General features: G+C 61.0%; 54 protein-coding genes and 2 pseudogenes (2 of these 56 running past the window's edge). 17 read left to right on the top strand and 39 right to left on the bottom strand.

The window, feature by feature from the left end; genetic code table 11:
* From mutS to katG, 4 genes are all read left to right on the top strand, one after another.
* Positions 1 to 64, top strand: the 3' end of a protein-coding gene (mutS, locus tag IFT65_RS12635; protein ID WP_249405161.1) for a DNA mismatch repair protein MutS. Its footprint begins 2507 nt before the window's first position; the window shows 64 of its 2571 coding nt (coding positions 2508–2571); its start codon lies beyond the left edge, outside the window; the stop codon is at positions 62 to 64.
* Between the two features lie 206 nt (positions 65 to 270).
* Positions 271 to 2247: an acyltransferase family protein gene (locus tag IFT65_RS12630; protein ID WP_192081719.1), complete on the top strand. Its 1977-nt coding sequence runs from the start codon at positions 271 to 273 to the stop codon at positions 2245 to 2247.
* A 115-nt stretch (positions 2248 to 2362) separates the two neighbouring features.
* Complete coding sequence (locus tag IFT65_RS12625) at positions 2363 to 2995, top strand: DUF937 domain-containing protein (protein ID WP_192081718.1); 633 nt, start codon at positions 2363 to 2365, stop codon at positions 2993 to 2995.
* A 145-nt stretch (positions 2996 to 3140) separates the two neighbouring features.
* Complete coding sequence (gene katG, locus IFT65_RS12620) at positions 3141 to 5378, top strand: catalase/peroxidase HPI (protein ID WP_192081717.1); 2238 nt, start codon at positions 3141 to 3143, stop codon at positions 5376 to 5378.
* Positions 5379 to 5543: 165 nt separating this feature from the next.
* Here the strand turns inward: katG and IFT65_RS12615 are convergent, their stop codons facing one another.
* Entirely contained in the window at positions 5544 to 5951 is a 408-nt protein-coding gene (locus IFT65_RS12615; RefSeq protein WP_192081716.1) for an RNA-binding S4 domain-containing protein, read from the bottom strand.
* Between the two features lie 178 nt (positions 5952 to 6129).
* Between IFT65_RS12615 and IFT65_RS12610 the strand changes: the two genes are divergently transcribed.
* Entirely contained in the window at positions 6130 to 7617 is a 1488-nt protein-coding gene (locus IFT65_RS12610) for an MATE family efflux transporter (protein WP_192081715.1), read from the top strand.
* 416 nt (positions 7618 to 8033) lie between these two features.
* Here IFT65_RS12610 and IFT65_RS12605 read toward each other — a convergent pair whose 3' ends face one another.
* The 7 genes from IFT65_RS12605 to ffh all read right to left on the bottom strand — a co-directional run bounded on the left by IFT65_RS12605 (position 8034) and on the right by ffh (position 12973).
* Positions 8034 to 8414, bottom strand: coding sequence for a DUF6404 family protein (locus IFT65_RS12605; RefSeq protein ID WP_188326555.1), 381 nt, complete (start codon positions 8412 to 8414; stop codon positions 8034 to 8036).
* An 88-nt stretch (positions 8415 to 8502) separates the two neighbouring features.
* On the bottom strand, positions 8503 to 8907 hold the full coding sequence (gene rplS, locus IFT65_RS12600) for a 50S ribosomal protein L19 (protein ID WP_188326554.1): 405 nt from the start codon (positions 8905 to 8907) through the stop codon (positions 8503 to 8505).
* 158 nt (positions 8908 to 9065) lie between these two features.
* Complete coding sequence (gene trmD, locus IFT65_RS12595; RefSeq protein WP_192081714.1) at positions 9066 to 9839, bottom strand: tRNA (guanosine(37)-N1)-methyltransferase TrmD; 774 nt, start codon at positions 9837 to 9839, stop codon at positions 9066 to 9068.
* Complete coding sequence (rimM, locus tag IFT65_RS12590) at positions 9839 to 10351, bottom strand: ribosome maturation factor RimM (RefSeq protein ID WP_188326552.1); 513 nt, start codon at positions 10349 to 10351, stop codon at positions 9839 to 9841. Before rimM ends, trmD begins: the two co-directional genes overlap by 1 nt.
* 43 nt (positions 10352 to 10394) lie before the next feature.
* Positions 10395 to 10655: a 30S ribosomal protein S16 gene (gene rpsP / locus IFT65_RS12585; RefSeq protein ID WP_188326551.1), complete on the bottom strand. Its 261-nt coding sequence runs from the start codon at positions 10653 to 10655 to the stop codon at positions 10395 to 10397.
* 112 nt (positions 10656 to 10767) lie between these two features.
* On the bottom strand, positions 10768 to 11583 hold the full coding sequence (locus IFT65_RS12580) for an aminotransferase class IV (RefSeq protein WP_192081713.1): 816 nt from the start codon (positions 11581 to 11583) through the stop codon (positions 10768 to 10770).
* A 13-nt stretch (positions 11584 to 11596) separates the two neighbouring features.
* Positions 11597 to 12973, bottom strand: coding sequence for a signal recognition particle protein (gene ffh / locus IFT65_RS12575; protein WP_188326549.1), 1377 nt, complete (start codon positions 12971 to 12973; stop codon positions 11597 to 11599).
* A gap of 245 nt (positions 12974 to 13218) precedes the next feature.
* On the opposite strand from ffh, the gene ccsA reads away from it, so the two are divergent.
* Positions 13219 to 14016, top strand: coding sequence for a cytochrome c biogenesis protein CcsA (ccsA, locus tag IFT65_RS12570; protein ID WP_188326548.1), 798 nt, complete (start codon positions 13219 to 13221; stop codon positions 14014 to 14016).
* 150 nt (positions 14017 to 14166) lie between these two features.
* On the opposite strand, the gene radA is transcribed toward ccsA, so the two are convergent.
* The gene (radA, locus tag IFT65_RS12565; RefSeq protein WP_188326547.1) at positions 14167 to 15549 is read right to left on the bottom strand and encodes a DNA repair protein RadA; all 1383 of its coding nucleotides are present in this window, start codon (positions 15547 to 15549) and stop codon (positions 14167 to 14169) included.
* 178 nt (positions 15550 to 15727) lie between these two features.
* Between radA and IFT65_RS12560 the strand changes: the two genes are divergently transcribed.
* Positions 15728 to 17785, top strand: coding sequence for a bifunctional diguanylate cyclase/phosphodiesterase (locus IFT65_RS12560; RefSeq protein WP_192081712.1), 2058 nt, complete (start codon positions 15728 to 15730; stop codon positions 17783 to 17785).
* Positions 17786 to 17967: 182 nt separating this feature from the next.
* Here IFT65_RS12560 and cyoD read toward each other — a convergent pair whose 3' ends face one another.
* Genes cyoD through cyoA form a run of 4 tightly spaced genes read right to left on the bottom strand, consistent with a single transcriptional unit; the run spans position 17968 to position 21993 of the window.
* Positions 17968 to 18312 (bottom strand): cytochrome o ubiquinol oxidase subunit IV, encoded by a 345-nt coding sequence (gene cyoD, locus IFT65_RS12555; protein WP_188326545.1) that lies wholly within the window; start codon positions 18310 to 18312, stop codon positions 17968 to 17970.
* Positions 18312 to 18950, bottom strand: a complete 639-nt coding sequence (gene cyoC / locus IFT65_RS12550) for a cytochrome o ubiquinol oxidase subunit III (protein ID WP_188326544.1) — start codon at positions 18948 to 18950, stop codon at positions 18312 to 18314. The genes cyoD and cyoC overlap by 1 nt, the downstream gene beginning before the upstream one ends.
* Positions 18947 to 20944, bottom strand: coding sequence for a cytochrome o ubiquinol oxidase subunit I (gene cyoB, locus IFT65_RS12545; protein WP_188326543.1), 1998 nt, complete (start codon positions 20942 to 20944; stop codon positions 18947 to 18949). Before cyoB ends, cyoC begins: the two co-directional genes overlap by 4 nt.
* Before the next feature lie 2 nt (positions 20945 to 20946).
* Positions 20947 to 21993, bottom strand: coding sequence for a ubiquinol oxidase subunit II (cyoA, locus tag IFT65_RS12540; protein WP_192081711.1), 1047 nt, complete (start codon positions 21991 to 21993; stop codon positions 20947 to 20949).
* 668 nt (positions 21994 to 22661) lie between these two features.
* On the opposite strand from cyoA, the gene IFT65_RS12535 reads away from it, so the two are divergent.
* Together IFT65_RS12535 and IFT65_RS12530 are read left to right on the top strand one after the other, a co-directional pair.
* On the top strand, positions 22662 to 22892 hold the full coding sequence (locus tag IFT65_RS12535; protein WP_197974116.1) for a DUF4160 domain-containing protein: 231 nt from the start codon (positions 22662 to 22664) through the stop codon (positions 22890 to 22892).
* Entirely contained in the window at positions 22889 to 23365 is a 477-nt protein-coding gene (locus IFT65_RS12530) for a DUF2442 domain-containing protein (protein WP_192081710.1), read from the top strand. The genes IFT65_RS12535 and IFT65_RS12530 overlap by 4 nt, the downstream gene beginning before the upstream one ends.
* A 91-nt stretch (positions 23366 to 23456) precedes the next feature.
* Here IFT65_RS12530 and IFT65_RS12525 read toward each other — a convergent pair whose 3' ends face one another.
* Both IFT65_RS12525 and IFT65_RS12520 read right to left on the bottom strand, forming a co-directional pair.
* Positions 23457 to 25079 carry a lactate permease LctP family transporter gene (locus IFT65_RS12525; RefSeq protein WP_192081709.1) on the bottom strand — a complete coding sequence of 541 codons (1623 nt, stop codon included), beginning with the start codon at positions 25077 to 25079 and terminating at the stop codon, positions 23457 to 23459.
* A gap of 61 nt (positions 25080 to 25140) precedes the next feature.
* Complete coding sequence (locus IFT65_RS12520; protein ID WP_192081708.1) at positions 25141 to 26145, bottom strand: 2-hydroxyacid dehydrogenase; 1005 nt, start codon at positions 26143 to 26145, stop codon at positions 25141 to 25143.
* Positions 26146 to 26328: 183 nt separating this feature from the next.
* Here IFT65_RS12520 and IFT65_RS12515 point away from each other — a divergent pair, with 183 nt between their 5' ends.
* The 4 genes from IFT65_RS12515 to IFT65_RS12500 all read left to right on the top strand — a co-directional run bounded on the left by IFT65_RS12515 (position 26329) and on the right by IFT65_RS12500 (position 29900).
* Positions 26329 to 27129: an alpha/beta hydrolase gene (locus IFT65_RS12515; protein ID WP_342365884.1), complete on the top strand. Its 801-nt coding sequence runs from the start codon at positions 26329 to 26331 to the stop codon at positions 27127 to 27129.
* The gene (locus IFT65_RS12510) at positions 27126 to 28436 is read left to right on the top strand and encodes a diguanylate cyclase (RefSeq protein WP_192081707.1); all 1311 of its coding nucleotides are present in this window, start codon (positions 27126 to 27128) and stop codon (positions 28434 to 28436) included. Before IFT65_RS12515 ends, IFT65_RS12510 begins: the two co-directional genes overlap by 4 nt.
* 108 nt (positions 28437 to 28544) lie before the next feature.
* Entirely contained in the window at positions 28545 to 29021 is a 477-nt protein-coding gene (locus IFT65_RS12505; protein ID WP_192081706.1) for a hypothetical protein, read from the top strand.
* 507 nt (positions 29022 to 29528) lie between these two features.
* Positions 29529 to 29900: a hypothetical protein gene (locus tag IFT65_RS12500; RefSeq protein WP_192081705.1), complete on the top strand. Its 372-nt coding sequence runs from the start codon at positions 29529 to 29531 to the stop codon at positions 29898 to 29900.
* 16 nt (positions 29901 to 29916) lie between these two features.
* Here the strand turns inward: IFT65_RS12500 and IFT65_RS12495 are convergent, their stop codons facing one another.
* The 16 genes and pseudogenes from IFT65_RS12495 to IFT65_RS12425 form a co-directional block, all read right to left on the bottom strand.
* Positions 29917 to 30234, bottom strand: coding sequence for a hypothetical protein (locus IFT65_RS12495; protein ID WP_192081704.1), 318 nt, complete (start codon positions 30232 to 30234; stop codon positions 29917 to 29919).
* 167 nt (positions 30235 to 30401) lie between these two features.
* Positions 30402 to 31121, bottom strand: coding sequence for a hypothetical protein (locus IFT65_RS12490; protein ID WP_192081703.1), 720 nt, complete (start codon positions 31119 to 31121; stop codon positions 30402 to 30404).
* Between the two features lie 184 nt (positions 31122 to 31305).
* Positions 31306 to 31638, bottom strand: coding sequence for a hypothetical protein (locus tag IFT65_RS12485; RefSeq protein WP_192081702.1), 333 nt, complete (start codon positions 31636 to 31638; stop codon positions 31306 to 31308).
* Positions 31635 to 32351: a hypothetical protein gene (locus IFT65_RS12480; protein ID WP_192081701.1), complete on the bottom strand. Its 717-nt coding sequence runs from the start codon at positions 32349 to 32351 to the stop codon at positions 31635 to 31637. The genes IFT65_RS12485 and IFT65_RS12480 overlap by 4 nt, the downstream gene beginning before the upstream one ends.
* Complete coding sequence (locus IFT65_RS18730) at positions 32351 to 32926, bottom strand: hypothetical protein (protein WP_249405150.1); 576 nt, start codon at positions 32924 to 32926, stop codon at positions 32351 to 32353. The genes IFT65_RS12480 and IFT65_RS18730 overlap by 1 nt, the downstream gene beginning before the upstream one ends.
* 293 nt (positions 32927 to 33219) lie before the next feature.
* Positions 33220 to 33750 carry a hypothetical protein gene (locus IFT65_RS12470; protein WP_192081700.1) on the bottom strand — a complete coding sequence of 177 codons (531 nt, stop codon included), beginning with the start codon at positions 33748 to 33750 and terminating at the stop codon, positions 33220 to 33222.
* Positions 33751 to 34200: 450 nt separating this feature from the next.
* Positions 34201 to 34632 (bottom strand): hypothetical protein, encoded by a 432-nt coding sequence (locus IFT65_RS12465; protein WP_192081699.1) that lies wholly within the window; start codon positions 34630 to 34632, stop codon positions 34201 to 34203.
* 57 nt (positions 34633 to 34689) lie between these two features.
* Positions 34690 to 34861, bottom strand: a pseudogene (locus IFT65_RS12460) (transposase); the annotation flags it as partial.
* 721 nt (positions 34862 to 35582) lie between these two features.
* A complete protein-coding gene (locus IFT65_RS12455; protein ID WP_197974115.1) occupies positions 35583 to 36005 on the bottom strand; it encodes a hypothetical protein in 423 nt (140 codons plus the stop codon).
* Positions 36006 to 36214: 209 nt separating this feature from the next.
* On the bottom strand, positions 36215 to 36481 hold the full coding sequence (locus IFT65_RS12450) for a hypothetical protein (protein WP_192081698.1): 267 nt from the start codon (positions 36479 to 36481) through the stop codon (positions 36215 to 36217).
* Positions 36482 to 37404: 923 nt separating this feature from the next.
* A complete protein-coding gene (locus IFT65_RS12445) occupies positions 37405 to 37557 on the bottom strand; it encodes a hypothetical protein (RefSeq protein WP_188326528.1) in 153 nt (50 codons plus the stop codon).
* 475 nt (positions 37558 to 38032) lie between these two features.
* Positions 38033 to 38371 (bottom strand): hypothetical protein, encoded by a 339-nt coding sequence (locus IFT65_RS18510; RefSeq protein ID WP_206756813.1) that lies wholly within the window; start codon positions 38369 to 38371, stop codon positions 38033 to 38035.
* 8 nt (positions 38372 to 38379) lie between these two features.
* Positions 38380 to 38799, bottom strand: a complete 420-nt coding sequence (locus IFT65_RS12440; protein ID WP_188326526.1) for a hypothetical protein — start codon at positions 38797 to 38799, stop codon at positions 38380 to 38382.
* Positions 38800 to 38926: 127 nt separating this feature from the next.
* A complete protein-coding gene (locus tag IFT65_RS12435; protein ID WP_192081697.1) occupies positions 38927 to 39463 on the bottom strand; it encodes a hypothetical protein in 537 nt (178 codons plus the stop codon).
* Positions 39464 to 39733: 270 nt separating this feature from the next.
* Positions 39734 to 40081 carry an Imm40 family immunity protein gene (gene imm40 / locus IFT65_RS12430; RefSeq protein ID WP_192081696.1) on the bottom strand — a complete coding sequence of 116 codons (348 nt, stop codon included), beginning with the start codon at positions 40079 to 40081 and terminating at the stop codon, positions 39734 to 39736.
* Positions 40078 to 40407: an immunity 53 family protein gene (locus IFT65_RS12425; protein WP_192081695.1), complete on the bottom strand. Its 330-nt coding sequence runs from the start codon at positions 40405 to 40407 to the stop codon at positions 40078 to 40080. The genes imm40 and IFT65_RS12425 overlap by 4 nt, the downstream gene beginning before the upstream one ends.
* Positions 40408 to 40830: 423 nt before the next feature.
* On the opposite strand from IFT65_RS12425, the pseudogene IFT65_RS12420 reads away from it, so the two are divergent.
* Positions 40831 to 41759: pseudogene (locus IFT65_RS12420) on the top strand (IS5 family transposase).
* A gap of 126 nt (positions 41760 to 41885) precedes the next feature.
* Here the strand turns inward: IFT65_RS12420 and IFT65_RS12415 are convergent.
* The 7 genes from IFT65_RS12415 to IFT65_RS12385 form a co-directional block, all read right to left on the bottom strand.
* Positions 41886 to 42467, bottom strand: a complete 582-nt coding sequence (locus IFT65_RS12415) for a hypothetical protein (RefSeq protein WP_192081694.1) — start codon at positions 42465 to 42467, stop codon at positions 41886 to 41888.
* Positions 42464 to 43450, bottom strand: a complete 987-nt coding sequence (locus IFT65_RS12410) for an RHS repeat-associated core domain-containing protein (RefSeq protein ID WP_249405149.1) — start codon at positions 43448 to 43450, stop codon at positions 42464 to 42466. Before IFT65_RS12410 ends, IFT65_RS12415 begins: the two co-directional genes overlap by 4 nt.
* Before the next feature lie 20 nt (positions 43451 to 43470).
* Complete coding sequence (locus IFT65_RS12405; RefSeq protein WP_249405158.1) at positions 43471 to 48735, bottom strand: RHS repeat protein; 5265 nt, start codon at positions 48733 to 48735, stop codon at positions 43471 to 43473.
* Between the two features lie 163 nt (positions 48736 to 48898).
* Positions 48899 to 49546, bottom strand: a complete 648-nt coding sequence (locus IFT65_RS12400) for an IS30 family transposase (protein WP_342365883.1) — start codon at positions 49544 to 49546, stop codon at positions 48899 to 48901.
* Positions 49434 to 50588 (bottom strand): site-specific integrase, encoded by a 1155-nt coding sequence (locus tag IFT65_RS12395; RefSeq protein WP_192081691.1) that lies wholly within the window; start codon positions 50586 to 50588, stop codon positions 49434 to 49436. Before IFT65_RS12395 ends, IFT65_RS12400 begins: the two co-directional genes overlap by 113 nt.
* A 129-nt stretch (positions 50589 to 50717) precedes the next feature.
* Positions 50718 to 51035 (bottom strand): hypothetical protein, encoded by a 318-nt coding sequence (locus tag IFT65_RS12390; protein WP_192081690.1) that lies wholly within the window; start codon positions 51033 to 51035, stop codon positions 50718 to 50720.
* Between the two features lie 562 nt (positions 51036 to 51597).
* Positions 51598 to 51969 (bottom strand): Imm8 family immunity protein, encoded by a 372-nt coding sequence (locus IFT65_RS12385; protein WP_192081689.1) that lies wholly within the window; start codon positions 51967 to 51969, stop codon positions 51598 to 51600.
* Positions 51970 to 53405: 1436 nt separating this feature from the next.
* Here IFT65_RS12385 and IFT65_RS12375 point away from each other — a divergent pair.
* Entirely contained in the window at positions 53406 to 54650 is a 1245-nt protein-coding gene (locus tag IFT65_RS12375; RefSeq protein ID WP_042613148.1) for a site-specific integrase, read from the top strand.
* A gap of 69 nt (positions 54651 to 54719) precedes the next feature.
* Here the strand turns inward: IFT65_RS12375 and IFT65_RS12370 are convergent, their stop codons facing one another.
* Positions 54720 to 55217, bottom strand: coding sequence for a hypothetical protein (locus IFT65_RS12370; RefSeq protein ID WP_042613147.1), 498 nt, complete (start codon positions 55215 to 55217; stop codon positions 54720 to 54722).
* A 317-nt stretch (positions 55218 to 55534) separates the two neighbouring features.
* On the opposite strand from IFT65_RS12370, the gene IFT65_RS12365 reads away from it, so the two are divergent.
* A complete protein-coding gene (locus tag IFT65_RS12365) occupies positions 55535 to 56308 on the top strand; it encodes a M15 family metallopeptidase (protein WP_192081687.1) in 774 nt (257 codons plus the stop codon).
* A gap of 58 nt (positions 56309 to 56366) precedes the next feature.
* On the top strand, positions 56367 to 57345 hold the 5' portion of the coding sequence (locus IFT65_RS12360) for a YadA C-terminal domain-containing protein (RefSeq protein WP_192081686.1). It continues 812 nt past the right edge of the window; 979 of the gene's 1791 nt are visible here — the first part of the coding sequence; its start codon is at positions 56367 to 56369; its stop codon lies off the right edge, out of view.

Below are 57345 nucleotides of genomic sequence, written 5' to 3'. Positions count from 1 at the left end.
TCCGGACGAGCTGACCCCGCGCCAGGCGCTGGAAGCGCTGTACCGGCTGAAAGCGCTGATCTGAGCCCTGCCGGCGCGGTAGTGACGCGCCGGAATCAGCCAGGCAAGCGGCAGCGGTAACGTTGCCGCCGCCGCACCCAGGTAGAGCCGACTTCAGTCGGCTGCCGCTACGCAATGCCAGCCCAACCGCTCTCAGCACTGTCGTGTCTGCCACTTGTCCGGGAGGACCATCGCTCTGATCCTGCGGCATCGTCTGCCACGGAATCATCCATGTCCTACACGACACCACGCCGTGACAACGCTATCGACGGCCTACGCGCGCTCGCCGTCATCGCGGTGATTTTATTCCATGTCGACGCCACGCTGCTGCCCGGCGGCTTCACCGGCGTCGACCTGTTCTTCGTCGTCTCCGGCTTCGTCATCAGCCAATCACTGGCCTCACGGCCGAACGACCACGCCGGCCGCTTCCTGCTGGATTTCTATCGGCGGCGGGTGCTGCGCCTGCTACCGGCGCTGCTGTTGGTGCTGTTGGTTACCTTCCTGCTGTCCGCACTGCTCATCCCGCGTGCGTGGCGGAACGAACAGTTCGACCAGACCGGCCTGGGCGCACTGCTGGGCGTCAGCAACTTCGTTCTGGCGTGGCAGGGTGGCGATTACTTCTCGCCCGGCGCCGATCTCAACCCCTTCCTGCACACCTGGACGCTGGGGGTGGAAGAGCAGTTCTACCTGCTGTTCCCGCTGCTGTTCCTGGTCTGGCTGCGCGGCAGACACACACAGGCGTGGTCGCGGTGGCTGCTGCCGGTGCTCGCACTGGCATCGCTGTGCTTCGGCGCCTGGCAGACGCGTTCTGCGCCGGTGTCGGCGTTCTACCTGCTGCCCGCACGATTCTGGGAACTGGCCTCGGGCGCGTTGCTGTACCAGTTCGTCGCCACGCGTCGGCTGGCCCCCCACTGGCAAGGATGGGCGCTGCCGGGTCTGCTCCTGCTGGTGGTCGGTTTCCTGTTCGTACCGGAGTTGCTGTCCCCGGTCCCAGGGGTGATAGGTACCGTCGTCGGCACGCTGATGTTGCTTGCGGCGGCGACGGCGGCCGCCAGTGCCCAGCGCGCGCAGCCGTTGCTGCGCGCGCTGCAGTGGCGTCCGCTGGCCTACCTTGGCCGCCTTTCCTACGGACTGTATCTGTGGCACTGGCCGCTGCTGGTGCTGCTGCGCTGGACCTACGGAATGCAGGGCATCGCGTTGTGGGCCTATCCGGTGCTGTTGCTGATGCTGGCCAGCGCGTCCTACCACTGGGTGGAATGCCCGGTGCGCGCGGCAGGCTGGGGCAAACGCTGGCATCCCGGCAAGATCCTGCTCGTCGCAATGGCCGGGCTGGGTGTGTCCACGGCAGCCGCCTGGACCACCGTCCAGTACACAGACAGTCTGTCACTGAGCACCACCGGCGACGGCTACACCTGGCGGGCGCAGCGGCAACCGAAGTGGATGCCGGTTGAAACGATTGATGCACCTGCACTGGCGGGCCGCAATCTGTTCGTGGCCGGCGACTCGCACGCGGCGGCGTATCGCAACATGGTGAGCATCGCGGCGCGGCAGTTCGACCTCAACCTGCACATGGATGAGCGAGGCGGTTGCAGCATCGTCAATCTGTTGCGAGCCAGCAGCGACCAGTGTGCGCCGTACCTGGAACGCGTGCTGTCCGGGATCGAACGCGATGCGCGGCCCGGCGACATCGTACTGCTCGCGTCCCTGCGCATGCCGGAACTGCGCGATGTGGACTTCAGCGGTGGAGAGGAGGCAGCCTTTGCCACGCTGCGTAGTGAGCGCAGTGCGGCTGATGAAGCTGCAGCCGAGCGTGAGGCGGATGCTGTGCTGGCGCGACTGGAACCGCTGAAGGTGCAGGTCATCATTGATGCCCCCCTGCCGGTGTTTCGTTCGGCCGCTTACCGGTGCTCTGACGCTTTCAACCGGATGAACCCGGCCTGCGCCGGTGGGCTGAGCGTGTCCCGCGCACAGATGGAAGCACTGCGGGCCCCACAGATGGCGCTGCTGCAACGCTTGGCCGCGCGGTACCCCGCCGTGCACATATGGGACCCCATGCCACTGCTATGCGCAGCTGAGCGCTGCACGGCGATGGATGGCGAGCAGCCGTTGTTCTTCGATCAGGATCACCTCAGCGGGCACGGCAACCGGGTACTCCTGCCTGATTTCGACCGACTGCTGCTGCGGATTGGCCAAGGCACCGAGGAGTGACAGGGGCCGGGCTTGTGGTTGGCGTGTTCGAGCGCGGCGTGAGGCCTTCGCACCGGACGAGTGCACGCAGCGCTATGCTCGGGCGGTTTCCCATCCACCGCCCAGGAGCTCCGCCATGAATGCTTCCTCGCTCACTTCCACTCTCCTCCAGCAACTGCAGCAGGGCCCTGCCCTGCAGCAGGTATCCAAGACGCTGGGCGTGGACAGCAACCAGGCAAGCCAGGCCATCCAGTCCGCCCTGCCGCTGCTGATGGGGGCGCTGGGCAACAACGCCAGCAACCCCCAAGGCGCGCAGTCGCTGCTGAATGCCTTGCAGCGAGACCATTCGACCGTCAGCGCGGCCGCTCCAGCGGCTGCGTCGGGCGGCCTCGATCTGGGGGGCCTGCTCGGTGCGGTGCTGGGCGGCGGCGGTGGCCAGGCCACCAACGGTGCAGGCATTCTCGGCCATGTGTTCGGTGGCCAAACGCCGCAGGCTGCCCAGTTGCTCGGCCAGAAAACCGGCCTGGACAGCGGCAAGTCCAGCCAGTTGCTCGCCCTGCTCGCGCCTATTGTCATGTCGTACCTGGCACAGCGTTTTGCACAGCAGGGCAATGCCGGCCAGCTCAGCCAGGAATTGGGTCAGGAGGCGCAGGCCTCCGGCATGGCCGGCGGTGGCCTCGCTGGCCTGCTGGATCAGGATGGTGACGGCAAGTTCGGCATCGGTGACGTCATGAAGATCGGCAGCGGCTTGTTCGGCAAGCGCCCCTGAGTCGATTGCGAAAACGCATGACGTGCAGGCCCTGTCCTATAGCCCAGACCTATCAGCATGGTTGAATAAATCGACTGTACCGATTGCGCATACGTGCTTAGGTTGGTCAGGTCGATCCTCCTCGCCAGTACACAGGTAGCTACCCATGAAAAGCGAAGCAAAATGTCCCTTCAACCATGCCGTCACTGGGGAAGGCACCACCAATCAGGACTGGTGGCCCAAGCAGCTGCGCGTTGACCTGCTCAACCAGCATTCCGCGCGCTCCAATCCGCTCGATCCGCAGTTCGATTACGCCAAAGCGTTCAATCAGCTCGACTACACCGCCCTCAAGGCCGACCTCACGCAGCTGATGACCGATTCGCAGGACTGGTGGCCGGCCGACTTCGGCCATTACGGCGGCCTGTTCGTGCGTATGGCGTGGCACAGCGCGGGCACGTATCGCGTCGGCGATGGCCGCGGTGGTGGTGGCCGGGGTCAGCAACGCTTCGCTCCCCTCAACAGCTGGCCGGACAACGTCAGCCTGGACAAGGCACGCCGCCTGCTGTGGCCGATCAAGCAGAAGTACGGCCAGGCCATCTCCTGGGCTGACCTGCTCATCCTCACCGGCAACGTCGCACTGGAGTCCATGGGCTTCAAGGTGATCGGCTTTGCCGGCGGTCGTGCGGACAGCTGGGAGCCGGACCAGGACGTCTACTGGGGTCGCGAAACCACGTGGCTGGGCGGTGACGAGCGCTACAAGCACGGGTCGGAAGGCGTGGAGAAAGCCGGCGGCGTACTGGTGTCCGATGACGATGCCGATGGCGATGTGCATTCGCGTAAGCTGGAAAACCCGCTGGCCGCGGTGCAGATGGGTCTGATCTACGTCAACCCGGAAGGTCCGGACGGCAACCCGGATCCGGTTCTCGCCGCGCATGACATCCGCGATACGTTCGGCCGCATGGCGATGGACGACGAAGAAACCGTGGCCTTGATCGCCGGTGGCCATACGGTCGGCAAGACGCACGGTGCCGGCCCGGCCGACAATGTCGGCGTTGAACCGGAAGCGGATGATCTGGAACACCAGGGCCTGGGCTGGCGCAACCGCTACGGCAGTGGCAAGGCCGGCGACACCATCACCAGCGGCCTCGAAGTGACGTGGACGCGCACGCCGGCGCAGTGGAGCAACGACTTCTTCGAGCACCTGTTCAAATACGAGTGGGAGCTGACCAAGAGTCCGGCCGGCGCGCACCAGTGGGTGGCCAAGGACGCCGAGGCGGTCATTCCCGATGCCTTCGATCCGTCGAAGAAGCACCGTCCGAGCATGCTCACCACCGATTTGGCGCTGCGCTTCGACCCCGCGTACGAGAAGATTTCGCGGAAGTTCCTCGCCGACCCGCAGGCCTTCGCCGATGCGTTCGCACGTGCATGGTTCAAGCTGACCCACCGTGACATGGGGCCGCGTGCACGCTACCTGGGGCCGGAGATCCCGGCCGAAGAATTCGTCTGGCAGGATCCGGTGCCGGCCGCAACGCAGCCGCATATCGATGCCAAGGACATCGCCACGCTGAAGCAGAAGATCAGCGCGACCGGCCTGAGCATCGCCGAGCTGGTGTCCACCGCGTGGGCCTCGGCATCGACCTTCCGCGGCGGCGACAAGCGCGGTGGCGCGAACGGTGCGCGTGTTCGCCTCGCCCCGCAGAAAGACTGGGCGGTCAACCAGCCGCAGCAGCTCGCCAAGGTGCTGGCCGCACTGGAAGCGGTGCAGTCCGAGTTCAATGGCCAGGGTGGCCATCAGGTTTCATTGGCCGACCTGATCGTGCTCGCTGGCGGTGTCGGCATCGAGCAGGCCGCCAAGGCGGGGGGCCATGACGTCAGCGTACCGTTCACCCCGGGCCGTACCGATGCCCGCCAGGAACAGACCGATGTCGACTCGTTCGCGGTGATGGAGCCGGCGGCCGATGGCTTCCGTAACTACCTGAAGGGCCGTTACAGCGTCCCAGCCGAATCACTGCTGATCGACAAGGCGCAGCAGCTGACCCTGACCGCGCCCGAACTCACCGCTTTGGTCGGTGGCCTGCGCGTGCTGGGCACGACGGTGGACGGCAGCAAGGACGGCGTACTGACCGACCGGCCGGGCACATTGAGCAACGACTTCTTCGTCAACCTGCTGGACCTGGGCACGCACTGGAAGGCTGCAGGCGATGGCTATGAAGGCATCAGCCGCAGCGGCGGCACCACGCGCTGGACCGCAAGCCGTGCGGATCTGGTGTTCGGCTCGCACTCGGTGCTGCGTGCGCTTGCCGAGGTATATGCCAGCAACGACGGGCAGAAGAAGTTCGTGCAGGATTTCATCGCCGCCTGGACGCGCGTGATGGAACTGGACCGCTACGACCTGCACGCGTAAGCCTGCGCAGTGCGGACGACAGGTACCGGTGTGATGCCGGTACCTGTCGGCAAGGCCGGGCGAGCGCGTTCGCTGAAGCGGCGCGCGCCCATGATGCAGTTCCATTACGGCCACGTCATAGGTAGAAGCGTCGGTTCCTGACCTATGCGATTGACGCCATGACTGCTAGATAGCGTCCAGATCACCCAGGGCACGGATCAACTTGCGCGCCCGCTTGTCCGGCTTGTGTTCCGGCGCTTGGTAGCCATCACGCGCAGCGATGCGCAGTGCGCGCTTCTCGGCACGCCGCGCCTTGGACGCCTCGGTTTCGACGTACAGCTGCTGCGCCACGGTCGCCGGCCCGCGTTGATCACTGAGCGCGGCCACCGCGATCTCGAAGTGCTCCTCGCCCCGCTCGATCGTCAGCTGCTCACCCACGCGCACCGCACGTGAAGACTTCGGTCGCTGTCCGGCCACGGCCACCTTGCCGGTGTCCACCGCCTGCTTGGCCAGGCTGCGGGTCTTGAAGAAGCGTGCCGCCCACAACCAGATGTCGAGACGGACGCTGGGCTGCGGCAGGGAAAGCTCGGTCATCGACAGGGGTTGCTCCGTTCGCGGATTCAAGGTGATTGTGCTCAGGACATGCGGGCTTCCCTCCAGCAATCAAGGTTCGCCCGGCTGCCTGCAGTACCCATCGGTGAATGATTCACCGCCACATCCTGCAGACCCGCCAAGTGCTAGTGTTCGCGCACGTCCGTTCGATCTCCAGTCCATGGCAAAAGCGCCCCTTGACCTGACCTCCGGCCCGATCGGCCGCAACCTGCTGCTGTTCTCGCTGCCGATCCTGGCGGGCAACATCGCCCAGTCGTTGAATGGCTCGGTGAATGCGGTCTGGGTCGGGCGCTTCCTCGGCGAGGCCGCGCTGACGGCGACAGCCAACGCCAACAACATCATGTTCTTCCTGATCGGTTCGGTCTTCGGCATCGGCATGGCATCGACGATCCTGATCGGGCAGGCCATGGGCGCCAAGGACATCAGCCAGGCGCGTCGGGTGATGGGCACCAGCGCCACCTTCTTCATCGGCCTGTCGGTGGTGATCGCGGTGGCCGGTTGGTTCCTTGCGCATCCGCTGCTTTCCGCCATGGGCACGCCGGCCGAGTCGCTGCCCCTGGCCGAGGCCTACCTGAAAGTCATCTTCCTGGCGATGCCCACGCTGTACGCGTTCGCCTTCCTCAGCGCCGCCATGCGCGGTGCGGGCGATTCGCGCACGCCGTTCCGCTTCCTGCTGGTTTCGGTCGCGCTGGATATCGTGTTCAACCCGTTGCTGATCTTCGGCCTGGGCCCGTTGCCCGAGCTCGGCATCGCGGGCGCCGCGTGGGCGACCCTGATCGCGCAGACCCTGTCGCTGATTGCGTTGCTGCTGTACATGCGCCACAAGCGCCACGTGCTGTGGCTGGGTCGCAAGGATATGGCGCTGTTCAAAGTGGACCTGCCGATCCTGAAAGCGCTGGTGGTCAAGGGCGTGCCGATGGGCCTGCAGATGGTACTGATCTCGTTGTCGATGATCATGTTGATGACCATGGTCAACCAGTACGGCACCGATACCGCAGCGGCCTACGGCGCTTCACTGCAGCTGTGGACGTATGTGCAGATGCCGGCGATGGCGATCGGCGCGGCGTGTTCGTCGATGGCCGCGCAGAACGTGGGCGCGCTGCAGTGGGGACGGGTGCGCGCCACCGCGCGGCAGGGCGTGCTGTTCAATTTCCTGATGACCGGCGTGCTGATCGCCCCGCTGATCCTGCTCGACCGCTACACGTTGGCGTTGTTCCTGCCCGACGGCAGCCAAGCGCTGGAGGCCGCGCGCCACCTCAACCACATCGCAGTGTGGTCGTTCCTGTTCTTCGGTGTCAGCTTCGTGATCTCCGGCGTGGTGCGGTCCACCGGCGCGGTGCTGGCGCCGTTGCTGATCCTGGCCGGGTCGTTGTGGGGCGTACGCGTGCCCTTCGCCGAACTGCTGCAGCCCTATCTGGGCGTGGATGCGATCTGGTGGAGTTTCCCGGCCAGTTCGCTGGTGTCGATGCTGCTGTCGCTGGCGTATTACCGCTGGGGTGGCTGGCGCAAGGCACGGATGATGGGTACCCCGGCACACGGCACGCCCGCCGAGGTCCCGGCCAGCCCGCCGTCCCCGGTCGCCGACCCGGATGCCGCGCTGGAGATGGCGGCACCGACGGCCGTGTCCCCGGCCGCCCCACCGCGCTGAGCCGCCGGTGGCACGCCACTACCGCCCGCGCCCCCCGGATCCGGATCCTGGTCCGGGTAGAGCCGACTTCAGTCGGCTGCTCCATGCCCGGATCGGGTAGAGCCGACTTCAGTCGGCTGCTCCATCGAAAAGCAGCCGACTGAAGTCGGCTCTACCGAGGCACGAATCATCCCGTCGCGTCGAGTCATCCCGCCGCGTCGATTTATCCCGCCGCGCCGATTCATCCCGCCGCGTCGATTCATCCCGCCGCGTCGATTTGCCCCGCCGCGCCGATTTATCCCGCCGCGCCGATTTATCCCGTCGCGTCGATTCATCCCCGCCACGCCGATTTATCCCGCCGCGTCGATTTGCCCCGCCGCGCCGATATATCCCGCCGCGCCGATATACCCCGCCGCATCACAGGGCGCGGCGCGATCTCAGTGGTTGATTTCGCTCCACAACGGGAGCCCAAGGCGCTGGCGCTGGTAGCGCAGCAGCAAGGCCATGCAGACGCCGAACAACAGCCCCGCCAGCAATCCCGCGGCCACCATCGTGGCGCCGGTCATGCCGGTGGTGCGCCAGAACAGCAGCCACATCGCCAGTCCCCAGCCGGCACCGAACCACAAGCCGGTGGTGAGCACGTTGGTGGCGAAGCTGGCCAGCACCGGCGGTGCCACGTCCCAGCCCAGTCGCCAGAACAGGCGATAGAGGGGCGGTGCGGACATCGCGCGTTTCGCACCGGCGGCATCCAGTTTCTGCAGGGCGCGCTGCACCTGCGGTGGGTAATGTTCGGGAATCAGGGGAGGTTGTGCATTCATCCCCGGAACATAGCGGCTCCCGCCACCCAAACGCAAACGGCCGCCCGAAGGCGGCCGTTGCGGCGACAACCGAAGTCGTCGACAGGTATTACTGAGCCTTGGCAGCCAGGCGCGCGGCCTTGGCCTGCGCAGCAGCAGCCAGATCTTCCTTGATGCGGGCAGCCTTGCCTTCCAGGCCACGCAGGTAGTACAGCTTACCGGCGCGGACCTTACCACGACGCTTCACTTCGACCGAGTCGATGATGGCGCTGTGGGTCTGGAAAACGCGCTCGACACCGTAGCCGTGCGAGATCTTGCGGACGGTGAATGCGGAGTTCAGGCCGCCGTTCTTGGTCGCGATGACAACGCCTTCATAGGCCTGCACGCGCTCGCGGTTGCCTTCCTTCACCTTCACGTTGACGACAACGGTGTCGCCCTGGCTGAACTTCGGCAGTTCACGGGTGATCTGGGCAGATTCGAAATCTGCGAGGATGGACTTGTTCAGCTTGCTCATTGGGTTACACCGATTCGTATGTTCGGGTGGGCGTGTCGATTGACAACGTAGGGCTCATGCAGTCACTGGACTGTGCTGCACGTTTGTTATGTGTAGTGCACGTCGGCGGTGAACGGCCGAGGTAATCCGCGATTCTAGCCCACTCCGGGGCCAGCGCGCTAGGGGTTTTGATCCGTTGGCGGGACCTGGCGGGCCAGCTCCTGCCTGCCCTGCTCCAGCAGCTTGCGATCCGCCTTGGACAAGGTGGCCTCGTCCAGCAGCTCCGGCCGCCGCTGTGCAGTGCGTACCAGCGACTGCTGGCGCCGCCAGGCAGCGATGGCCGCGTGATTGCCTGACCGCAGCACGTCCGGCACATTTCCCAGTGGATGCTGGGCCGGCTGGCTGAAATGCGGGCAATCGAGCAGGCCCAGTTCCCCTTCGAAGCTGTCCTGGGCGGCGGATTCGGCGTCGTTCAACGCCCCCTCCTGCAGCCGGGCAACCGCGTCGATGATCACGGCGGCACCGAGCTCGCCGCCCGACAGCACGTAGTCGCCGAGGGATATTTCCTCGTCGACCTCGCCCTGCAGGAAACGTTCGTCGATGCCTTCATAGCGGCCGCAGAGCAGGATCATCCGCGGCAACGCCGCCAGTTCCCGCACCTTGGACTGGGTCAGCGGCCGTCCCTGCGGGCTGAGGTAAATCAGCCGCGCCGGCGTCGGATCTGCCGCCCGCACCGCCGCCAGACACGCCTGCAACGGTTCGATCAACATCACCATGCCGGGGCCACCACCGAACGGACGGTCGTCCACCCGGCGGTAATTGCCTTCGGCGTAATCACGCGGATTCCAGCCATGCAGGCTGAAAAGCTGCTTTTCCTGTGCCCGTCCGACCACGCCCAGCCCAGCGGACTGGGCGAGGAATTCAGGGAACAACGTGATGACGTCGAACCGCATCAGAAGTCGGGATCCCAGTCGACCACGACGAGATTGGCGTCGAAGTCCACCGATTTGACGAACTCCGGCAGCACGAACGGAATCATCCGTTCACGGTCGCCGCGGGTGACCAGCACATCGTTGGAGCCGGTGGAAAACAGGTGCGACACCTGACCCAGCGACACGCCCTCGACGGTTTTCACGTCAAGGCCTTCCAGATCGACCCAGTAATACTCATCGGGCTTCGGCGGCGGCAGCGCACTGCGGGCCACGTAGACCTCGGTGCCACGCATCGCTTCGACCACATCGCGGTCGTCGACGTCGGGGAACCGTGCGATCAGATGCTTGCCGGTGTCGCGTCCGCGCACGCCGGTCAGCGTCGATTCCTGCCCCGAGGGGCTGCGCACGATCCACGGTTGGTAATTGAAAATGGCGGAACGTGGCTCGGTAAACGACTCGAGCTTTATTTCGCCGCGCACACCAAAAGCGCCGGCAACCCTGCCCAGCAGGATCCGGCGCTCGATATCTTTCATCTGCGTAGGCCAGACGGGCCGCGCGGGGCGCGGCCCTTCATGATCAGGCCGCAGCGGCCTGGGACTTGGACGCTTCCTTGATCAGGTTGCGCACCTTGTCGGTCGGCTGGGCGCCGTTCTTGACCCAATGGTCAACGCGGGCCAGGTCCAGCTCGATACGCTTCTCGGCGCCCTGGGCAACCGGGTTGTAGAAACCAACGCGCTCGATGTTGCGGCCATCACGGGCGCTACGGACGTCAGTCACGATGATGTGGTAGAAGGGACGCTTCTTGGCGCCGCCGCGGGTCAGTCGAATCTTGACCATGGTGTATTTTCCTATGTAACCCAGTCGCCAGGATGGCGCGGTAAGCCGGCGATTATAGCGGCAGCTTTCGTCCGCGCCAACCCCAGCGGACCTTTCCGGGCTGAATGGGCTGTCAGGCCGGAGGGCGGGACGGCACCGCCCGCTCGGCCAGTGATTGCCAGGCAACGGCGGCCATGACGCTCCGGGCACGCTCGGCCAAGGCGATGGAATCCGGCAACAGACGCCCATCAATGCCACCCAACGGCCAGATGCCGCTCGCGTTGCAGGCAAACGCCGCTGTGGCCGTGGCCAGTTCCGCCGCGTGATAGGCGCGCTGCACCTGAGGCCCCTGCCAATGCGCCTGCAGCAGTGCCTCGGCCGTACCGCGCAAGGCTGGCGCCTGCGGCCACACCAGCTGCTCGCCATCGAGGAATGCCACATTCCAGGTGGTGCCTTCACTGACCAGACCATCCGCGGTCAGGAACAGCGCATCGTCGAAGCCGCCTGCCATGGCATCGCGCCGCTGCTGGAACAGGCCGAACGTCCCCACGTGCTTCAGGGCCGGCAGCTCACGCTGATAGCCGATGCTGCGCACCGCGCGCACGGCGGCCAACTGCACCGGCGCCCCCACGGCCACCAGGACGTCCACCGGCACGGCAGCCAAAGGATCGCGGAAATCAAAGGCGCGGGAAAATACGGTGACCCGCATTGAAGCGTCCGCCATCTCCCCGTGTTCAACCGCATACGCCATCCAGCGCCGCACCTGCTGCGCCTCCAGCGTCGTGCCGAACAGCGTGCCGGTGGCCTGCACCAGTCGGTGCAGGTGCAGGTCCAATCCCTGCACCGCGCGATCGCGCACCTGCAGCGATGTGAAGTGGCCGTAATTGACCAGCGCGGCGGACAACGCGGCGGCGTCTGCCGGCTCACCGTTGCACCAGACCGCGCTCATCACCGGGCGATGATCAGCGGAACGGCAGGCCGCGGCCGCCCATGGCGCCCATCATGCCCTTCATGCTGCGCATCATGCCCTTCATGCCGCCGCCGGCCATCTTGCTCATCATCTTTTCCATCTGCATGTACTGCTTCATCAGCTTGTTCACGTCAGACGGCTGGGTGCCCGAGCCGCGCGCGATGCGGGCGCGGCGCGAACCGTTGAGCAGGCCCGGATTGCGGCGTTCTTTCTTGGTCATCGAGCCGATGATCGCGATCATCCGCGGCACTTCCTTGCCCTGGCTGACCTGCTGCTTCAGGTGCTCCGGGATCTGGCCCAGGCCCGGCAGCTTGTCCATCAGGCCGCCGATGCCGCCCATGTTCTGCATCTGCTCCAACTGGTCACGCATGTCGTTGAGGTCGAACTTCTTGCCCTTGGCGACCTTCTCGGCCAGCTTCTGGGCCTTGTCCTTGTCGACCTGCTGTTCAACCTGCTCCACCAGCGACAGCACGTCGCCCATGTCCAGGATGCGGCTGGCGATACGGTCGGGATGGAAGACATCCAGGCCGTCGGGCTTTTCGCTGACACCAACGAACTTGATCGGCTTGCCCGTGATGTGACGCACGCTCAGCGCGGCACCGCCACGCGCATCACCGTCGGTCTTGGTCAGCACCACGCCGGTCAGCGGCAGCGCATCGCCGAAGGCCTTCGCGGTATTGGCCGCATCCTGGCCGGTCATGGCATCGACCACGAACAGGGTTTCCGCCGGATTGACCGCTGCGTGCAGGGCCTTGATCTCGGCCATCATCGCTTCGTCGATCGCCAGTCGGCCGGCGGTATCGACAATCAGCACATCGACGAACGACTTGCGCGCATCGTCGATGGCCGCGCGGACGATCGCTTCCGGCTTCTGGTCGGCGCTGGACGGGAAGAACAGCACACCCACCTGGTCGGCCAGCGTCTTCAACTGCTCGATAGCGGCCGGACGGTAGACGTCGGCCGACACCACCATCACCTTTTTCTTGCGCTTTTCCTTCAGGTGCTTGGCCAGCTTGCCCACCGTGGTGGTCTTGCCCGCACCCTGCAGGCCGGCCATCAGGATGATCGCCGGCGCCGGCACATTGAGGTTCAGCTCGCTCGCTTCAGCGCCCATCACCGCGGTCAGCTCGTCGCGGACGACCTTGATCAGCGCCTGGCCCGGGGTCAGCGACTTCAACACTTCCTGGCCGACCGCGCGCTCCTTGATGCGCTCGATCAGGGCCTGCACGACCGGCAGGGCAACGTCCGCTTCCAACAGCGCGATGCGTACTTCGCGGGTAGCGTCGCGGATGTTTTCCTCGGTCAGGCGGCCACGGCCACGCAGGCGCTCGATGGTGCCGGAAAGGCGCTGGGTCAGGGACTCGAACATGCGATGCAACCTGTCTGGAACGGGGAACAATGAGGCATACAGTATAGCCGGTCCGGGAAACGGGACCGGTAGCGCCGGGCCGTGCTTGGGGGACTCTGTGCGGGATTGTGATGCCCGACGCGGGCCGCGCTTCGCGCTCGCCGACCATGGGTCGGCGCTACCGGGGTTCAGGGCCTCGGTGCCGCCGGCCCGGGTGCGACCGACGGGTCGTCGCTACTGTGCTGGGGGTGTGCGAAACTTCTACGATGACAATCGTTCTCATCGCTGCCCTGCTCTACCTGACCGCTTCCGTGATGCTGGTGCGCGCGGTCGGCAGCGATGCGCCCCGCCCCGGTCGCGGCTGGGTGTGGGCGGCGGTGCCGGCCACCTTGCTGCATGCGGGCTACCACGTGCAGGTGGCGCTGCAGAATGCCGGCGGTCCGGACATGCACTTCTTTGCCGCACTCTCACTGGTGGGCCTGGGCATGGCCGGCCTGACCTCGCTGGTCGGTGCGCGCGGGCGCATGGCGGCGCTCGGCGTGGTCGTGTTCCCCTTGGCCGCGCTGCTGCTGGCCGCGTATCACGGCTATGGACACGAACCAAGCCGGGAGCTGGGCTGGCGCTTGGCCAGCCATGCCTGGCTGGCCCTGCTGTCCTACGCCACGCTGAGCATCGCCGCCCTGCTGGCCATCATGCTGTGGCTGCAGGAACGCGCCTTGCGCCGCCGCGAGTTCCGCCCGTGGCTGCGCGCCCTGCCGCCGCTGGCCGATCTGGAATCACTGCTGTTCCGGGTGATCACCGTGGGCTTCGCCCTGCTGACCCTGACGCTGGTCACCGGCGTGCTGTTCGTCGATGACCTGCTGGCACAGAAGCTGGTGCACAAGACGGTGCTCAGCGTGCTCTCGTGGCTGGTCTTCGGTGTGCTGCTGATTGGCCGTCGCCGTTACGGCTGGCGTGGGCTGAAGGCCGTGCACTGGACCCTCAGCGCGATGCTGCTGCTGTTGCTGGCGTTCTTCGGCAGCCAGTTCGTGATCGAACTGGTATTCGGGCATACGACCCGGTAAAGCATCGGGCCGTATGCCCACGCATTCCTTACCGAGCGGCCGCGACACGCGATGACCCGGTAGCGCCGAGCCATGCTCGGCGGACACCCTCGCCGCACGCAAACCGCGAAGTGCGCCGCTGCGCTCGCCGAGCATGGCGCGGCGCTACCGCTACTGCGCAGCGGCTTCCAGCGCTTCGGACAGCCGCTCCACGGCGATCACTTCCATGCCCTTCACTGCCCCGCCCTTCGGCGCGTTCGCCTTGGGCACGATGGCGCGCTTGAAGCCGTGGGTCGCCGCTTCACGCAGGCGGTCTTCGCCATTGGGCACCGGACGGATCTCGCCGGACAACCCGACCTCACCGAAGGCGATGGTCTTTTCCGCCAGCGCGCGATCCTGCAGGGACGACAGCACCGCCAGCAGCACCGGCAGATCCGCCGCGGTTTCCTGCACGCGGATGCCGCCGACCACGTTGACGAACACGTCCTGGTCGCCCACCACCACGCCACCGTGGCGGTGCAGCACCGCCAGCAGCATCGCCAGCCGGTTCTGTTCCAGCCCCACCGCCACGCGGCGCGGATTGGACAGCGGGGAGGAGTCCACCAGTGCCTGCACCTCCACCAACAGCGGGCGGGTGCCCTCGCGGGTCACCATCACGCAGGAACCGGGCTGGCGCGTACTGCCGCCGGACAGGAAGATCGCCGACGGGTTGGAGACCTCTTTCAGGCCCTTGTCGCCCATCGCGAACACGCCCAGTTCGTTGACCGCGCCGAAGCGGTTCTTGAACGCCCGCAGCAGGCGGAAGCGGCTGCCGCTCTCGCCCTCGAAATACAACACCGCATCCACCATGTGCTCCAGCACGCGGGGCCCGGCGATGCCGCCCTCCTTGGTGACATGCCCGACCAGAAACACGGCCGTGCCCGTCTCTTTGGCAAAGCGCACCAGCCGCGCGGCGCTCTCGCGCACCTGGCTGACCGATCCCGGTGCGGCAGTCAGCGACTCGGTCCACAGCGTCTGGATCGAGTCGGCCACGATCAGCCGCGGCTTGGCCTTGCCGGCATGCTGCAGGATGGTTTCCACGCAGGTTTCGGCCAGCGCGTTCACGCCTTCCAGCGGCAGTTCCAGACGGTGCGCACGGCCGGCCACCTGTGCCAGCGATTCTTCGCCGGTGACATACAGCACCGGCAACTCGGCCGCCATCAATGCCACCGCCTGCAGCAGCAGAGTGGACTTGCCGATGCCGGGATCGCCACCGACCAGCACCACCGCACCTTCCACCAGGCCGCCGCCGAGCACGCGGTCGAACTCGCCGATACGGGTGCTGACCCGGATGTGGTCGGTCTGCGCCACGTCCTTCAGCGCGGTGACCTTCGGCGGGTCGATCTTGCCGGCCCAGCCACTGCGCCGTGACGCCGGTGCGCCGGCAGCGGCGGCGCTTTCCACGACGATCTCCGACAGCGTGTCCCAGGCCTTGCACTCGGTGCACTGACCCTGCCATTTGCTGTAGTCGGCGCCACATTCGCTGCAGACGTAGGCGGTACGGCTCTTGGCCATGATGATTCCGGTTGCGCGTTGGACGGCGAGCATAGCCGAGCGCCGTCGCAGGTGCTGCGACCGGGCGACCTGACCGTCACCTGACCCGTCGTGTGAGGCCGCGCTCAGGTTGAAGCCGGACCGGTCGATAAGATACGCGCCGCTTTGCCCGCACCCCCACGTTTCCCAAGGATTCCCCATGACTGGCAGCTACAGCCAGAGCCTCGTCCTGTTCTCGCTGCTGGTCGCGATCCTTGCGTCCTATACCGCGTTGGACATGGCCGGACGACTCGCGACAACCCAAGGGCGCGTGGCGCGCTGGTGGCTGGCCGGCGGGGCGACGGCAATGGGCCTGGGCATCTGGTCGATGCACTTCATCGGCATGCTCGCCTTCAAGCTGCCGATCCCGATCGGCTACGACCTGGCCATCACGTTCTATTCGCTGGCCGTGTCAGTGGGCGCTTCCGCATACGCGCTGTGGCTGGTCTCACGCCCCCTGCTGCCGACCCATCGCCTTGTCGCCGGCGCGGTGCTGCTGGGGCTGGGCATCGCGACCATGCATTACCTGGGCATGGCGGCGATGCGCATGCAGCCGGGCATCGACTACGACCCGCTGTGGTTCACCGCCTCCATCCTGATAGCCATCGGAGCCGCCGGTGCGGCGCTGTGGATCGCCTTCCGCCTGCGCGCCGAGCGGCGCAACACCCGCAGCCTGCGTGGTCTGGCCTCGCTGGTGATGGGCGTGGCCATCGTCGGCATGCATTACACCGGCATGGCCGCCGCGCGCTTCCCCGCCGACAGCCTGTGCGGCGCGGTGATCGATGGCGGCATCGATGCGCAGTGGCTGGCGGTGCTGGTGATCGTCACCACCCTGGGCACCATCGGCATTGCGCTGGTGGCCTCGCTGTTCGACCGGCAGATGCGCGAACGCACCGGCCTGCTGGCCGAGTCGCTGGAACGGGCCAATGACAAGCTGCTGCAGGCCGCCCTGCACGACCCGCTGACCCAGCTGCCGAACCGCTCGTTGCTGCAGGATCGCATCGAACAGTCCATCGAAAAGGCGCGCCGCCGCCACCATGGCGTCGCGGTGATGTTCTGCGACCTGGACGGCTTCAAGACCGTCAACGATGCCTACGGCCACCAGCTGGGTGACCGCCTGCTGGTGAAGGTAAGCCAGCGCATCGGTTCGTTGTTGCGACCGCAGGACACCCTGGCGCGCCTGGGCGGGGACGAGTTCGTGATCGTGCTGCCCGTCGACGAACCGGACGATGCGGTGGTGGTGGCAGAGCGGATCATTGCCGCAGTGGGCAAACCCTTCAGCATCGAGTCGGCCGAACTGCAGGTCACTGCCAGCCTGGGCATTGCGTTGTATCCCGACGATGCCAACGACGAGCGCCAGCTGATGGCCAATGCTGATGCGGCGATGTACCACACCAAACAAGGCGGACGGAACGGCTATACGTTCTTTACGCCATCGATGCAGGTCAGTGCGAACCGCCAGTTGCGGCTGCTGCAGGACCTGCGCCGCGCGACCGACCGCGGCGAACTGCTGCTGCACTACCAGCCGAAGTTCATGGCCTCCGGCGCACCGGCCGTGGGCGCCGAGGCCCTGCTGCGCTGGCAGCACCCGGAGCTGGGGATGCTGGGACCGGATGTCTTCATTCCTATCGCAGAGCGCAGCGGGCTGATCCTGCCGATCGGTGACTGGGTGCTGGACCAGGCCTGTGCGCAGCTGCGTGCGTGGCACGACGCCGGCCATCCGCACTGGACGATGGCAGTGAACCTCTCCCCGCTGCAGTTCGCCGCCCCCGGCCTGGTGGAAACGGTGAAAGAGACGCTGCAGAAGCACGGCCTGGAGGCGGACCGGCTGACGCTGGAGATCACCGAAACCACGGCGATGAAAAACGTGGAAACCAGCCTGCAGATCCTCAATGCGCTGACCAGGCTGGGCGTGCGGATCTCCATCGATGATTTCGGCACGGGGTATTCCAGCCTGCTGTACCTCAAGCGCATGCCCGCGACCGAACTGAAGATCGACCGCGCCTTCGTGCGCGACCTGGAGCAGAACGCGGAAGACGCGGCCATCGTGTCATCGATCGTGGCGCTGGGCCGTTCGCTGCAGCTGAAAGTGGTGGCCGAGGGCGTGGAGACGGCGGGCCAACGCGATTACCTGAGCAACCTGGGCTGCGACCAGTTGCAGGGCTATCACCTGGGCAGGCCGATGGCCGCCGAGGATTTCCTGCGCAAGGTGGGATGAGCCACCGGGCCGCTGCGCTCGCCGAGCATGGCTCGGCGCTACCGATGAACACACCAGGCACCATGCACGGTAGAGCCGACTTCAGTCGGCTGCTCGTCCCAAACCGATGAAGCCCATCACCCAAAGCAAAAGGCCACCCCGAGGGGTGGCCTTTCGCGTTCTGCGGCAACGTCGACTGGACGTCAGTGCATCATGTGCACGTTCATGTTGTGCATGACCCACAGGGTGCCGGCGACGATGATGCCGATCACCACGACGGTGAACACCGCCGCGTTGACGTTCCAGCGGCTCTCCGACGAGCGGTCCAGGTGCAGGAAGAACACCAGGTGGACCAGCATCTGCAGGACCGCAGATACGGCAATCACCACACCGCTGACGGTGCGCGAGAAGTCACCCGACATCACCACCCAGAACGGGATGACGGTCAGGATCACCGCCAGCACGAAGCCGATCAGGTACGACTTGACGCTGCCGTGGCTCTCGCCGCCGGTGCCATGCGCGTGGTCGTGTGCGTTGTCATGTGCCATTACAGCGCTCCGTTGAGGTAGACGACCGAGAACACGCCGATCCAGATCAGATCCAGGAAGTGCCAGAACAGGCTCAGGCACGCCAGGCGGGTCTTGTTGGTCGGGGTCAGGCCGTTCTGCTTGACCTGGATGAACATGACCAGCAGCCACAACAGGCCCGCGCTCACGTGCAGGCCGTGGGTACCGACCAGGGCGAAGAACGCCGACAGGAAGGCACTGCGGTCCGGGCCGTAGCCCTGATGGATCAGGTGGTTGAACTCCCACACTTCCATGCACATGAAGCCGAAGCCCAGCAGCCAGGTGATGCCCAGCCACAGGTACAGCTGACCGACCTTGTTCTTGTGCATGGCGATCATGCCCAGGCCGAAGGTCAGCGAGGAGGTCAGCAGCAGCGCGGTTTCCCACGCGACGAACGGCAGCTCGAACAGATCACCCGGGCCGGGGCCGCCGTCGGTACCACCGACCAGCACCACGTAGGTGGCGAACAGCGAAGCGAAGATGAGGCAATCGCTCATCAGGTACACCCAGAAACCGAAGACGGTGTTGCCGCCGGTGTCGTGGTGCTCGTGGTCGTCATGGCCATGGGCCGCCGCGTGTGCGGCGTGCCCGTGGTTCACGGTAGGGGTATGGGTGCTCATGCCTTCAGCTCCGACTTCACCAGACCCTGGGCAACCAGGTGCTTGCGGTGTTCGTTTTCAATGCGCTCCACCTCGGCAGCCGGGACCCAGTAGTCCACGTCCTTGTCGAAGGTGCGGTAGATGAACGTGCCGATCATGCCGACCAGTCCGATGATCGCCAGCCACCAGATGTGCCAGATCATCGCAAAGCCGAACACCATGCTGAAGGCACCGATGACCACGCCCGTGCCGGTGTTGCGCGGCATGTGGATGTCGGTGTACTTGGCCGGCTTCGGCCAGGCTTCACCGCGCTGCTTGCGGGCCCAGAAATCGTCCAGCTCGGTGACCTGCGGCAGCGTACCGAAGTTGTAGAAGGCCGGCGGCGAAGAGGTTTCCCACTCCAACGTACGGGCATCCCACGGATCGCCGGTCAGGTCCATGTTCTTCTTGCGGTCGCGGACCGAGATGAAGATCTGGATGACTTGGCACAGGATGCCGGCACCGACGATGAAGGCACCGCCCGCAGCGATCAGCAGCAGCGGCTCGTAGGCCGGGTTGACCGTGCTCTGCAGGCGACGGGTCATGCCCATGAAGCCCAGCACGTACATCGGCATGAAGGTCACATAGAAGCCGATGAACCAGCACCAGAACGCACACTTGCCCCAGAACTCGTTGAGCTTGTAGCCGAACATCTTCGGCCACCAGTAGGTGATGCCGGCGAACATGCCGAACACCACGCCGCCGATGATGACGTTATGGAAGTGGGCGATCAGGAACAGGCTGTTGTGCAGCACGAAGTCGATGGCCGGGATCGCCAGCATCACGCCGGTCATGCCGCCGATGACGAAGGTGATCATGAAGCCGATGGTCCACAACACCGGAGTGGTGAAGTGCACGCGACCGCGGAACATGGTGAACAGCCAGTTGAAGATCTTCACACCGGTGGGAATGGAGATGATCATCGTCGTTATGCCGAAGAAGGCATTGACGTTGGCACCCGAGCCCATGGTGAAGAAGTGGTGCAGCCACACGATGAAGGACAGCACGCCGATGGCGGCCGTGGCGTACACCATGCCCTTGTAGCCGAACAACGCCTTGCGCGAGAACGTGGCGATCACTTCGGAGAACACGCCGAAGGCCGGCAGCACCAGGATATAGACTTCCGGGTGACCCCAGATCCAGATCAGGTTGATGTACAGCATGGCGTTGCCGCCACCGTCATTGGTGAAGAAATGCGTGCCCAGGTAACGGTCCAGGGTCAGCAGCACCAAGGTGATGGTCAGCACCGGGAAGGCGGCGACGATCAGGATGTTGGTGATCAGCGCCGTCCAGGTGAAGATCGGCATCTGCATCAGCTTCATGCTGGGCGTACGCATCTTCAGGATGGTAATGAAGAAGTTGATGCCGCTCAGCGTGGTGCCCAGGCCTGCGACCTGTAGACCCCATATGTAGTAGTCCATGCCGACGCTTGGACTGTACTCGATGCCGGACAAAGGCGGGAACGCCAGCCAGCCGGTAGCGGCGAACTCGCCGATCCACAGCGACAGCATGATCAGCACCGCACCGGACACGAACAGCCAGAAGCTGAGCGAGTTCACGAACGGGAACGCGACGTCGCGCGCACCGATCTGCAGCGGCACGGCCAGGTTCATCAGGCCGGTGATCAGCGGCATCGCCACGAAGAAGATCATGATCACGCCGTGGGCGGTGAAGATCTGGTCGTAGTGATGCGGCGGCAGGTAGCCCTCGGACCCGCCGACGGCGAGCGCCTGCTGGGTACGCATCATGATCGCGTCGGAGAAACCACGCAGCAGCATGACGAAGGCGACGATGAGGTACATCACGCCGATCTTCTTGTGATCCACCGAGGTGAACCACTCCTTCCACAGATAGCCCCACAGCTTGAACTTGGTGATCAGGGCGACAACGCCCAGACCGCCAAGCATCGCGCCGATCAACGTCGTCAGGACGATCGGATCGTGGGGGATCGACTCAATAGAGAGCTTACCCAGCATGTTCATTCTCCCGAGCCCTCGTGGCCGGCGTGGCCCGCGTGCTCGTGTTCGTTGGTGTTGGCGTCGAGGTTCTCGCCAGACGCCTTGGACTCGTGGTCGTCCATGGGGGCGTGGCCCTCATGCTCTTCCTGCGTGCCCGCATCGGCTGCAGCGGCACCCGGGTGCGCGTGCTTCATGCCGTAGTGCTTGTTATCGCCCATGTGCTTGGCGATGACCCAGTCGAACAGGCCTTCTTCCACCTGACCGTAGTAGGTGACCGGATGCCAGTCCGAATTGCGCTCTTCGCCCAGCGCCTTGAACGTGTCCTTGTTCAGGCTGTTGCCCTGCTCGGCACGCACTTGGTCCACCCATGCACGGTATTCCGGCTCGGTGACCGAATGGGCCGTGAAGTGCATCTTGGCAAAGCCCGCGCCGCTGTAGTGCGAGGACATGCCCGGGAACTCACCGGTCTCGTTGGCGATCAGGTGGAGCTTGGTCTCCATCGCAGCCATCGAGTAGATCATGCTGCCCAGGTGCGGAATGAAGAACGCATTCATCACCGTATCGGACGTGATCTTGAAGTTCAGCGGGGTATCGACCGGGAACTTGATCTCGTTGACCACGGCGATCTTTTCTTCCGGATAGACGAACAGCCACTTCCAATCGAGCGAGATCGCCTCGATGACGACCGGCTTGACGTCCGATTCAATCGGGCGATACGGGTCCAGCGCGTGCGAGGAGCGCCAGGTCAGCACGGCCAGCACCAGCACGATCATGCAGGGGATCGACCAGACCACCACTTCGATCGCGGTGGAATGCGACCAGTTCGGCTCGTAACGGGCCTTGGTGTTGGAAGCGCGGTACTTCCAGGCGAACGTCAGGGTCATGATGATGACCGGGACGACGACCAGCAGCATCAACACGACAGCCGTGATCAGCAGGGTCTTCTCATCCTGGCCGATCTGGCCCTTCGGATTCAGGATGGCCGTGTTGCAGCCGGTGAGAAACACCGCCAGTGCGAACAGCAGGCCCGGACGCAAACAGCGTCCAAGGGTTTTCAACGGAATCATCGGTCGATCCAATTGCGAGGGAATGCCACCCCGCCCTGCCCAGTCCGGCAAAAGCCGGCCCGACCTGCCAAGGATCGACGGGTTCGGAGAACGGGGGAGAGTCAGCCTTTCAAGTTTAGGCCGTCACCGACCATTTAAGAAAGCCATTGACATTGATCTGACGCAGAATTCGACGTTTTCGGCATGCGACACGTTGTCGCAGCGTCGTTTTTTGGGGCATTCAGCCGGGTTGGACGAGAGGAGCCACACGGCACCCTACCCGCAACCTCCATCCCCTGCAACGGAAAAAAAACGGCGGATCGGGAAGACCCCATGCAACGCCCAGCCCCGAACCGGGTAGCCGCCGCACCATCCGCCGTGCCCGAACAAGGAGGGCAAAAGGCAATGACCGCTCCCTGACGGAAGCGAAACGGCCATTGCCGGCTGGAGGAGCTGCTTCCAGCACACCCATCCTGTCTATCGGCGACACAGGCGTACATGAGGAAAGTTGCGAAGTGCGCTGGGAACTGTCCGGAACGGCATTTCCCGATGGCGGCGAGTTGGCTCAGCCGAGCAGAGTCTCTACACCGCAGACAAGGCCCACGGACAGTGCAGCGCTGGACAGCCCACCGCTATAGTGCAATAGTTGCACCGCTTTCGATGTATCAATCGTATGGCGGCACCTAGCGATGCCTACCGTCGCCAGACTTGGCAGCTGCACCATCACCATGTACGCCGCCGACCATCCACCGCCCCACTTCCACGTACGAACGCGCGATGGTCGCGAAGCGTTGATGGTCATCCAGGGTCTGGCGTTACTTTCCGGTCACGTTTCTCGACGTGAGTTGACTGAAGCAGTCATCTGGGCCGAGAGCAACATCCAATTGCTTGCGGCGCGTTGGCGAGAACTCAATCCATGAAACAGACGCATTTCAGCCTCAGGCACGTGGCAACAAGGGATGGCTGCAAGCTGCATCTCGCTTATGCCGATGGATTCGAAGCGGTGGTCGACCTCGCCGATGTCATTGAACGCCACCCTACACTTCAGCGTCTGCGCGCTCGTCGCGTTTTCCAGCGTGCGGCGTTGGACGAGTGGAAACTGGGCGTCGTCTTCGACGCGGACGACCAGCTCAGCCTGCCGAGTGATACCCTGCGCGCCCTTGCCGTTGAGCAGGCGGGGGGCTTTTCCCACCAACAGATCATCACTTGGATGGCGCGTCACAGGATGTCGCTGGACGCCGCTGCCGACGCGCTCGGGATCAGCCGACGCATGCTCGCCTACTACCGTAGCGGTCAGAAGCCTGTACCCCGCTCAATCGGGCTCGCGATGATCGGTTGGGAGGTCGTCGACGTACGCGGCGTGCAGGACGCGCTGCAGTACAACGCAGCGTGATTTTGACTGCGCGTGAAAAAAGGCGCAGCAAGCGCGATGCCCTGCGTGGCAGACCATGGCGGCGCGCCTCAGGCAATGCGCCGCGTGCGGCTCACCCCATCACCATCGACAGCACCCACGTGCACACACATATATAAGCCAGCAGTCCTAGGCTGATGGCCAGCGTGGTGCGCATGATCGCCGACTCCTGCCCCACCAGCTTCACCGCAGCGGCCGCGATGGCGATGGACTGCGGGGATACCAGCTTGGCCATCACCCCGCCCGCCGTGTTGGCCGCCACCAGCAGGGCCTCCGGCACACCGATCTGGGTCGCGGTGACCGCCTGCAGGTGCGCGAACAGCGTATTGCTGTTCACCACCGAGCCGGTGATGAACACGCCCATCCAGCCGATCACCGGCGACAGCAGCGGGAAAATGCCCCCGGTCTGTGCCAACGCCAGGCCGATGGTGGACGAGGCACCGGAGTAATTGGTGATGTAGGCCACCGCCATCACCAGCGACACCGTGGCCAGCGGTTTCCACATCTCACGCCCGGTCTGCGCCAGCTCCTCACGGGCCATGCGCACACTCAACCGCGGCGACAGCAGCACCGTCAGCAGGGCGGCAATCAGGATGGCGGTGCCCGACGCATTGATCCAGCCGACGTTCCATACCGCCGGCAGCGTATGCACCTGGCTGACCAGCGGCGGAAGTTCCTGCACGCGCTCGTGCAGCAGGCCGATGGGCAGGTGCAGAACCGATCCACTCAAGGCGCCACCGGCGGCGAACAACGCCTTGAAGGCCGGCAGGCTCCACAGCAGGATGGCGGCGGTCAGGATGTAGAACGGTGACCACGCCAGCAGCACGTCCTTCAACTGGTAACGCTGCGTCGTGCCCGCGGGAGAGCCCTCCTCGCGGTAGATGCGCTTGGGGCGCCAGAACTGCATGAAAGCGGCCAGCCCGGCCATCGCCGCCAGCGGCCCAAGGATATCCACCAGCTCCGGCCCCAACAGATACAGCGTGAGGGTCTGCACCCCGCTGAACACCGCGCCGACAAACAGCAGCACCGGCCAGGTGTCGCGCACGCCGCGCCATCCATCCAGCATCGCCACCAGAATGACCGGCGTCAGCAGAGCGATCACCTGCACCAGCGCGATCAGCATCAACGACATCGCGTCCAGGCTGACGCCGCCCTGCTGCGCGCCCACCAGCACCGGAATACCAATGGCCCCGTATGCGCCGGCTGCCCCGTTGGCCAGCAGGCACAGCATGGCCGCCTTCAACGGCCGGAAACCCAATTCCACCAGCAGCGCCGCACAGATGGCGATCGGCACGCCAAAACCCGCCGCCCCCTCGAGAAAACCGCCAAAACAAAATGCGATCAGCAACACCTGGATGCGCTGGTCCTCGGATATCGTCGCGATGCTGCCGCGGATGACCTCGAACTTGCCACTGCGGATGGCCAGTTTGTACAGCCACACCGCCATCAGCACGATGAAACTGATCGGGAAGACGCCGTTGGCGATGCCCAGCAGCGCCGCGCCGGCGATGGCGCCGGCCGGCATGCCGAACACCAGCAGAGATACCGCCGCAGAAACCACTACCGCCAGAACGGCCGCAGTGAGACCTTTCAATTTGAAGACCGTCAGGGCCAGCAGGAACACCAGCACCGGCAGCGCCGCCAGGATCGCGGACAGATTGGCATTACCCAGCGGATCGTAGTTCTGCTGCCACATGGTTCCTGCTCCCCGTTATAGATCCCATCACGAGCGGCGGTGCATCGCACCTGAGCCCACGCTACGCCTTGGTTACCCGGTTGGGGCACTCGGACCCGGCCGCGAAATGCACCAGATTGCCCAGCGTGGTCTCTGCGATTTCCTGCAGCGCCTCGGCGGTGAAGAAGCCCTGGTGACCGGTCACCAGCACATTGGGGAACGTCATCAGCCGCTGGAAGACATCGTCGTCGATGATTTCGCCGGAGCGGTCCTGGAAGAACAACGCGCTTTCCTGCTCGTAGACATCGATGGCCAGGTGGCCCAGATGGTGCGATTTCAGCGCCCGGATCACCGCATCGGTATCCACCAGCCCGCCGCGCGACGTATTGACCAGCATCGCACCAGGCTTCATCCGCGCCAGCGAGGCCTCATCGATCATGTGCTGGGTCTGCGCCGTCAGCGGGCAGTGCAGCGAAACGATGTCCGACCGGGCCAGCAGTTCATCCAGCGGCACGGTGCTGCCCAGCGCATCGAATTCAGGCGACGGGTACGGGTCGTGACCCAGCACCGTGCAGCCCATGCCATGCAGGATGCGCGCCGTCGCCAGCCCGATCTTGCCGGTGCCCACGATGCCGACCGTCTTGCCGTGCAGCGTCCGACCCAGCAGCCCATCCAGCATGAAGTTTCCCTCGCGCACCCGGTTATAGGCGCGGTGGGTCTGCCGGTTGAGCGTCATGATCAGCGCGAGCGTGTGCTCAGCGACCGCCTCAGGCGAATAGGCCGGCACGCGGGCAACGAAGAAACCCAGCTGCTCGGCGGCGGCCAGATCCACATTGTTGAAGCCGGCACACCGCAGCACCACCGCGCGCACGCCCAATGCATGCAGAGCCTTCAGCACAGGCGCATCCAGGCGATCATTGACGAACACACAGACCGCATCGCAGTCCTGTGCCAGGGCCGCGGTATGGGCGTCCAGGGTGGCATCGAAGTAAATGAACTCGAAGCCATCTGCTGCGTAGCCTTGCTGGTTGCAGGCATCCAGCGAGCGGCGATCGTACGGGCGGGCACTGAAGACGGCGATTTTCATGCAGGACTTCCCTTCCCGGAACATGGGCGGACTGTAGCACCCGCGAATGCCGCGCCGCATTGCGTTGGGTCAATGCGCAAGCGGGGGTTGGACCCTGCCGATCAAGGGCCACCGCTGCGGTGGACCGGCCTCCCCCGGTGGCCTAGTATCTTTTTTATTGCGCGGCGTGATGGAGGAAAGTGCGTGGAAAGCTTTGAACGATTCAACGGCCGCCGCAGTGGCTCCGGCAAAGAAGTCGCGATCCTGTCACATGGTTTTGGTACCGACCAGACCGCGTGGACGGCGCTGCGTCCGTGGTTCGACGAACGCTTCGATGTCATTTCCTTCGACCTGGCCGGCTGCGGCCCGCGCGGTGCGGACACCTACGACTTCGAACGGCACGGCTCCATTTTCGGCTACGCCGATGACCTGCTCGACATCATCGACGACCTGGGCATCCAGAACTGCACCTACATCAGCCATTCGATGAGCGGCATGATCGGTGCTGCCGCGTCGGTCGCCCGGCCGGAGGTGTTCCAGCGCATGGTGATGATCGGCGCCTCGCCGCGTTATCTCGACGACGAGGGCTATACCGGTGGTTTCAAACCGGCAGATCTGGAAAACCTGTTTGAAAGCATGAGCGCCAATTACCAGGCGTGGGTCGCCGGTTTCGCGCCGATGGTGGTCGGTGTGGACAATTCCGAGGTCATCGCGGATTTCTCCAACGCGCTGTTCCGGATGCGCCCCGACATCGCGCTCAACACCTCGCGCACCATTTTCACTTCGGACGTGCGTGGCGTAGCCGCCCAGATCTCCACGCCGGTGCATCTGATCCAGACGGAGATCGACGTCGCCGTGCCCGTGCAGGTGGGCGAATGGCTGGCACAGGCCATCAACGGCGCCACACTGGATGTGATCGCGGCATCGGGTCATCTGCCGCACATGACGGCAGCCGACGAAGTGCAGAAAATCCTCGAACACCGCCTCGGCAAGACAGTCGCGTGACCACCACCGACAGCGAGGCACTCGCCAGCCTGTGCCACTTCGCCCAACTCGCCTCAGGGGCGGATCTGGTGATGGCGGTGGAAGTTGAATCGAATGGACGCGCCGCCTGGACGGCCTCGTCCCCCGCGTTACCGGTAGCCGGCTTCAACCTCGCGCGAAGCGGGCTCTTTGAAGCACCCTGGAGTGGGCACGCCGTGGAGGCGAGCGCATTCCGCCTGCCGACCGCCATCGTGCACGCCCTGGGCGGACCGGCACGGCAGCTGTTGTTCGTCCCGACGCCAACCCGTGATGCGCCGCTGAGTGGTGTGCTGCTGCTGTGGCGCAGTCCGCAACCGGCCGGATCCATGACCGCGCAGGTGCCATTGCTGGCCAAAGGCGTGGCCCGGCTGCTGTCCGCGCGGCGGGAGAGCGCGCGCGAGGTGATCGTGCAGAATCAGTTCATCGACCTGGTGGAGAGTGTTCCCGCCGGCATCGTGCTGATCGATGGCGATGGCATGGGCTCGGTGATCAACGAGCACGCTGCCAGCCTGCTGGGCTGCGCCCCGGGCCGTCTTCGTGCCGCGGATCTGCTCAGCCCCATGCGCGCCCTGCGCGAGCGCTGCGACAACCACGCCGAGCTGGAACAGGCATATGCCGCACAGGTGGGCAACGTCAACTTTGCCGCGAAGATCAATTGGACACTGGGCGAACGCACGTTTGAAGTGGACACCCACCCGGTGCGGGGAAACGGTGAGTACGGGCGCATCTGGTTGTTCACTGATGTCACCGCCGATCTGCTGATGGCCGCCGAGCTGCGGCGCCTCGCCTCATCGGATCCGTTGACCGGTGTGCCCAATCGCCGCCATTTCGAAGAACGCTCCGCCCAGATCATCGCAGCGCGTGAGGCGAGCGGACGCACCGTGGCAGTGCTGATGGTGGACGTGGATCATTTCAAGAAGATCAACGACACCCACGGCCATCCCGTGGGCGACCAGGTATTGAAGGTGGTCGCCAAACGCTGCCGGGAAGCCCTGCGCGAGCGCGACCTGTTCGCGCGTTTCGGCGGTGAGGAGTTCATCGCCCTGCTGGCCGCGCCTGCGATCGACGAAGTACCGGCGACCGCCGAGCGGCTGCGCAGCGCCATTGCGTCGGCGCCGATCAATGTCGACGGCGTCCGCATCGATGTGACGGTGAGTGTGGGCGGCGCGCTGGGCGAAGCCCTGCCCGGTGGCGATCAGAGCCTACTGGAGGGACTGACCGCGCGCGCCGACGAGGCGCTGTATCGCGCCAAGGCAGAGGGGCGGAACCGGGTCAGCATGGCCAGCTGAACCAAGCTGATCCGTTCACTTCCGGGGCCGGCGCCGTGGCTTGAAACCACGCCGGCCGGTCGCCATCACTGAGCCGCGCCCGCGGTTGGGCGCTCTCAGGAGAAATGCATGCCGCACCATGAAAAAGTCGCCCTCGCCGGCGTCATCGAGCACGTTTTTGCCCATCGCTTCACCTTCATTGCCGACGACCAGGCGTACCTGGCCGATCTGGGACCGAAGGGCGCGGAGGCCTTCACGCTGGAGGAAGGCTTGGCGATACGACTGGAAGGCGAACAACGGCCATCGGAAATCAAAGTAACCCGCATTGGCAAAAAAGGCGGACGCTTTGTCGAGGTCGAACACAAGAAGCCACATCACGGCCCGAAGCACCACCAGCCGGATGGAAAGGCCGATCCGCATGCTGCGCTGGCTGCAGTGGAAAAGGCGGGGTGGACGGTGGGCAGTGATCCGGATCGTAAGCCCAAGCACTTCGAGATCGTGGCTGAGCGCGGGGATGGCGTGTGGATGGAACTGCACGTTGATTTTGCCGGCACGATCTATAAGGAAAAGCGCGCGGATTCGGACAAGTGGGATCTTCCTGCCTGATGCGTAGGTAAGTTGATGAACGAAGGCTCCGGGCGACCGGAGCCTTTTTGCTGGGTGTCGCAGGACGCCTGCTCGGGTAGGCGCGCTGGGCCTATCAGCCGAACGGGTGGGACTGGGATGCGCGGAGGCGGCGGCGTCGAGGGTTGGCGGCTTCTGCCCCTATCGGATGCTGGCCTAAGCGCCCTACTTCGCAATTTTCCTCATGGACGCGCGTACTTGGCGCTGCGCACGATGGTGATGCTGGTGCCACGGGGCATCGGCCGGGATTGGCATCCTGATAGCAAGTCAACCAGTAGCTCTGTTCTGCCCTCCGGGGCACGGCGGAGAATGCACTGCATCGTCTACCGGTTACACGGCGGGCGGTGTGTGGGGATCCCTGATCCGCCGGTTATGGTTTGCTTGCCCGGTATGCCAACCCGCATCGCCTGCCACCCTGCGCTGCCGCGCGGGTGGCCTCACTGCGAGGTTGCCGCAATGCCTATCGACCATCCGCCGGGTTCACCGCGCATGACCGCCCTGCTGGGAGATCACATCCACACGTTGCCGCCCTACCTCGTCGAGAGGCTGGAACGATGCCTGGCGCATTGGGAGCAGGAGCAGCCTGCCCGCGTGCGAGCGACCCATCTGGCCTTGGTGCCGGATCTGCCAGCGAACCGGCCTGAGCGGTTTGATGAGCTTGAGCGATCGGGCCACGTGGCCGTGCCCCTGCGGGTTCTGGAAGCGGTGGATGCGGTGCTGGAGATACTGCATGCCGAACACATCGCGCGGCGCGATGGGGATACGGCGTCGCTGCTGGGGGAGCATTTGGTGGAAGGTCTGTTGGTTGCAGGGAGGGAGATGATCAAGGGGCCCGTGGGTAGGGAGTTCAGGGGGCGGTGATGCGGATGATCCCATTCTAATCACTCGTAACCTCGAATACCTCCGAGTACCAAAAAGCACTTGGATCCCTGAATCTCTTTGATATTTTAGGGACTTCTAGACGTTTGAGCTCAGGCAACGGAATCAGATAGCGACGAAAAAGTGAAATGAATTCGAGCGCATCGTCAAACGTAAGCTCGTCCCTGTCAACGACGGCGTATATAGCTCGCCCTTGGCCAAACACTTCAGACACCGATCCAATATCTTTCAACCATGTGAAGAAATACAGCTCATCCTGCGCAGAATAAAATAGAACATCAGCCATCTCTATTTCCAGAGGACCTTGGTCACTCATCGTCTTTTCCCTCCCGGATAAAACTTCTCGTAATCTCTATTGGGATCCTGTAGGGCCCAGGTGACGCGGTTGCGCCAACCGAAGAATGCGGGCGGCACCATCCCGGCACTTCAGACTCTCAACTTGACATGCCGCCTACGGCTCAAACGGTGATCGGCACTTGATCACTACGGCACGTATACCATGACAATCTCATAGCGGTAGCCATCATCAACTTCATACACGTGCACCTGAAGCACTAGATCGCTTCTCCCTTCTTCCTCCGTGTACAGATCGATTAGAACGTCCCAGAAATCCCCGTACCAAATGCAAACAGAAGAGTCCCAAGACTCCTCGGGCAGACTCTTAAGGTTCGCCCCATAGGCTCGAACGCTCTCCTGCGCATCTTTCCATGTTTCCTGAGCTTGAAGGGTGACCTTCGGCAGAAGTAGCTCTTCCTCTTTAACCAGAGCATCAACAATGGCCACCAACGTAGGCCGCCAGACAGTAGGCACAGGGAACTCAACTTCTTCGCCCTTACTTACAGCCCCATCATTCATAGCCAATCCCTCGAATGCAATTCTTGCGGAACTCCATGCGAACCTCTTAGTGGTCAAGCCCCGTTTTCGGGCTGCTATCGGGATGATGCTTGATATAGCACTCCGCGAAAATAATATTGCCATTCGACGCCCTGCCGCCTCGGGCACCCCGACATTATCCGATAGACGGCATAAAACAGAGCCTTGACTGAGGCGACGTTTTTCGCCCTGTTCGAAGCGACAACCCGGCCGCTGGGGTGGCGGCACGTAGAGCACCCGATGAAATCCGCTGATGAGGTATTCAATCTTAAGGACATCGTCACCCATGATTGCAGCGCTGGTTGCACTCAGTACTTCATCGCCTGTCATCGGCCTGGGTCTCCGAGGCATTGGTACTGGATCACCATCTGTCGGCTGCCACAATTGCCCAACCCGCGGTGAGAGAGACAAGTCATAGGGCCTTGCAGATTCGCGTTGCAGCCACAGCAAGCAACAGCGGGAATGGTTCTTTCAGGTCGGCGCTCATGGTCCAAGCGAAACTGTAGAGGTGGCCTTAGCTCGCTGCCTTTCGGGCGGCTGACAGAAAGGCGAACGTCGCCAAGAAGTGGATCACCGGGAACAGGGCCACGTAGATGTCGAACCCAGGGCCAAGGCGCAGACGATGGGGAACGAACCCCAAGCCAAAAGCGGCCAGACCGGAAAGAACGACGATGCCAGTAAGTGTGGTCCTGACTTGGACGCTGAACGCATCGAGGTACATGGCGAGGAACCACAATGCGCCGAACACGCCATACATGAGGATTTCTTGATCCTTCGTGTAAAGGAAAATCTGGGCGAGGTAGAGTGCCAGCGACACCAGCAAGGAAATGGAAGCCAACGCTTTCATGGCTGCTGGGCTCTCCGGGTAATCTCCTCTGCGCTCTGCGACCACACTCCCCTGGATTGGTTGTTCTTGGGATCGAAGGCGCGTTGCAGGAAGGAGTCGCCTTCCCCGTACGTATCGATGTTCTGCGCGCCGTTCTGACCGGGCTGAACCATTCGCATCACAATTCCCCAGGTGGCAGCATGATCGCCAGTCGTAACATTGAGAACGGCGCTGGCGCCATCTTGTAGGGGCACCTGATACGACATCACGTTGTCCTGCCCCGTGAGCCTGCTGATCGCGTTGTTGGCGTTTACGTCGATCTTATTGCCCTGCAAGGTGGCGTGCTGGTTCTGCATGGGCGTTGGGTTGTTGACCAACTGATTGTTCAGGCGTTGACCGTATGCGGCATCGCCACTTCCGGCAGCATCAGTGAAGCGGCAAGCGTGATGAAAGGTGGAATCAGTCGGACTGATGTTCGCGGGGAAACCTTCGGGCCTAGGGAAGTTCATGGTCGGAAGGTTTCCGCCAGTCGGCACTAACTGACAGGTGTTGCCGGCACATTTGATGTCGCGGCCATCAGGGTCCACGAACTTGTAAGGGTTGTTCGCCGCATAAGAGTAGCGATTGAAGCTTGCAACCGTATTGGGGTTGGCCTTCACCGGATCGGTCGATGCGTGAGCGGTAGCCGCTGCCAACGTCATCGACAGTACACTAAACGTCAAGATTACGCGCATCACGAACCTCCTTGGCTCTGTGTTTTCATGTTGTTGAAGTGCTGTAGGTAGCGCTGCCTTTCCGCCGGCCCCCATTGGCGCCACCCCAAGGCCTCGGCCTTTTCGTACCAAGCCAAATTTTGCTTACTGTAATCCAGATACTCGGCGCGTAGCTCCAACGGTATCTGCTCGGCCTCCGGATACTTGGCCCTGAAGCGCTGTTCGATGAGCATGTAATAGGCATCCCCACGGAAGGTCATAGCGTTGACATCCTTGGGATTGGCCGCAAGGATCAAGTCGCTTGCTGCCAGCATGCGTTCGGCCTGCTTCCTCTCCCGGTAGTGGGGCAATAGGGAAGCGGTTGCGAACAGGGCCACCGTTTCCCGCTGCGAGAAAGGGAGTAGGAACGTGTCGTTGCGCGTCGCCTCGGACGGAATGCTCATGGCCTGTTCGTAGCCACTATCCGGATGGAACAAGGCGCTTGTGGCCTCAAAGTTCGTCCACTGGCCCTGTTCTTCATCGCCGTATTTGACGATCAAGTGATACGGTGCCGTGGTCATGGTCAACGGCAACCCCAGCCGCTGGCCGATGACCAAGAAGGCGATCGGCCAAGATGCTAGCGGTTACTGCAATTGGTCGGCACGGATACGCATCATCCACAGTTGGCTGCAATTGAGCTAAGGCGCACAACGACTCGAGACAAAGCCCTTCTCTACCAACAGGTTCCGACCCGCCACAAACAAAACGTCCCGACCAAGGCGTGGGCTTTTTTTGAATCTGGTACCGGAAATAGGGATCGAACCTACGACCTACGCAATGCCAGTCACAAGCTACTGCCAAGAGGCTCGTTTGAATAAGAAAGTGTGCCGAACAGAAGAATCAAACTTACTCATTCAATCGCTACGAAGGAGTATTCATTTGCTGGAAACTGCCAAGAAGTTGGAGCAGCCTCTTCTGGCATGGTCAAGAGAAGCGCTCCAGGCACGTCCGAAGCCACGGCTGAGAAGGTCCGGCCATGGGCGAATTGCAAACGAATACCGCAATCAACGATCAGCCCTCCGCCTTGCCAACGAACAATCTCAGCCCGGACAACAACAAGGACTTCCGGAAACTGCAAATTTTCCCATTCGCACATTGATTCGACAGCGGCTCCGGCCAGCACTTCGACATTTATCGTTCCAAAATCGTCCCATCCCTGAGCAACGGCACTAGAAGATGTCAATTCAAGGTACACATCAGGATCAAAAATCAAGATCACCTGCCAAGCCGATCTGGCTGTCTGCATCTTGGGAACTTTGCATGCAAGAAGCCGGCGCCCTCGGAGCAAAGCTGCCAACTTACCCAGCTCCACTCCTTGCAATTGCAGCGGCAAATAGTGCCCACCGTCGGGACGTTGTTCGATCGTAGTGTAGGGTTTCATGTGGCTTACCACCATTGGCAGGGATGTCGATACTTTTTCCACCGGAGCTTTTCGTCTGGCGACTAAAAATGCCATTCTCCCCGATTTGTGCCCCAGGGGGAGCACGGTCCCCTCGAACCGCAGGCCTTGTATCCCCGGCGAGCGTCTTGAGATCGTCTTCGTATTTCCCGGTGCCGCCGAACTCCGGCTTTAGGTTGCCGCTTGTATGCCGCGTGCCACTCTTATTTCCTCCTGCCAGAGCGCTGCTCTGATCACCAACCAGACCCGTTGGCATTGAATGCCGGCGAGGTTGCTGCCGATGTACTGCGGAAAGCCGGGGCGGGGAAGCCTTGAGCTTGAGAGAGGCCTTGGGCTTCCAGGAAGTTCCGCGTCTGGCTGCGGCTAACCTGCGGGGCGATTAAGAGCGCCCACTGAGGATGCTTGGCTAACAGATCACGGAACGACCAAGCATTATCTTCCGCAGTCCAAGGAAGACTGGGCAAAAAAGACCGAATCGCCCCGCTGAGCAAACATTTCCGGGACAAGTAGCGGGTCATGCCTAGAAAGATCGTATGGACAGAACACGTCCGTACAATATCCATCCTTATGCTCAAAAAATACTTTGACCGCATCGAATCCGACGCCATCACTCTGCGGCAGCCAAATGTTTGAAGCCACACCACATGCAATGGCGCAATCAGCCCGCTCTTGCAAAGCCGAATACAGCAGGCTCATTCGATCTACCGCGCCGCCCCCATCCATCTGGACACCCATGTGAACCACATTTCCAGAGGACGTGAGGTAGCCGCCAAATGGGTGAAATTCCCCATGCTCGACAAGCATCTTTCTAGCGAACTCCAGCAAATCGCCGAGCAATCCTTCAACCTCTTCTTTGGGCGTCATCTTTTTGGTCCTAGGTCATCTCGGCGAACAACTGTCGACTGCCGCTCTACTGTAGAGCTTGTTGCACCAAAGGTAGTACGAGCCCTCGCTAAAGCCATGCTGGCCGCAAAGGGCCTTGATGGGCATGCCGGCCTCAGCTTCGCGTAGGAAGCCGATGATCTGCTCTGCGGGCCTTTCAACAGACGAATGTCTGGTCAAAGCGCTTCTTCACGTCCAATCTCCTTGTCATTGAGGATTGGGCTCCAAACCGCTCCGCTACTCAATCTCCGGGGGACGTCGCAGCTGGGACGAAGACAATCACCGAACGACTACAACTATTCGATCAGGCTCGTATTGGTCGTTGACAAACACTCTGACACCTGTAGTCGACTTCTCTACCGGTAGAGATAGCAGCCTCACGTTGGTGACGTCACACACCGAAATCTCCAGACTCGGCGTTTCCACCGAACCTTCATACACGCACAATCCCGTGGCGCTACATTCCACTTCGTTAATCAATGTGACCTCACTAACACCATCCGACGCTGGCTTTGTCCCTATTGCGACACATGATGATGTCGCCGAGACAAGAGCAGATCCCATACTACACGGCAGCGATCCAGAGTCATGATCCATCACGAGGATCACCGCATTTGACACAGCAAGCACTACCGATTTCTTCATAACTCCACCTGGCATCTCCGAGCAGGCTAGTCGCGTCAAAACGCCCACCCCAAAAAAAAACAATACCCAACGCGCAGACGTGACGTTTGAGCTACCGATCGCTAGGCGGGGAGAGTAGTTGGCAAGTCCTCATCATCCTGATCGACATAGTTCCCAACGCGCCCATATCAGTGCCTAAGAAATACATCCAGATTGGAGCAACATGTCGCGTGCGGCACCATCCCGGCACTTCAGACTCTCAACTTGACATGCCGCCCACGGCTCAAACGGTGATGGGCACTTGATCACTACGGCACGTATACCAAGACGATCTCATAGCGGTAGCCATCATCAACTTCATACACGTGCACCTGAAGCACTAGATCGCTTCTCCCTTCTTCCTCCGTGTACAGATCGATTAGAACGTCCCAGAAATCCCCGTACCAAATGCAAACAGAAGAGTCCCAAGACTCCTCGGGCAGACTTTTAAGGTTTGCCCCATATGCTCGAACGCTCTCCTGCGCATCTTTCCATGTTTCCTGAGCTTGAAGCGTGACTTTCGGCAGAAGTAGCTCTTCCTCTTTAACCAAAACATCAACAATGGCCACCAACGTAGGCCGCCAGACGGTAGGCACAGGGACTTCGACTTCTCCGCCCTTACTTTCAGCCCCATCAATCATAGCTAATCCCTCGAATGCAATTCTTGCGGAACTCCATGCAAACCTCTTCATGGTCAAGCCCCGCTATCGGGCTGCTATCGGGATGATGCTTGATATAGCACTCCGCGACAATAATATTGCCATTCGACGCCCTGCCGCCCCTGGCACGTCGACATTATCCGCTAGACGGCATAGAACAGAGCCTTGACGGAGGCGACGGGTTCTTTCGATTTTTGCCTAGAGCTCGGAATGGCACCTATGATCAGCTATCTAGCCCCACTTCAGATGACCTTCCCTTTCGATACATCCGGCTGTTCCGCGGCCGGCCCAACGAAATCAATGAGCGCTTCGATGTCCAAACCTCGGCGATTGGGCTCGTCGTCAGATCCTAAGCCTACCTCTAAAAGCTCTTGCAATAGAGCATCAATCAGCAACTCGCGCTCACTGTCAATGAGGCAGCTCACTCCCCCTTTCGGCAAGAAAAAATGGCGCTTCGCCGCAATCGCAACCAACTCCGAATATTGCTGAGATGAGATAGATCTCTTCAATTTACTTAACCTCCGGGTCTCTCAACCCATGGCTATTTCTCGGAATGAATCACTCCAGGTTTCGGAGGTCGGCTGGTTCAACTCAGGAGGCCACCGCGAGGGCTTGATTGGCTAGTTGCCGATTGTAGTTCGCCTCACCCACGGCAGATGGACTTTAGACGGTGGGTTCCAGCCGCCGCTGATGATTGAACCATGCTGCCCATTCCAGTCTGGACAACGACAAAGCCGGATGTGGGTCACCGTTTGCGCGCTCGCAGAGATCCGCGCATCTCCCCTTGCGTTGGCGTCCGTGCCTATCCGGAACCTACGTCATCAAGGGCCAACGTGCTACTACCAGCCAAGCGTACTGGGGATACCAGGCGAACTTGGATCAGTGAGGCCATGGAACACCTTCATGTAAGTTGAGATGAAGCCAAGTGATCAGGACCAACACAACCCGTGCGCACGGCAACAGCCATCCGCAACTCGCCCCAATGAAGCCCAGCAGCAATCCGTCCGCCACGAACCTCTCACCAATCAAAGATTTCCAACAGCCGCACAAACAAAGCGCCGACCAAGGCCGCGGCTTCTCGCCATATCTGGTGCCGGCATAGGGATCAAGCTTACGATGTACACCATCACACCCCCAACCTGAAAAGACAACATACCTAGGGATACGTGTATTCCGGAAAGACAGTCTTGATCGCTTCCGATACTGCTGAAATATCGAGCCCCGCATCGAGTGCTTCCAGGACCAAGTATTCACCCGTGTACGAATCAAGCCCACCGGACTGGGCCAATGCACTCCAAACTAGCCGATCAACCGAATCCGAGAGCGGCTGATCATTGAGCCGTGTGGAAAAAAAATCCAACCACTTCTTGTACTCGACACCATCGCCTACCGCCCAGAAATGTCGAGCGGCCTCGATGGCAGACTGCCGTTCTCAGTCGAGTCGGTTGCCCAGCCGATCACACAGCGCGACGGCCATCATCGCACTGGCGCGACGATCCTGTCCGAGCCCAGCAGCATCCAATGCATCATCTAGAGCATCGATCAGCTGACGTCGCTGATCATAAGAGGTGTCCTTGAAATTCATCAATCAATCCTAGAACGGGCGTGCTCTTACAGGAAGTACCGCACGGACACCTTGGTCGTTGGCGACCGCAGCGCAGCTGACACAGGACTCTATGACCTGCCCGGCATTCGAACCTACGGTAGGCGCTGTCGCCATGGTGACGGCGTCTATATCTCCGACGGAGTGTAGCGCGATGCTCACCTGAGTTACTTCTCCGCAACTGCCTCGGGAAGCAAATCGAGGCCTTGCCGCGACCCCATCCAGCGATTTTTGGATAGCAGCTTTCGTTGCCCCGCCCGGATCACCAAGCAGCGTGGCAGCAGCGAGAACACCAATGGACGTGCTTCGACAGTTCCTGCCCAAGGGCGTATATCTGAAGGGCGCAAGCCAAGAATATCTCAACTACGTAGCGATGCTTATGAGCACACCGACGCGTAAGACGTTTGGCTGGAAGACACACGCCGAACTGATGGACAAAAAAATCACTGAAGTCAGATCACGTGTTGCCGTTGCTACTAGAGACCACTCTCTTCACCTCGTTCACGGACGGGCAACAACCCAAACCGTCGATCTCACATGATTCAGCGGATATGTTGATCACACCACCTGATTGCATCTCAATCTTCAAAGACACCACGTCCGCGCCATCGCTATCCATCCATGAATCCTCATTGATCGAACTGCTCGGCCCCCAGTGCTCCCGCCTATCTGCATATATCTCGCGGAGCCCTCTAAATCGAACTAACCGCTCTGAAGAGTACTCATCCAGAACGCGGAGCTCTGCCACCCCGCCAACCCAATCAACACTGATATCCAACAGCGTCCAATCGTGCATTTTGCGCCTCACTTTGTCTCAAGAGGAAGATGCACCTCGGGCGACTCCGGCGCAACACTCTTACCATTGCTATCCAGACGCTGGAAGTCAACTGTGATGTTCTTCGTGCAGCGAGATGGGACAGGCGGGAAACGCCATTTCGCTACAGCGGTCAGGACAGCACTTTCATAAGCAGCACTATCGACCTTCCTCCGATGGAGTTCTTTGAACTGAGAGCGCGCCATGACCGGATTCGTTACCCTGCCATCTTCTTCAACGACGAGTGTGGCCACGATAGAGCCGCACACCTGCGAATCCGCCGCCGCAGGCACGATGGGGGCAACGGCTTCCACAGGACTGTTTCCGACGCCGCACGGAGGCGGGAGCTCGTCGTCGACCCAACATGAAACACTGGATAAAGCCAATGCAATCATCAGAATGCGATTCACTCAACCCCCTTGATTGATAGTAGGGGAGCAGACTTTAACTGTACTGTTCGTATCGCTGTAGCTTTTCCGATCGGGCTCACCCGCTTCACGTGCAGCCGGGCTCTCTAATCTCGTCGCCGCGCCTCCTCTAGGAAATCTCTCGAAGATCCACACATGCCTCCTCGACGGCACTCAGGAACTCCAGCACCGGAAACTTCATGTTGACATCATCGGCTAGAAGCCTTGCCTCATGAAAAACTTCTATTTCCAGCGTTCCATCAGCGCTCTCCCTGTCAATACGACAAAGGATTTGAGAGTCGTACGATATCTCCACCGCCAGCGAATCAAAATTCGTCGGGCTCACAAAATCTGTTGAGAAGTTCCCCATCACTACACCCGTTTTTTTGACCCACGAAAGAGTTGAGTGCTCGATCCGCCTCAAGACGCAGACCTCTACCGTTCGCCCCCAGTAATCGAATCGACTGCGGCCGAAGGCTCTCTTGACAGTTTCCGGAATTTTCGGGATTTCTTCAAGCAGCCGCCCAGCCGATTCTTTCTTCTCGAGTGTGCAACTAATTGCCTTGGACTTCGCTGGGGCGGGCAATCCCGAATGAACGTACTCAGCAACTGTTTGGCGAGCCTGATCACTCGCTTGATCCAAGCTCAGGTGTTCAACCCAGCCCAACGTACTACGCTTGCTGTGCACCCAGGTGATGACCCAAGCCTTGTGTCCGGAAGGCTACGCACGAAGAGTCAAGCCGCGAACCTGAGCGCCTCCGAGCTCCCAGGGCGATCACGTGGTTCTGACGAAAAAAATTATGCGCCTCGTGAGCGCACATGACATTGATCGTATTGCATGGGTGGCGATGGCGCCGACGTAGGAGAGGAGGCGAGGCGGTGTTTGGATGCGGATCCTGCTTACCGAAATTAAACTTCTCTAGACCCAGGACTCTGGTCACCGAGCCACAGGCACTAATGAGAAGAAAACTCTGCTGTCCGACCCGGGATACGTGGATATGTAATTCCTCGCAATATCGACGCTACGTTCAATGTACTCGCTCATCTGCTCACCATCGTTCCTGTTGCAATACCAATTGTCGTAAGTCGTTTCAAGGCGACCGTTTTCCCGCTTGTACACATCACCACCGGCGACCGCGATCCTCTCACAACTCAACCTCTCCACTGCGTCCAGCGCTCCAACCCTGTCAAGCGCCCAGTTACGAACGCCCAGCATTTCCAGAAATTCGCCTTCGCGCAGCATCGGATCTATCTGTTCTGACCATACATACTGAACCACGTTCATAACCCCCTTTCTGGCTTAATGAAATTATCGACCCCGGGCTCCCCTACGAAGATCAGAAACTGAAGGATCATCTCCTCCAGATTTAACACGCCTCCGCAAGCAATGTAGCGCCGCTCTGATATCTCCGACTGGACCCAGTCTGCTTCTGACCGATCAAGGCGATTGCGCGGCAGCAGACGTTCGCTGAACTCCGTATCGGCCAAGTCGACGGTAAGAATCCACCCCGGGTTGTCCAGCGTATCTATCTTGACGCCGTAGGAGTGTTCCCAATCTTCATCGCAGTGCCGCGCATACCATTTTTGCAACAACGAGATAGCAGTATCCATAATTGATCTCACTTTAGCTTCGGCAGTCCTTCTGGCAGTGCCAGACGCACACCCTTCTGACCTGCTTATTTTACGTGAGGCGTAGCGACCGTAGATACGTCAACTGGGTTGGCGCGGGCCTTTCTGGTTACATCCACAGGCTTCACCTTTTGGAAATCAGATCGAATATTGTAATTCGGCTCGCACGTCGCGGCATTGCTAGCGATGACTGCACCTTATCCTTCCTGCTTCATCCAGCCCGCACCTGCACTCCTAATAAAATAGCCCGAGGAACAGGCCGCTATCAGACTCACAATCGACCCATCAATCAAAACGGGGGCATAAAGCCTCAGCCCGGACTCACCAGCTCACCCTCAACCCCATGGGAGCCTCTTCGTCAGCCGATATGGTGATAGTGATAGAGCACATTTCGAAAGTCACGGCATGCACCAGCTCAGAAGTCAGATGGAAAACGAGATGGATCAAGTGGTTCCCTGGAAGCGTCTGCTGGCGCTGATCGAGCCGTATTCCCCCCGCTGACAGGCCGTCGCGGCCGTCCGCCGCATCCGCTTGCAACCAAGTTGCGTATCCACTTCCGTCAGCAGTGATACGCCTTGAGCGACCCGTCGCTGGAAGAAGCGCTGTACGACACGACGGTGATGCGCAGATTCGCTGGCATCAACAGTCTGGAGCGTATGTCCGATGAGACCACGATCCTCAACTTCCGCCGGTTGCTGGAGACTCACGGGATGGGCGCCAAGATGCTTGAGGCGGTCAACGCACACCTGCAGCACCAATGCCTGAGCCTGCGTGCGGGAACGATCGGGGATGCCACGATCACTAATGTGCCCAGCTCCACCAAGAATGCTGACAGGACACGTGATCCGGAGATGCGCGAGACCAAGAAGGGCAATCAGTGGTATCCCGGCATGAAGGCGCACATCGGCCTCGATGAGTTTTCCAGCCTTGTCCACCATGTGACATGCACGGCTGCCAATGTCGGCGACGTCACGGTCACGCACGAGCTTCTGCACGGCAAGGAGGACTGAGTGCTGGGCGATAGTAGCTATACCGGTGCGGAGTCGCGGCCCGAGCTTCAGGAGTCCAAGGCCGCCTGCCTGATCGCGAAGAAGCGCGGCAAGGTGAAGGGGATCAAGAACGCGCGCGACCGCAAACAGCACGAGCGCTGGGAACGTTGCAAAGCCAGCATGCGTGCGAAGGTGGAACATCCCTTCCGGGCGATCAAGCAGCAGTTTGGCTACACCCAGGTGCGTTACCGTGGCCTGGCCAAAAACAGCGCGCGGGTGCTGACGCTGTTTGCGTTGTCCAATCTGTGGATGGCACGCCGGCAGTCTCTGCCGACGATGGCATAAATCCGTCTGGAGGTGCCCCCCGGTGCCTCCGAAACCTCACTTTCATCGAAATCCACCGCAGCAGGCGATCCCGGGACGCGCTCGTCTCATGAATTCAACGGTGCGGGTGATCTGCTCAGACCTTCCCTAGCGTGCGTCGCCGGATCCTTGGCGCTGCCCTAGCATAGGAATCGGGTAGAAACCGTGCAGATAGTTCATTTTACACCCAGGGATATCTGCGCACTCGCCCCGAATTTCCCTCACCGTCCTTATCTTATCCAATTGAGTGATCTCCGTCAGCCGACCAGCAACCACCAAGGGCATCACCACTCCCTCGCCCACAGTTAGTGGCTTCACCTGCTGAAAACGGCCACGAACCCGGTAGTATCCTGGAGACAATTCGGGGCTATCGTCTAGATTCCTCTCACCGACCTGTCCATGTCTATCGAAGACGAATGCTGATGAGAGGTCGTGAATATCCGCAGATTCTCCTCCTGAAAAGAGAAGGCTCGCGTTATAACCGGGATAGTAGAGCGTTACGGACACGGTCTTCCCGTCGAAATCCTGCCCACTGGCCAGGAGGTGCGGAGCAGAGACTTCGCAGGACGAGGGCGCGCCATTGGTCTTTATAGCGCATGGATCCGGCGCTTTGGCGTCAGAGGGATGGTCGACGGCCTTGCACGAAGCGACAATAACTACGAAGCAGATCAACAATAAATTTTTATTCATTTTATTTCTCTGACCAAATCACCGAGGCGGACGTGCGGTCCCTCCGACGTATTCGACATTGCACGCTGATAACTTTCAAAGCTGAACTCGTAGATTCTTCCATTTCGAACCATCGCTGCATCGATTCCGCGATTAACCGCTGTAGACAGATCGCCGTAATACGAATTGGGCCCTCCGGAGAACATGCTTCCCGTTGACCTCGATACCAGCATATCAGCCGAACTCATGATCGCACGGCGCGGATGAGTGTGTATGAAGCCGCTCTCTTTCATGCCGCGTCCCGTTGTCTCGAACACGCCGGTGACGCTTGTCGGCTGCCCGTCGCTATGAGCTGGGCCGAGACGCAAGCGCCCGCCCCCAGCCTTGTAGATGAGAGAGGCAATTTCGAATCCCCAACTTTCTGAAACAGGCTCAACGTTCTTCGCCCACACGCCATACATCTCGGATCGTGAGTCGAACGGCCTGAAGGCGTCAGCTTGCTTGAGTGCTTTGTTCGCTTGTCGCGCCGCACCGGCACCTGCGGTGCTGGTCACCAGCCCCGCGACTCCGCCGGCTTCGCACACCGCCGTTACATGAGTCCCCGTGCACTGTCTTCCATCGGGATCAAGGTTTCCGATCGGATTCCCGTTTGCATATCTATAACGATTAAATTGCGCCGAGCCATTTCCCAAGGGAGTGACAGGGTCAACACTCAGAAATACACCGATACCGCTGTCATAATATCTTTGCTGCATATACGTGAGGCCCGTCTCAGAGTCGCTCACATGCCCGGTATACCCGGGACCGTCGGTCGGCTCTCCACCGACCGATGCGCCGTACGGCTCGTACACACTTCGCTCTATGACAGTTCCGCCAGCATCGGACACCGCCACCGGCGATCCCAATGCGTCGGTGTGGATGTACTCCACCGTTTCCTGCGCACCCACTGCCCCTGCCAAGCTCAACGACGCCAGGACTGCAATTGCCTGCCTGATGATCTTCATGATCGTTATCTCCATCACCGTCACCATGGGTTCGTCAGGTCACCGAGGTCCACCACGGGCTGATCCTTCGGTGGATCGGACCAAGCCGAGCATCCGTTCGCATTGCATGCCCGGATGATGTGGTTGATCGCGCAGTAGGCTGAGCCTTCGGCCTTGATCGAGGTCAGCGGCCCCACGTACTCCGTACTTCCGCCATAGGCTTGGAACTCGTAGCTCGTTGCGCCAGTCACTGGGGTCCAGGACGCCTCGCATCGGATCTTTCGAGCGCCATTTGCGAGCCACACATACTGGACCGAGGACGTGATGGTGGGTGTGGTAGGCGGTGGGTTCGAGGCCACCGAGGCAACGTTCGAGTAACCGCTGCACCCCGCTGCATTGCACGCCTGCACCCGATACGAATACGTTGCGAAACCAAGGCCAGATCGGTAGGCCTGCGTGGATCCGTCGTTCTGGATCGCAGCCCACGCCGCACCTTCTACGCTCTCTTCGAGCACGTAATTCACTGCCATCGCAACCGGCGTCCAACTGACGACTGCCGTTCCGTCCGCCGAACCGGCCGGGGCGGAGAGTTCAGGCGCCACGGGCGGCTGGATGACCGCAACAGTCGCCGCTTCCGAATACGCACCCCACCCTGCGTCATTGCCTGCGCGCACACGATAGGCGTAACTCCCCGATGCCTTCCCGCTGAAGGCTTGGTTGGTGGACGCCAGCGTTGCCACGGCCGCCCAGGCTGCGCCGTTGGCGCTCTCCTCGAGCTCATAGCGGGTAGCATCCGCAAGCGGCGACCACTCGACCGTATAGGCGCCGCCGAGGCTCTCCCCCGTCACCGAAACACCGACGATTCCCGCCGGTGGATAAACCACGGTCGTGGACGCCGGTGAGGACACCGGTCCGCAGCCAGCTGGATTACACGCCTGAACGCGGTAGGAGTAGATGCCTGCTGCCTTGCCGGCAGCGGTGAAGCTGTTGGCAGCAGCGTCTGCCACCACGGACCAAGCGCCGCCGCCGGCATCCTCTTCAAGCCGGTACGTCGCCGCACCGGGAACGCTGTTCCAGGACACGACATACGTGCCGTTGAGCGAAACGGGGGCGAGGGAAACGGCCACGCCACCTGCCGGCGGCTTCTGCACGGACACCGAAGCGGTCGCGCTCCAGCTGCTGCAGGCCGATGCCTGACACGCACGTACGCTGTACGAAAACGTTCCCTCTTCCTTCGCACTGGCTGACCAGCCAAGCTCGGGGCCGTCATAGACCGTAGTCCAAGCCAGCTCATCTGACTGTTCCCTCAGTTCGTAACGGGTCGCCAGCGGCACTGCGGTCCAGCTAAGCGCATAGGCACCGTCATTGCTGAATGTGGGGGCGCTCAGCACAGGCATGACAGGCGCAACCACTTGGCTCACTCGGGCGACGAGGCTCCCATTGAGATGAATGTACTCGGTATTCTTCCCCGTCCGGGCATTGTCCTGGCGCCGCAAGATACCGTCGTTCCCATAAAGCGAGCGGATCGTTCCGCCGTCGGCAGCGGTTGAGAGAATCCGTCGACCCTGTGCGTCGTAGCGATATTGCTCCGCCTGAGCCACCGCACGCAGTCGATTGCCGAAGTCGAACGAGTAACCGAGGCCACTGCGCATGGCCACATTCCCCTGGACATCGTAGGTCAGGGCAATCGTCGTGGCACCGCCGCTGTCCTGGACATTGGCGAGGCGATTATTTGCATCGTACCAGTACACATGATCCTTGATTCCAGCAAGATTGGCGCTGCGGAGGTTATCCACGGCATCATAGGAGTACCGGAATAACCCATCACCGCCGAATGACGGCGAGGCCGCCTCTACCAGACGATCCAATCCGTCGTAGGTCATCGCGCGGGTGCGGCTTTCATCCAAGTGATCAACGATACGACCGACATTACTGTTCGGATCGTACTCATAGCTCGTGTCCAGTGCGCCACCGCTGTCGCTTGTTCTGGCAGGCAGCTGGCGCGCATTCTGCTCCATGCCGTGGACCAGTCCATTCCCGTAGGTGAACTGCTTGATCGCACCATTTGGGTGATACAACACGCCGGTAGCGAAATCCCCTGCCTTGGTTGCCTGCCCGAGCGCGTTGGGCGCGTAATCTACGTACCGCCCGCTTGGGTAGGTCAGCCCAGCCACTGCGCCAAGTGGATCATAAGCGTAACCAAGCGACTGGATACCCAAGGTACTGTCGCTGGACGTTTCCGCTGTCAGCAGGCCTCGCTTGTTGTAGGTGTACGTGTTCAATGCCTGCGTCGCACCCGCCTCATTGAGCGTGGTGACGGTGGCTGGTTTTCCGTCCGGTGTGTACGTCCAGTCTTGGTTGCCATTGGCATCCGGGAAGCGCAAAGAGACGAGACGGTTCCGCGCGTCGTACCCACGGGAAACTTTGCGGACATCCGCTGCAGCCGAGTCCAAGCTACAGGTCGTGGCATCAGCCAGATCCATCCCGGCTGCGCTCCAGATCAGATTGTCTGCCGCATCGGAAGCCAGAAGTGTCGCGCCGGTCTCCGGCTCCACCGATTTGCACAAGCGCTGGCCACTGTCGTAAACGTAGCTCCGGCCTACGCGCACACTGCCGTCCAGATTCCTCCGCACAATGGCAACCGGCTTGCTGAAAATGTCCCGGTTGATTTCGGTGATTGTGCCCTCCGGATGTGAGATGGCCACGGGGCTTTCCGTAGACGGCTCACCAAAGGCTTGGAACTGTGTGGTTGTTACATTGCCCCGCGGGTCTGTCTGCCTGATCTGTCCGCCACCGAGGTACTCGGTCAGCGTAGTCAGCAGCCCGGACTCAGCGTCCACCGACACCGCGCGAACTCTGCCCAACGCATCATGCGTCGTCCATGTGCCTGCAGTGAGTGCGGTGCTGCTTCCCGGGTAGGAAGAGAAGACCTGACGGCCCGCTTCGTCATAGGCGAATCGCTGAAAACGCTGCGTCTCAGGGCGCCACGCATTGTCGTATTCTTCGGTAAGCACGGGACGCCAGAATGCATCGAAGTAGACGTGCTTCCGCAGACCGCCCATGACGACATCCTGGCGCCAATGGCCGGGACCGATGCCATGTTCATCCGTTCCGATCTGGCTGAACGATTGTGTCGTGCGAGCCCAAGCAACGCTGTCACCGGCCGGCCAGTCAATACTGGCAATGCGCCCCATCGCGTCGTAGGCATACACCGTTGCCGAACCGTTCTCGTCGGTGATCGACCCGATCCAGCCATTGTCATCAACAACCGCAGACTGCGACACCCCGTCAGCGAAGGTGATGCTCTGTGGCATCCCACGCTTCCAGTCGTGCAGAGCAGTGACATGTCCAAGGCCGTCGGCAACCGTGGCGACGGTGCCATCCGCGTTATACGAGAGACTTTGTTTCAGCACACCGAAAGCGAGCTCCTCGACGGGTCGCATGAGTTCGTCATAACGCGTCTCAGACGGAACCAAGCCGGTGTCTTCGTTTACCTGCGTCGCGGGCTGTCCCAGAACCCACAGAGCGGAGTTATCCTGGTAAGTCGTGGCATCTGTTCGTGACCCCAATGCACTGGACCGATTGACCCGGATTGGTCGGGCATACCCATCAAACGAAAGCATGCTGGTCTGATAGCTGACGCCGTCCTGATCAATCGCTTCGGCCACGACGGGCCGCACCTGCGCCGTACTGGGGTCATCCGAACCGTAAATCAAGCCATACGCGGATGCGAAGGGCTGCACTGCGACCTCGGCGGCTGACATGTAAACACTGGACCGCGTGCTCACCACATTGCCAGTCGCGTCTACGGTGCTGGTCCCGAGCAGCCGTCCCTCATTGAGGGCGTATTGACTGCCGTAGCGGTGTACCGTACTCGTTCCGTCAGGATTAGCGACGGTTACGCTTTTTTCCTGCTTACAGGTGGTGCACGGATAAACCGCGGGTGAGCCAGCGCTTCCCCACAGGGGCTCGAACCCGTTCCCGTAACTGTATGACCAGGTCAGCGGCGTCGGCAGCCCCGGACCAGAGATTGTCTTGTCCGTAAGTGAAACGACATCAAAGAAGTTCGGCGTGGAAAGAATGTAGTAGTAGACGCCTGTGGAGGCATCCGCATTGCTGACGCGCTGGAGACAAGTGCTCCTGTGCACGCCACTGCGCCCGTGGCGCATGTTGCGGAAATTGAATGTTCCGCTTGCGCCCGATGGATGGCCCACCACCATGGTAAGCGCACCAAAGGCTTCAACGGGCTGCTCGGCGCAGTCGGGCCGTGAATTGCCATCCCACACGGGCGTTTCGCTTACCAGCGCACTCGAGTAACCGTAGGTCCAAGCGCTCCCGTCAGGCTGCGTCACCGACGTCAGGCGCGTTTTGCCTTCAACCGCGCCGTAGGCATAGGACCAGCTCCTCCCGTTCGCCGTCGCCGTGGCAAGGTGCTCGCCTTCGTAGACAAGCGTGATTTCGCGTCCATCACTGGACCAGATCCTCGTCGGCCGCCCCTCAGCGTTGTACGCGTACTGGACCCAGTTCCCGAAACGATCTTCGACCTTGCTGGCCTGGAGATACCTGCGAACGCGGCCCACCCGGGCGCGACCACCCTCCCCCATCGATCTGTCCAGGGTGCCGGCCAGTCGGCTGGTTGCTATATCGAAGTAATACGCTACGCCTTCGGTAGTCTTCAGGCGATATCCTTCCCCTGAAAGTCCTGCCTGCATGGGAATGCAGTCGATGGCATCTCGCTGCATGGTCGTCCACTTCCGAGCGATACCATCGTCTGGACGTGGTGAATCCGCATTGAGTCCGAGCATGGCGCGGTCACCCTGTCCCGGGATGTGCACCTTGTTGCCCTGCCATATCTCCGTCAGCTGGAATGCAGATGGATAAGAGGGAACCATGTGTCCGCTGCAGCGGTCGTCGGCCCATCCCGACGTTGGGAACGTTCCCGAAATATGGGGGACATCGATCTCCCAGCCACCCACACCGTCGATATTCGCATTGAAGGTGGTGTCACCCACAAGATCGAGTTCGATGCTGAATCGCCGGCGCAACTGGACAGCAAGCGCGCTGTTGCCCGGCAGGCTAATGTCCGTGACCGCAAACTCCGTCTGTCCATTGTAAGGACTGACGCTGTCGCCCATCAGGTCGTCCTTGAGCGCCGTTAGATTCTGCGCAGACTCGATGTGCTTGCGGTACTCCTGATACGGCTCGATGGCAACCGCTTGGGTGGCGCATGCGGCTGCGACCAAAGTAATCCCAAAACGCGTGCTCCATGCAAGATGCTTCATCCCTGCGATCTCCTCGATCTTCATCTTCACGTGACCAACCCATGCGGCTGTCAACGCGTCCATGCCTGTGTGAGTGATGTCTATGCTAGGGCATTAGGAGCATGATTTGACGGGCATGGGTCGCAGTTTTTTTCGCTAGGCGCTTTTTGAGCAATCCATCGATATCCCCGGAGAAGGTAGGGCGGTCTCAAGGAGCGAGCGCAACACGTGATCTGAATTCAGCGATCTCTTTGTCTATCACTTCGGCGGGTGTCTTCCAGCCCAGCGCCTGACATGCTCGCGTGTTGATGGGCATCGCAACGTGGTTTAGATATTCTTGGCTCACGCAGGGCAGATCGATGCCCTTGGGCAGGAACTGCCGATGCAATCCGTTGGTTTTCTCGTTCCTGCCACGCTGCCAAGGCGCGTGTGGATCAGGAAACCACACGTCGATATCCAAGGGGTCCATCAGCTCTGGGGAGCACGTCAGCTCCGTGCCTCGGTCATAGGTCAAACTAGCACGCGTGAATTCGGGCAGCTTCTTCATTTGGCGACTGAAACCCTCCGGTGGCGTTTCAGCTGTGCATCCGTCCATCCTGCAAAGGATCACAAAAGGCGTCTTTCGTTCGACCGGTTTCCCTACGCGGGAGCGGTTGAAAGCCCCCTTGATCAAATCGCCTTCCCAGTGGCCAGGAATCAGTCGTTGCCGCACGTCCTCCGAGCGATGCAAGATACGCAGCTGCTCAGGAGCCCCCGTCCTCGTGGCCGCCGCCGTACGGCGCAAACCCCGCGTCGGCTTGCTGTGCAGAAGTGCCTGCCCGCACCAGCCACGATGCAAAGTGATGCCGCAGGTCATGAAACCGGAACTCGTCAACGAGGGCATCGGTTATGAGCTTGCCCCACCCTTTCTTGATGTCGGTCACGTCGAAGACCTTACCCACGCTGCTCTCGCCCGCTTGACTAGCCCAACGCTGCAGGACTTCCATGGCTTCGGCGTTCAACGGGATGTGACGCTGCCTACCGGACTTGGCGTTCTCTGCCTGGATGGTGCGCCTCTTTGCCTCCCAGTTGATGTCGGCCCATGTCATCGACAGCAGCTCACCCCGTCTCATACCGGTGTTCATGGCCGTAAGAACCACGGGCGCTAGGTGATCGACATACCCGTCCATCGGCAAATCAGGCAGAACCGCTTGCCGATAACGGCGACGAGCAGCATTGGCATTTGCCCTGCCCTCAACCCCAGCTAGATCGCGCGCTGCCAGCGCGGCCCGGAGCATTGCCTCCTCATCAGGGGACAAGAACCGCACGACCTTCCGGCTAGCGGCTGATCGCTGGCGCATGCCCATCAGGGGATTGGTCTCGATCAGCTTCCACTCAACGGCGCGAGACAATGCAGACCGCAGGCACGCGAAGTCGCGCGCTGCCGTAGCCTTGGTTACGGCATCCGGCCCAGCGACACGCCCACGCCACCACCGTTCCATCGTCGGAACGTCAATCTCAATGATCTGACGGCGTAGCAGCCATGGGAAAACTGATCGGATGCGATCCGGGTACTGACGACCACCCTTGAGCTCAGCAACAGCCCAAGGCTCGAAGTGATCGTTGAGCAGAGTTTCGAGTGTGCAGCTAGTGAGCTTGCACTTTGCCAGCGTCGGCAATCCCGAATGAACATACTCAGCTACCGCCTGCCGGGCTCGGTCCCGGGCCTGGTCGAGTGTCAGGTGTTCTACTGAGCCCAAGGTACGACGCTTACCATGCGCCCAGGTCACGATCCAAGCTTTGTGCCCTGAGGGCTGCACACGAAGAATCAGACCACGAACCTGAGCGTCCCTGAGCTCGTAGGGACGATCTCGGGGCTCCGAGGTAAGAACGATGCGTTTGGTGAGCGCGGATGACATTGATCGGTGTCCCGTAAGTGGCGATAAGGCCAACTTAGGACAGCATTCGAGGCGATGTTTGGATAAGGATCGTCCTCGATAATTTTCCCCCGCTTAGCTCAGATAAGATTACATTGGGACGCGCCGCAACTAGGTTCTTCTCAGATTGATATCAAAAATCTCACCATCTTCTATGTACAGCACAACACCACTATCGGAAGCTAGGCGCATATCAAGTATCCAGACCTGAGGAGCGCCCTCCAACGCTTCGCATAACCCGGCTGTTGAAATATGGCAACCTCGTCCAGAAACCTTATCTCGTAGTGCATCGAGTGATGGAGATGAAAAATCTCCCGATGGAACATCCAAGAAGGATAGTTCCCAGACGTCTTCCGGGCTGAAGTGTCGCCTAAGGACCTCACTGACTTTCTTTCCAGTTATGGGGAATCCCCAGTCTTCAGCATTCATACTGCTCAACCTTCATTGAGTGGCCGGGCCTTCGCCCGAGATGGCGTCCCACCAGTACCGTTGGACTCGTAGGGGTGCTCATGAGGGTTTGTATGGCTTCCCGGTCTCCCGTGGTCAGTGAAGTCGATGGTCTTGACAGGTCGACCCTGCCCATCAAACTCTTTCGCAGTTTTCTTGTGACAGGCAAAGAGGCCCGTCAGCGGCAGAATTAAAGACTACATCGTATCGGTTTTCCGTCGCGCGGTCAGTCACAGAAACGCTGAAGTCCTTAGAGTCCGCACGCCGAAGCTGGGTTGCACAGGCCGGTATCAACATGCACAACAAGGCAGCCACCAATAACTTTTTCATCGATCCTGATCCATGATGTGGTCCGATTGATAAGGCGCTGCTCACTGGGCAACGTCTTGAAGATATTTTGCTGCTGAGGGGTTCCAAACTTGTATGCCGTGTCTCCATTGAAGAACTGGTCCTGCCGATCATCCCGACTGACTGCATCTAAACGTTCAAACAAACGTCACTATCATTTGGGGAATCACGCCAGGAAGCTTTGTAATTACCTACATCACCTTTGATCAACGTCATCTCTTGGAACATAACCTTCAAACTCCCAGTCCATCACTTCAGCCAACCTATGGGCCACCTCATCCCAACTGCCATGCGGCACGGCGGCGCAAACAAGCTCAACTGCTCGTTTAACTGCCTCACAGCTGACATCACTTACAACAAGAAGCTTTGGAAGGATTTGACCTTCTTCGACCATGCGCTCCAGCCACTCGCGGTTACATGCAGTAAAACCAAACAATTCCGCACCCTTGGCGTCATCTGGACCGATAGATGCCTGAAAGTAGCAACCAAATAAACCAGTTTGACGATACTTATCATATGAAGCATCCCAATCAGCCGAATCGATCCCCATCAACTTTGCTTGAGTCATTTTATTTTCTCGACATCGAGATGAGCATTGTTGGTCCACCTACCTCCAGGTATGGAGCGAGATTCAAAATTGGCCTGAACACCGGTAGAAGCGTGAGCACTGTTGGGTTTGTCTGATGGGAAACGGTATTGGCGCAAACCATCTCGACTAATGAGCGCATTCCCAGAACTAGACTGGCTCGCACCCGATCCAACCCATGCTCGACCCATAACATCAGCTTGCTCAGAAGTCGCATTACCAATCCCGAAATTTCCTTTTCCACGAGCGGCATCGCGAAGCATGCCACTCATCTCAGCCACCCCCTTAGCCCCACCCACCCTCGCCTCTGCCGAAACCATTGCCCTTCCACCGGCGCCAGCACCGATGCCAGCCGACATCGCAATTGCGGTATACAAGACAACATCTTCCGCGCTGTGCGGCTGACTTAGTTCAGTTGCAAGCTGTTCCCCCACCATCTGACCTGCACTGGTCCGCGCATCTGAGGGACCAACCATTGCCTGATGTACTGTAGCGAACGAACCGGGACGTCGCCAAAGACTCCCACCAATAGTGCCTGGTTGAATCAATCCCTTGTATTTCGACCAGCCTTCGAAGCAGCAGATCCGCATCAGACGCTACTGAAACACTGCCATACCCAAGAGAGCAGATTTGTTTAGATGCCGCCACAGCACCACTATCTTTCGTGCTCATTGATCTTTCCTATCCGGCCTTGATGGATGGCGTTCTCCGGAATATGGGATATTTTCCACGCTGTGCACCCGTCGCCTCTCTTTCCCGCAGACTGCCAGCTTAAATGCTGGGTGTCATGGTGAGGCCCAGGACTGGGATGTGGTCCATCGTATCCAATCTTCGCCCCACCCTCCCCCTTGAACTCCACAGCTTTACCGGTCTTCTCATCAACCTTTGAGAAGGCAACCTTGATGGGGTCATTCATCCCAGCGCTCTCAAACGCACCACGTCTCGCGGAGTCGAGCCTGTCTCCCGCTTTTTCTGCCGTACGTGCACCTTCAACAGCCCTCTCAAGTCCTCTAGCTGCCTTGATCGCTGTACCTGCGCCATCGGGCACGAAGGGTACAGCCGTAGCCGTTGCATCAATGGCTACGCCAACTGAGTCGAAAATGCCCGCGCCTTTTGCGCTAAGGGCCAACGAAGCCAGACCAGACCTTGGTGGCGGTCTCGACAGGTGCTCGCGTCAAGCGGACCTGCAGTTACCGGCCAGCGGCCGGCACTACCACCAAGCGAGCCGCAAACAAAAAGCCCCGACCAAGGCCGGGGCTTTTCGTAGAACTGGTGCCGGAAATAGGAATCGAACCTACGACCTACGCATTACGAAATATAAGCTAACATCCTTTTAACCACTAAATATCAATTACTTATTGACGAACAGGGAAAATTCTGGGAAAACTAGTCACCTCTAATGATAGGGACTATCAAGCATGGCTCGCCCCAAGAAGGAACTGACAGGCCAAGGGGTCTACGACCGCGGCAGCGCCTGGCAGGTCCGCGTGAAACGCCAGGATGCGGCCGGCAACATTCACCGAATCAACAGGACCTTCCCTTACAACAAGCTGTCCGCCTCAGTTGCTGCGGACAGCCGAGCCGCAGTGTTCAAGCATGCGGCCGCATTCGCCGCCAGCGAACGCGCCGCCCTTCATGTTGAGAAGCGCCCCGCTTCTGACCTGCTGGGCACGCAGACTCTCTCAAAATGGATCGACCGCTACATCGCCGAGATCTGCCCGAAGAAGAAAGCCGGGAAGGGAGATGAGCGGCTTTTGAGGTCGATTCAAGAACGCTTTCCAAAGCTCTGCAACCGTCCTGTGGCGGATCTCTTACCACGCGACTTCGGAATGACCTCCCTTGGCATGGGCCACACCCTTGACGAGACTTACCTCCTCGCACCGGCTACCGTGCGCCGGAACCAAGCCGTTGTATCTCAAGTGTTCACGGCCGCCATTGAAGAGTGGCACTACTCGCTGAAGGAAAACCCGCTACTGAAGGCCACCAAACCTGCCATAAGCAATAGCCGTGAACGCGTGGTTTCACCGGAGGAATGGCGGTCCATCCTCGACTGTCTTGCACCCATGCGTCCAGCCACCCGAGCCGCCATTTTGTTCATGCGGTGGACCGCCTGTCGACGTGGCGAGGCCGTCAAGCTTCGATGGGAGGACGTCAGCCTTGAAGGGACACCTCAAGCCATCTTCCGCGACACTAAAAATCCAATAGCGGGCCAGGTAAGCAGCCGCACAATTCCGCTGACCAAGGACGCGGTCAGTGCGCTGAATACGCTTACGGCGGAGCACCACGCCGTATGGCTAGCTCGGCATGGCAAGACCCTGAAGAACCATCCAGTGCCGGCCAACCCAGGACATGGTCCCGTCTTCTCGGTTGACGAAGGTAATTCGCCAATCGCCGCGGACAGCCTCACGCAAGCTTGGGAGCGTGCGTGCCACGCCGCGGGCGTAACAGGTGCAACCCTACATGATCTAAGACACACGCGGTTGACTGAACTCGCCAACCTACTCCCTTTACAGAAGGTTATGCGCATCTCCGGTCACAAGACCGCTCAGATGCTCATGCGCTACTACAATCCGAAAGTTGAAGACTTGGCAGCAGATCTGGAAGCAGCCATTAGGACAAAGAATCGACAGAAGTCTAGTGGCAGAACTAAACAGCAAAATTAGAGCTGGACTTCCCGAGCTCACCGCCCTGACCGCCCTTCTGCTGGAAGGGCAGCCGAGGCAGCGCATCGTTCAGAAACGACCGGTCGTGGGATCAGCTGGCGCACCAGGCGACGCCGGTTTCACTACCTTCTCTAGCAGATCCTTCTGAAGCACCGAGTCAACGAATCCATTAAAGGCATCATCGCTCCCCTGCTCAGCTATGCCAAGCGCGAGTTCGGCCGCCAACAAATTAGGTGCCGGTGGTTGCACATCATCGAGCGAGGAAATGTGAGCTACTAGCTTCCAGCGGATCGAGGCGATGCGACAGTTGATACACCGAGCGCGCTGAATTGCACGTTGCACCGGTTCGAGCTCGACATGGGCCGCCATCCCACTGTGACCAGCAAAGAACATCAACGGCATACCTTGCAACGCCGTCCATGTCTCCCTTACAACCTGAGCCACGTAAGGTCCATACGTGTCCAGGGTGTTGGCCGCCCTATCAGCCACTGCGTCTGCCGCAGCTAGGCTGTAAATGAACTCTTTGAAGAGATCTTCCTTTGACTTGTCCTGGTTCTGTTCAGTCATGGTCTCATCCTTGGGGTGTGAGCCCAGATGCTAACCCATAACAGTGGTTCCACAACGCGGATCCGCAGAGACCGATGAGCCTTCTCGGTCGCAGGGAAACCGCAGCAGTGTCCGTTGATGCCCCCCCTTGACGTTCGGGGCATTTATGTTATCGATTCAAACGAGGCGAGCCTTTTAGTTCGTCCCTTGCCTCACTAAGCCCTCGGCGACAGGTCTCCTCCCCCGGGTTGCCGGGGGCTTTTTTATCCAAACCCCTTGCGCTTTCCTTAAAATCGAATACCCCTGAAAGCATCCATTGATCTTTCTGGGAGGAAAGCATGCAACCCCGTATTAAATATTTTTCCGTGCTGACGGCCATCGTTTCGATGGCGCTGGCCGGATGCTCAACCGTCAAACCCACCCCCTCTAATCCATCACCGCCCTCTCTGGCAACTCCAAAAGCTCACAACCCCGTTTACCGCTTCTTTCATCCCAAGCAAAAACGAGTCTGGAAAGGGGTTTCGCCCTCGTTGCGCGAAAAGGCAGAAGCCGTCCTGGCCCAGTTGGCAGCAGAGGGGTATGACGTGCGGCCGGTGGAGGTCTATCGAAGCCCAGAGCGGCAAGCGGCGTTGATGGCGTCGGCCAGCGGCGTCACGAGTGTTGGGGCTTGGTCCTCTTGTCACAACTACGGCCTGGCGTTGGACGCAGCCGTCTTCGTCAAGGGGGAGCCAAGCTGGAACTTGAACGATCCGCACGTGATGGCCGGCTACCTGCGATTTGGGGAACTTTCGGAAATCGTGGGGTTGAACTGGGGCGGGCGATGGACCAGCCCCAAGGACTATCCACATGTTGAACTCAAGTCCGAATGCGGTCAGGCCAAGTGGGCCTACCGCCGCGGCCAAAAGCTCCCAACCTTTGCTGCCATCGGAGAACCCTCCCCTGAGGTCCTGGCGCGGGCACTAGCGCCGAGCTGGTGCCCGGCTGGCGCGCAGTGGGCTTGCAACGGCGCAACGCAACGATGGGCATGGAATTTCTCCACACTCTCAATCAATCGCGCTTCATGCGCCGCTATAAACCCTAACAACCGATTATATTCCTCCCCAAGCGCTTGACGAACCCGGATTTTGTTTTATGGATCAAGGAAGTTATCCATAAAGCCGGGAGGCCTGCATGTTGCGCATTCGTTTTAAAGCACTGTCGTTGCTCGTGGGGGCTGCCTTATGCACCTCCCCTGCCCTTTTCGCCCAAACCCAGGTTGGCGATGGAGCCCAAGCGAATGAAAGGAACACGACCGCGGTAGGGAACGCTTCCAAAGCGCAGACGTGGGGAGCCACCGCATTAGGGGCGGGAGCCGTGGCAGATGGGGGACAAGCTTTGCTTCCTGACGGCACGATGGGCGGCTGCGTGGGCGCTACGGCAGTGGGCACCGCGGCGCACGCCTTGGGCTGTAGCACCACCTCCATCGGCTATGACAGCCGGGCCGAAGGAGTCGGGGCAACGAGCACGGGTGTCGCTGCTAAAGCGTCTGGGAGCAATGCCGCTGCCTTCGGCACGTATGCAGAGGCAAACGCTCTGGGAGCCTTCGCGGGGGGCGCATACAGCCTAGCGTCTGGCGTGGGCAGTGTGGCAGTGGGAGTTAACAGCGAGGGCAGCGGTGACGCATCGGTTGCGATCGGCACCACCGCTCGTGCGACGGCCAACGGATCGACAGCCGTCGGACGCGCAGCTGTCTCGATCGGGAACTCGAGCCTTGCCGTCGGGACATCCGCCAACGCTTCCGGAGACAGCGCTGCGGCGTTTGGCTCCAGCAGCAATGCTTCTGGCGACTACTCCGTTGCCTCCGGGCTAGGTTCCCAAGCAACTGCCGAAGCCGCCACCGCCACCGGGCCGTGGGCAAAATCCTCGGCTCCTTACTCGATCGCGATAGGCCCAAGCGCGGCGGCAGAAGCGGAAGCCAGCGTTGCTATCGGTAACCGCGCCGCCGCGACCGCGCGTGGTTGCGTGGCGGTGGGGTCTAACAGCCGATGCAATGAAGAGGCAACCGCCGCGTTTGGGGACCGTCGATTGACTGGCGTCTCCCGAGGCATTGTTGATACGGATGCCGCTAACGTGGGCCAAGTGCGCTCTGTCGTGCAAACCTTTGGCGGCG

This window comes from Stenotrophomonas sp. CFBP 13725 (assembly GCF_014841935.1).
Classification (GTDB): Bacteria; Pseudomonadota; Gammaproteobacteria; order Xanthomonadales; family Xanthomonadaceae; genus Stenotrophomonas.
The sequence above is the reverse complement of the archived record's forward strand: the minus strand, read 5'-3'. Positions and strand labels throughout refer to the sequence as shown.

Bases quoted from the DNA above. Each gene is read 5' to 3' on its own strand.
- IFT65_RS12630 (WP_192081719.1), top strand. From the start codon at position 271: ATGTCCTACACGACACCACGCCGTGACAACGCTATCGACGGCCTACGC.
- IFT65_RS12625 (WP_192081718.1), top strand. From the start codon at position 2,363: ATGAATGCTTCCTCGCTCACTTCCACTCTCCTCCAGCAACTGCAGCAG.
- katG (WP_192081717.1), top strand. From the start codon at position 3,141: ATGAAAAGCGAAGCAAAATGTCCCTTCAACCATGCCGTCACTGGGGAA.
- IFT65_RS12615 (WP_192081716.1), bottom strand. From the start codon at position 5,951: ATGACCGAGCTTTCCCTGCCGCAGCCCAGCGTCCGTCTCGACATCTGG.
- IFT65_RS12610 (WP_192081715.1), top strand. From the start codon at position 6,130: ATGGCAAAAGCGCCCCTTGACCTGACCTCCGGCCCGATCGGCCGCAAC.
- IFT65_RS12605 (WP_188326555.1), bottom strand. From the start codon at position 8,414: ATGAATGCACAACCTCCCCTGATTCCCGAACATTACCCACCGCAGGTG.
- rplS (WP_188326554.1), bottom strand. From the start codon at position 8,907: ATGAGCAAGCTGAACAAGTCCATCCTCGCAGATTTCGAATCTGCCCAG.
- trmD (WP_192081714.1), bottom strand. From the start codon at position 9,839: ATGCGGTTCGACGTCATCACGTTGTTCCCTGAATTCCTCGCCCAGTCC.
- rimM (WP_188326552.1), bottom strand. From the start codon at position 10,351: ATGAAAGATATCGAGCGCCGGATCCTGCTGGGCAGGGTTGCCGGCGCT.
- rpsP (WP_188326551.1), bottom strand. From the start codon at position 10,655: ATGGTCAAGATTCGACTGACCCGCGGCGGCGCCAAGAAGCGTCCCTTC.
- IFT65_RS12580 (WP_192081713.1), bottom strand. From the start codon at position 11,583: ATGAGCGCGGTCTGGTGCAACGGTGAGCCGGCAGACGCCGCCGCGTTG.
- ffh (WP_188326549.1), bottom strand. From the start codon at position 12,973: ATGTTCGAGTCCCTGACCCAGCGCCTTTCCGGCACCATCGAGCGCCTG.
- ccsA (WP_188326548.1), top strand. From the start codon at position 13,219: ATGACAATCGTTCTCATCGCTGCCCTGCTCTACCTGACCGCTTCCGTG.
- radA (WP_188326547.1), bottom strand. From the start codon at position 15,549: ATGGCCAAGAGCCGTACCGCCTACGTCTGCAGCGAATGTGGCGCCGAC.
- IFT65_RS12560 (WP_192081712.1), top strand. From the start codon at position 15,728: ATGACTGGCAGCTACAGCCAGAGCCTCGTCCTGTTCTCGCTGCTGGTC.
- cyoD (WP_188326545.1), bottom strand. From the start codon at position 18,312: ATGGCACATGACAACGCACACGACCACGCGCATGGCACCGGCGGCGAG.
- cyoC (WP_188326544.1), bottom strand. From the start codon at position 18,950: ATGAGCACCCATACCCCTACCGTGAACCACGGGCACGCCGCACACGCG.
- cyoB (WP_188326543.1), bottom strand. From the start codon at position 20,944: ATGCTGGGTAAGCTCTCTATTGAGTCGATCCCCCACGATCCGATCGTC.
- cyoA (WP_192081711.1), bottom strand. From the start codon at position 21,993: ATGATTCCGTTGAAAACCCTTGGACGCTGTTTGCGTCCGGGCCTGCTG.
- IFT65_RS12535 (WP_197974116.1), top strand. From the start codon at position 22,662: ATGCCTACCGTCGCCAGACTTGGCAGCTGCACCATCACCATGTACGCC.
- IFT65_RS12530 (WP_192081710.1), top strand. From the start codon at position 22,889: ATGAAACAGACGCATTTCAGCCTCAGGCACGTGGCAACAAGGGATGGC.
- IFT65_RS12525 (WP_192081709.1), bottom strand. From the start codon at position 25,079: ATGTGGCAGCAGAACTACGATCCGCTGGGTAATGCCAATCTGTCCGCG.
- IFT65_RS12520 (WP_192081708.1), bottom strand. From the start codon at position 26,145: ATGAAAATCGCCGTCTTCAGTGCCCGCCCGTACGATCGCCGCTCGCTG.
- IFT65_RS12505 (WP_192081706.1), top strand. From the start codon at position 28,545: ATGCCGCACCATGAAAAAGTCGCCCTCGCCGGCGTCATCGAGCACGTT.
- IFT65_RS12500 (WP_192081705.1), top strand. From the start codon at position 29,529: ATGACCGCCCTGCTGGGAGATCACATCCACACGTTGCCGCCCTACCTC.
- IFT65_RS12495 (WP_192081704.1), bottom strand. From the start codon at position 30,234: ATGAGTGACCAAGGTCCTCTGGAAATAGAGATGGCTGATGTTCTATTT.
- IFT65_RS12490 (WP_192081703.1), bottom strand. From the start codon at position 31,121: ATGACAGGCGATGAAGTACTGAGTGCAACCAGCGCTGCAATCATGGGT.
- IFT65_RS12485 (WP_192081702.1), bottom strand. From the start codon at position 31,638: ATGAAAGCGTTGGCTTCCATTTCCTTGCTGGTGTCGCTGGCACTCTAC.
- IFT65_RS12480 (WP_192081701.1), bottom strand. From the start codon at position 32,351: ATGCGCGTAATCTTGACGTTTAGTGTACTGTCGATGACGTTGGCAGCG.
- IFT65_RS12470 (WP_192081700.1), bottom strand. From the start codon at position 33,750: ATGAAACCCTACACTACGATCGAACAACGTCCCGACGGTGGGCACTAT.
- IFT65_RS12465 (WP_192081699.1), bottom strand. From the start codon at position 34,632: ATGACGCCCAAAGAAGAGGTTGAAGGATTGCTCGGCGATTTGCTGGAG.
- IFT65_RS12455 (WP_197974115.1), bottom strand. From the start codon at position 36,005: ATGAAGAGGTTTGCATGGAGTTCCGCAAGAATTGCATTCGAGGGATTA.
- IFT65_RS12445 (WP_188326528.1), bottom strand. From the start codon at position 37,557: ATGAATTTCAAGGACACCTCTTATGATCAGCGACGTCAGCTGATCGAT.
- IFT65_RS18510 (WP_206756813.1), bottom strand. From the start codon at position 38,371: ATGCACGATTGGACGCTGTTGGATATCAGTGTTGATTGGGTTGGCGGG.
- imm40 (WP_192081696.1), bottom strand. From the start codon at position 40,081: ATGAACGTGGTTCAGTATGTATGGTCAGAACAGATAGATCCGATGCTG.
- IFT65_RS12425 (WP_192081695.1), bottom strand. From the start codon at position 40,407: ATGGATACTGCTATCTCGTTGTTGCAAAAATGGTATGCGCGGCACTGC.
- IFT65_RS12415 (WP_192081694.1), bottom strand. From the start codon at position 42,467: ATGAATAAAAATTTATTGTTGATCTGCTTCGTAGTTATTGTCGCTTCG.
- IFT65_RS12410 (WP_249405149.1), bottom strand. From the start codon at position 43,450: ATGAAGATCATCAGGCAGGCAATTGCAGTCCTGGCGTCGTTGAGCTTG.
- IFT65_RS12405 (WP_249405158.1), bottom strand. From the start codon at position 48,735: ATGAAGATCGAGGAGATCGCAGGGATGAAGCATCTTGCATGGAGCACG.
- IFT65_RS12400 (WP_342365883.1), bottom strand. From the start codon at position 49,546: ATGACCTGCGGCATCACTTTGCATCGTGGCTGGTGCGGGCAGGCACTT.
- IFT65_RS12395 (WP_192081691.1), bottom strand. From the start codon at position 50,588: ATGTCATCCGCGCTCACCAAACGCATCGTTCTTACCTCGGAGCCCCGA.
- IFT65_RS12390 (WP_192081690.1), bottom strand. From the start codon at position 51,035: ATGAATGCTGAAGACTGGGGATTCCCCATAACTGGAAAGAAAGTCAGT.
- IFT65_RS12385 (WP_192081689.1), bottom strand. From the start codon at position 51,969: ATGACTCAAGCAAAGTTGATGGGGATCGATTCGGCTGATTGGGATGCT.
- IFT65_RS12375 (WP_042613148.1), top strand. From the start codon at position 53,406: ATGGCTCGCCCCAAGAAGGAACTGACAGGCCAAGGGGTCTACGACCGC.
- IFT65_RS12370 (WP_042613147.1), bottom strand. From the start codon at position 55,217: ATGACTGAACAGAACCAGGACAAGTCAAAGGAAGATCTCTTCAAAGAG.
- IFT65_RS12365 (WP_192081687.1), top strand. From the start codon at position 55,535: ATGCAACCCCGTATTAAATATTTTTCCGTGCTGACGGCCATCGTTTCG.